Consider the following 53,697-nt stretch of genomic DNA (forward strand, 5'->3'; position numbering starts at 1 on the left):
AAAAGGATGTGCTCGCGGGTCTGCGGCATCGGGCCGTCGGCGGCCGACACAACCAGGATCGCGCCGTCCATCTGCGCGGCACCGGTGATCATGTTCTTCACATAGTCGGCGTGGCCGGGGCAGTCGACATGGGCGTAGTGGCGGTTCTCCGTCTCGTACTCGACGTGAGCCGTCGAAATCGTGATGCCGCGCGCCTTCTCTTCCGGCGCCGCGTCAATCTGGTCATAGCGCTTGTATTCGCCAAAATACTTGGTGATCGCTGCCGTCAAAGACGTCTTGCCATGATCAACGTGGCCAATCGTGCCGATGTTCACATGCGGCTTGGTGCGCTCGAATTTACCTTTTGCCATAGTCTCTTTCCTTGGACGGCCTGGACCTTCAGTTCAGTCGAATGCGGGGCGATTAGCGACAAAGGCCAAAAAACACAAGCGTCTTTTGCCCGGGCGCCTTCTCACTCGGCCCGAACCCGTGATCCGATTGCGGGGATATGGCGCTGATATAGGAACGTGTCGCGTGAAATGGAATGGCCTAAACCCCTGCGCAATCGCGCCGGCCTCCCGCGCCCCGCTCGTCGGTCGCTGTCGGATTTGTCGGCGCTTCATGGCCCATTGCGGCGGTGTTCCCGCTCTGATTTCCTGCACCGATGCATTTCATCCCGACAGCCGTTCGCGGCCCTCTGTTCATGATCGTCTCGACCGGGTCGTATCTCGTCAACGATACGATGATGAAGCTCGCCACGGCGGGCCTGCCGTCCTATGAAGTGCTGTTCCTGCGCGGCGCGGCGGCAGCGCTCTGGGGCTTTCCGCTGCTGTTTGCGCTTGGTTATGGCAAACAGATCCCGCTGATCTTCGACAAGCGCGTGCTGCACCGCAACCTGCTCGAACTGGCCGCCATCCTTTGTTACGTCGTGGCGCTCGCCAACATGCAGATCGCCGATTCCACCGCCCTCGGACAGGTCACGCCGCTCTTGATGCTGGTCGGCTCCTCCATCCTGTTCGGCGAGCGGATCGGCGGCCAGCGCATGGCGCTGATCGGTCTCGGCTTCATCGGCGCGCTGATGGTGGCGCAACCGACCATGCAGGGCATCTCGGTCTACGCCTTGCTGGCGCTTGGCAATGCGGCATTGTCGGCCGCGCGCGATCTCACCGGCAGGCGGGTTCCGGCCGAGGTGCCGGGAATGATCGTGGCGATCTCCGCCGTCGTCGTGGTGCTGATCGGCGCCGGTGCGGCACACCTGGTTTCAGAGCGCTGGATCATGCCCGGAGCACATCATTTGCTGCTCATGGCCGGAGCCGGGTTTTTCCTGATCTTCGGCCATTTCTTCATCTTCATGGCCTATCGCGTCGGGCCGACCAGCGCAGTGGCGCCGTTCTACTACTGCTTCACCGTCTGGGCGATGATTTCGGGCCTGCTGGTGTTCGGACAATTCCCAAACGCGCTGGCGATTTGCGGCATCCTTCTGGTTGTCGGTAGCGGATTGGCCATCGTCTCGCTCGACCAGCGCAAGCGCCGGCTGACTGTCGTGGCCTAAGTCGGCTCCAGTTGCGGCCGATTATCGCCGGGGGTCTCGCCGCAAAGCTCAACACGCTGCCCGCGAGATCCTCAAGAGGGTCAGATAGGACGCGCCAGACGGCGCTCCGCGGTGGCAAACACCGCCGATGATGGACAGACGAGGGCGCATGACCCGAAAGGCGGGATCCGGTTTCGGGAAAGGTCATGGACAAGCGAACGGATAAAATCCCATCCCGAACCTTCGGAATGGGACTGGTGCTAAATAGTCCGCTTGCCGGCGAACTGGTGGTAAGCCCATAACACGACCACGGCGCCCACCACCGCGACGATCAGGCTGTATATGTTGAGACCGGTCACGCCCGACGCGCCGAAAGCGCTGAAGATCAGGCCGCCGACAATGGCGCCGACAATGCCGAGCACGATATCCATGATCATGCCCTGGCCGCTCTTGTTGACGATCTTGCTGCCAAGAAAGCCGGCGATGACTCCCAGAATAATCCAGCTGATGATTGACATTTTTCCTCTCCAATCCCCTGCCGCGTCCATCATTTTCATATGATTGTCAAAAGCTCAAGCCAGCTTGAAATTCCGCCCGATTGCGTCATTGTGACGATGGGACGGGCTTGGTTGACAAGGAGATCCACGATGGGACTGTTTGACAATGCCGTTCCGGGCGGCAACATCACCAAACCCCTGATGATCGCGCTCGGCGCGCTGCTGGTCGGAAAGATGCTCAGCGGCAGGAGTGCCGAACAGCCGGAGCAACCCCAAGCTCCCGTACCGGCCGAGCCCAGTGAAACCACTGCCGGCGATGGCGGCCTGCTTGGCGGACTGGGCGGCCTGCTCGACAAATTGAAGAACTCCGGCCACGGCAACGTCGCCGATTCCTGGGTCGGCACCGGTCAGAACCAACCGATCAACGCCAACGACCTGGGCAACGCGATCGGACCGCAGGTCATCCACGAGATCGCGCAACGGACGGGACTCGACGAGCAGGAACTGCTCAAGCAATTGTCCGCAGCCTTGCCTGGCATCGTCGACAAGCTGACGCCGAACGGCCAGGTGCCGCAGCAACACCAGGTCGCGTCGGCCTTCAACAGCTGAAGCCAGTGGACAGCCATCCTCTGGAGCGCTGCGCGACCTGGCCGCGCAGCGTTTCAGCTTGCCGATGGCATGGGTTGGAAATCTGGAGCGGGTAGCGGGAATCGAACCCGCATATTCAGCTTGGAAGGCTGCTGCTCTACCACTGAGCTATACCCGCGCCGTGCACTGAAGTATCGGATTCCGCGGAAAAGCGCCATGCGCTTTTCGCCTCCGATGCTTTCACGTTTCAGGGCTTCCGGGCCGGCAGTGGTGGAGAGGGTTGGATTCGAACCAACGTAGGCTAAGCCAACGGATTTACAGTCCGTCCCCTTTAACCACTCGGGCACCTCTCCAGTCTGCCGCCGGAGCCATGCAACGAGGCATTCTTGCCGATCCGGACCCGAGTATCACTTCTCCGAAATCAGCGAAGCGCCTTATGGCGGCAAGGTCAGTGGGTGTCAACCGCGTGGGAAGGGTTTTTCGATGTTGTTCGCCGGCTGCGGCGACGGGCCATATCCCTGGCCGCCGGAGACCGCTATAGAAGCCGGCCATGAGCAACAAGACCGGCACCCCGAAAGACACCCACTACGCCAAGCTGCGTCGTGTACACCGCGACGAAAAGAGCGGCGGCGCGCCGGCGTTCCGGCCGCGCCAGCCCATGCCGCCGGGCGAGAACGCAGCCCACGGGCTGGTGCGGCTCTATGGCCTGCATACGGTGCGCGCGGCACTCGACAATCCGCGCCGCAAGATCCGGAAAATGCTGGTGACGCGCAATGCCGCCGAGCGGCTGGGACTGGCCGACCTCGCGGCTCTTCCCTTCAAGGCGGAACTGGTCGAACCCAGGGACATCGACAAGATCACGGGTTCGGATGCCGTGCACCAAGGCGCGTTGATCGAGGCCGAGCCGCTGAAGCCCAAGCGACTCGACGCTCTCGGCGATACAAAGCTGGTGCTGGTGCTCGACCAGATCACCGATCCGCACAATGTCGGCGCCATCCTGCGCTCGGCGGTCGCCTTCGATGCCGGCGCGCTGATCACCACGGCGCGCCACAGCCCGCAGGAATCGGGCGTGCTGGCGAAATCAGCCTCGGGCGCGCTCGAACATATCGACCAGATCGAGGTCAAGAACCTGGCCGACGCGCTCGCGCAACTGCACGAGGCCGGCTTCCAGACAATCGGTCTCGATTCGGACGGCCCGGCCGAACTCGAAACGAGCTTTGCCGGCGACAAGCTTGCCCTGGTGCTGGGCGCGGAAGGCAAGGGCTTGCGCCAGAAGACGCGCGAGACGGTGACGACACTGGCCCGCCTCGACATGCCCGGCGCGATCCGCTCGCTCAACGTGTCGAACGCGGCGGCGGTAAGCCTTTATGCGGCACGGAAATTCCTGAGGCAGTAGGGCAGTACGGCAATAAGGCAGTAGGGTTTCCAATCCGCCCGGAACGGGCGGCTCCCACTGCCCTACTGCCCCTACTGCCCTACCTCATGCCCGGCCATCCGCTCCAGCGCCCTGACCAGGGCCGAGTGATCCTCCCTGGCGCCGCCATTGGCGGCGCAGGAGTTGAACAGTTGCTGGGTGGTCGACGTGTTGGGCAGGGAGACGCCGAGCGCCCTTGCCCCTTCCAGCGCAAGGTTGAGATCCTTCTGGTGCAGTTCGATGCGGAAACCCGGCGCGAAGGTGCGCCTGACCATGCGCTCACCATGGACTTCGAGGATGCGCGAGGCGGCCAACCCGCCCATCAGCGCCTGCCTGACCTTGGCGGGGTCGGCGCCGGCTTTCGAAGCAAAAACAAGCGCTTCGGCGACGGCTTCAATGGTCAGCGCGACGACGATCTGGTTGGCGACCTTGGTGGTCTGGCCGACGCCGTTCGGTCCGACCAGGGTGATGTTCTTGCCCATCTTCTCGAAAACGGGCCTGGCGCGCTCGAAGGCCTTCTCCTCGCCGCCGACCATGATGGTCAGCGATGCGGCCTTGGCTCCCACCTCGCCGCCCGAGACCGGCGCATCGAGATAGTCGCAGCCCAGTTCGTTGATTTTTTTGGCGAAGACCTTGGTCTCGATCGGTGAGATCGAGCTCATGTCGATGGCCAATTTGCCTTTGGAAAGACCTGATGCGACGCCGTTGTCGCCGAACAGCACCTCGGCCACCTGCGGTGTGTCGGGCACCATGGTGATGATGATATCGGCGGCCTTCGCCACGGCGGCATGGCCGGTGACAGTTTTCAGTCCCTTGGCCACCAGTTCGGCCTGTGGCCTGGAGCGGTGGTCGCTGGCGATCACCGTGTAGCCGGCGTCCAGCAAATGTCCCGCCATCGGCGCGCCCATGATGCCAAGGCCGATGAAGCCGATGGTTTCCATTGTGGTTCTCCGTCTTGTTGAGGTTGCGTTCCTTCACGCCCCCCTCTGGCCTGCCGGCCATCTCCCCCACAGGTGGGGAGATTGGCAGTTTCGGCGCTGGCCCCAACTTTCCCGGTTCAAAATTTAGCGAAGCCGCCGGTGACATCCAACCTCCGCCCTTGGTGGGGGAGATGGCCGACAGGCCAGAGGAGGGCGTGAAGGAACGCGAGTTCGATTTCGACAGCTAAGCCGCGGCACTTCCCTGCCCGGCCAGCTCCCTTAACCAACCCAACCCTTGCTCAGTTCCGGCCTTCGGCTTGTATTCCGCGCCGACCCAGCCGGAATAACCAATGCGGTCGATATGCTCGTACAGGAAGGGATAGTTGATCTCGCCCGTCCCCGGCTCGTGACGGCCGGGATTGTCCGCAAGCTGGATATGCGCGATGCGGCCGAGGTTTGCCTCGATGGTACGGGCGAGATCCCCCTCCATGATCTGCATGTGGTAGATGTCGTATTGCAGGAACAGGTTCTTCGAGCCGACGCGGTCGATCAGCGCCAGCGCCTGGTCGGAATAATTGAGGAAGAAGCCTGGAATGTCGCGCGTGTTGATCGGCTCGATCAGCAATTTGATACCGGCCTGCTCCAGTTTCTCCGCCGCGAAGGCGAGGTTCTCGGCAAAGACATCCTCGAGCACCTTGCGGTCGACACCGGCGGGCGCGATGCCGGCCAGGCAATTGACCTGTGAGCAGCCGAGCGCCTGCGCGTAGGTGATCGCCTTGGCGATGCCCTGGCGGAATTCCGGCACTCGGTCCGGCAAAACGGCGATACCGCGCTCGCCCTTGCCCCAATCGCCCGCCGGCAGGTTGAACAGCACCTGTGTCAGGCCGTTCTTCTTCAGCCGCGCGGCCACCACCTCGGGGGCATGGTCGTAGGGGCCTATATATTCGACGCCTTTGAAGCCCGCGCGGGCAGTTGCGTCAAAACGTTCGAGGAAGTCATGCTCGCCAAAGAGCATCGAAAGATTGGCTGAAAAACGCGGCATTTTTTTGTCCTTCTTCCGTCCTAGTCGAGCATGACGATCGCTGTCGGGGCATCCTCTTGATGTTCGGCAAGGTCTTCGAATTCGGTGATCTTGTCGATCTCGGTGCCCATCGAGATATTGGTGACGCGTTCGAGGATGAATTCGAGCACTACGGGAACCTGATGCTCCTTCATCAGCCGCTGCGCCTCCATGAAGGCACCGGCGAATTCTTCCGGTTTGCGCACCCTGACCGCCTTGCAGCCCATCGCCTCGGCAACAGCGACGTGGTCGACGCCGTAGCCGGCCTCGGGATCGTCCGATCGGTTGATGTTCTCGAAAGCAAGGCTGACCTCGTAATCCATCGAGAAGCCGCGCTGCGCCTGGCGGATCAGGCCGAGATAGGCATTGTTCACGACGACGTGGATGTAGGGCAGTTTGTGCTGCGCGCCGACCGCCAGTTCCTCGATCATGAACTGGAAGTCATAGTCGCCCGACAGCGCCACGATGGTGCGGTCGGGATCGGCGGCGCGCACGCCAAGGGCTGCCGGCAGTGTCCAGCCGAGCGGGCCGGCCTGGCCGCAATTGATCCAGTTGCGGGGCTTGTAGACATGCAGGAACTGCGCGCCGGCGATCTGCGACAGGCCGATCGTGGTGACGTAGGTGACGTCGCGCCCGAACGCCTTGTTCATCTCCTCATAGACGCGCTGCGGCTTGAGCGGCACCTGGTCGAAATGCGTCTTGCGCTTCATGGTCTTCTTGCGGTCCTGGCATTCCTTCGCCCAGCCCGACCAGTCGCGCAGTATTCCGGCCGTTTTCCACTCGGTGGCGACGTCGAGCAGCATCTTCAGCGCAGCCCCCGCATCCGAGACGACGCCGAGATCCGGGGCGAACACACGGCCGATCTGCGTCGGCTCGATGTCGACATGGATGAACTTTTTTCCCTTGGTGTAGACATCGACCGAACCGGTGTGGCGGTTGGCCCAGCGGTTGCCGATGCCGAAGACGAAGTCGGCTTCCAGCATCGTCGCGTTGCCATAGCGGTGCGAGGTCTGCAGGCCGCACATGCCGGCCATCAGCCGATGGTCGTCGGGGATCGCGCCCCAGCCCATCAGCGTCGGGATGACGGGCACGCCGGTAATCTCGGCGAATTCTATCAGCAGGTCCGACGCATCGGCATTGATGATGCCGCCGCCGGCGACGATCAGCGGCTTTTCAGCGGCGTTGAGCATCGCCAGAGCCTTTTCGGCCTGGGCGCGCGTCATCGCCGGCTTGAACGGCGCCAGCGGCTCGTAGGCGTCGATGTCGAACTCGATCTCGGCCAATTGGACGTCGACCGGCAGGTCGATCAGCACCGGTCCCGGGCGCGAAGACCTCATCAGGTGGAATGCCTTCTGCAGCGCCATCGGCACGAGATAAGGCTCCATGACGGTGACCGCCCATTTGGCGACGGGCGACGCGATAGCGGCGATGTCGACGGCCTGGAAATCCTCCTTGTTCAGCCGCGCCCGCGGCGCCTGGCCGGTGATGCAGAGGATCGGGATGGAATCGGCTGCGGCCGAGTAGAGCCCGGTGATCATGTCGGTGCCGGCTGGGCCAGACGTGCCGATGCAGAGCCCGATATTGCCTGCCTTGGCCCTGGTAAAACCTTCGGCCATGTGCGACGCGCCCTCGACATGACGGGCCAGCACATGGCGGATCGTGCCCCTCGCCTTCAGGGCCGAGTAGAGCGGATTGATCGCCGCGCCCGGCACACCGAAGGCGCAGGCGATGCCTTCCTTTTCGAGAACGAGAACCGCAGCATCGACAGCGCGCATCCTGGCCATTGTTCCGACCCTCCACAGGGTTGTGATTGTTGGATGACCGAGAATGTCAGCAAGCCGGCTATTTTTCAATTTTTTCAGAATATTTTTTCATTTCTAGGAAGCTGCCGTTGCCAATTGATTTCCTTTGTCTTTTTGTTTTCCAAAAAGTGGCAATGCAGAACGCGTGAAAAACTTTTTCATTGTCCGTTCGGGAAAATCGTGCATGATGGCGTAAATGGAAACCGCTGAAAAACGCCAGCGCGGCCGGCCGCGCGCCTTCAACGGCCCCTCGGAAGCGGCTTCGGTGCAGTCGTTGGACCGGGCCTTGCGCATCCTGGCCATCGTTGCCGAAGGCAGCGGCCTGTCGCTGAGCGAGATATCCGCGCAAAGCGGTCTGGCCGCCTCTACCGCCTACCGCATGCTGACGACGCTCGAAAACCACGGCATGGTCGAGTTCGACAGTTCGGACCAGCTTTGGTCGATCGGCGTCGAGACCTATCGGATGGGCGCGGCGTTCCTGCGCCGCCGCAAGCTGGTCGACCGCGCGCGCATCGTCATGCAGGAGCTGATGGAGAAAACCGGCGAGACCGCCAATCTCGGCGTCGCCGAGGACGATTGCGTGGTGTTCGTCAGCCAGGTCGAGACGCACCAGGCAATTCGCGCCTTCTTCCGACCGGGGACGCGCAGCCCTTTTCATGCCTCCGGCATCGGCAAGGCGGTGCTGGCCCATCTCGAGCCGGAGCGCGTCGGAGCCATCCTGCGCAAGGCCGGCCTGCAGCGCTTTACCGACAGGACGCTGTCCGACATCCCTGCCCTCGCGCATGATCTCGCGACGATCAAGCTGCGCGGCTGGTCGGTCGATGACGAGGAACGGCATCCAGGCATGCGCTGCGTGGCATCAGCCATCTTCAACGAATTCGGCGAGCCGATCGGCGGAGTCTCGGTGTCGGGCCCGACGGTTCGGGTGACGCCTGAACGGCTGGCCGAGATCGGCCCGCTGGTGCACAGCGCCGCGGCCGAGGTGACCAAGATGATCGGCGGCGTGCAAACCGGATGATTAACCTGCTCCGGGCAACGCGCTTCTGCTCGCAAGATCGAAGAAATCGAGCAGGATCGCCATGCCGACACCGCAGGCGGTGAAGACGAGGCCGGTGATGAAGATGCGGTTGGCGCGTTCATAGGCGCTCAGCCGCAGGCACTTTGTGTCGAGCAGAAGCGACAGTGCCCGCATCTGCAAGGCGATGCCGGCCAGGATCGGCAGCACGGCGACGAGATGATAGGTCTGCCATGGGATCGGATTTGCGGCCCAATGCGTGATGAATCCCAGCGAAAACGCCAGCAGGATGCCGACGGCCGTGACCGTGCCGTTGCGGAAAATAATCTCGACCTGTTCCTCTTTCGGGTCCTGCTCGTCCAAGGATCACCCTCCCCCATATCGCCCGCAGATCATCGCCAAAGCAGATTAGGCCTTCGGGAAATGCCTGTACATTGCCGATCGCATCGACAAAACCGAGGACTTTCAGGCATCTCGTTGAAAGTCGGCTATCCAACAGGCGTGCCGCTGTCTAAGCAATAGAAAAGAGGCTCGCCTGAGCCCCTCTTCTGGTGCTGAACGGTGCTCCCTCCTCTCAGAGACGGCAGTAATGGCGATAGCCGTCGTAACCGATGTAGGTGTCGGAGTCCGGATCGTAGCTCGAATAGCGATCGAAGCAGCGGCGGACGTGCCACGAGCCGCCGTCCTCATCCACATAGACAGCGCGGGGCTGGGCAAGCAGGCTGCCCAGGACAAAACCCCCGACGCCGGCGGCGATGCCGATGCCGAGGCCATGGTGGTGGTGATGCGAATGAGCCGCCGAGGGCTGAACGGTGCCGACTAGAGCGGTGGCGGCGACGGTGGTGGCGATGAGGCTGGAAACGAGTGCGCGCTTGAACATGATGATCTCCTTGCTTCGTTTGAGAGGCGACCCATCCGCCTCTTGATCTTCTGTCGTTCGGCACAAGAAAAAGGTTCGAATCTTTTTTGGGCGTGAACCGAGGAGGTCGCGCTGACGGCGACCTGCAAGAGCTTGGCGAGAGATTGATGACCGCGCCGCTTCGCCCAACAAAAAGGCGGCCGAAGCCGCCCTCTCGGGAGAATTGGGTCCCTCCATCAAAGGAACACCCTGCCGTGCTTGTGGTGATGATGGTTGTGGTGCTTCCACCAGAACTTCTTGAAGTGCTTCTTGTGATGATTGTGGTGGTGGTGATGATGGCTGTGCATGGCGTGGGCTGATGACGTGCCGACGGTGCCGACGAGCGCGCCGGTGGCGACGAAGATGGCAATGAGGCCTGAGGTGAGAGTGCGCTTGAACATGATGATCTCCTGGATCTTTTGATCGAGGTGACCCATTCGCCTCTGACCATCAGTCGGCGCGGCGCGGGAAAAGGTTCGAAAGGTGGAGGAGATTTTTTTCGGCAAGGCCGGAGACGGGATGAATCGTGAGTAGTGAGTAGTGAGTAGTAGGCTATGAGCAGCAGGCTGACTACTGACTACTGACTACTGACTACTGACTACTGACTACTATTCACCACCCCATGCCCGTGACATGGCGCAGCCAGAAGGCGAGCGCGATGAAGCCGATAATGGTGGTGACGCCGGTCCAGTCGATGTTGGCGTTCTTGACGTCCCTGATGAGCTTCACCAGCAGCATCCAGGCTATGACGACGATCGACAGGATGATGACGAATCTGATCATGCGACAGCCTCGCCCAAGCGATTGCACCTGCCGTAGGATATAGGAAGCGAATTGGCCATTTTCAGGATGCCGTGTCTGTTGCCCGGCAGCGTTCATGAGCGCCTCAAAACCGACATTTGTCTTTACTGGCGCCGCAAATATGGCTAACCGGTGCCGCATGCCCTTGTAGCTCAGCTGGTAGAGCAGCGGTTTTGTAAACCGAAGGTCGCGGGTTCGATTCCTGCCGGGGGCACCACCCTTCACTCTTCAAGCTTCGGGTGGCAGGCCACCCAGCCCGTTATAAGAACACCAGATCTCGCAAAACGAAGGAGTGTCCTCCGAAGCCTGTCGCAGGAGGACTGCTCATGCGAAGAGGCGAAACCCAGCGGACTTTCGCTAGGAGGCTGTCGCAACCTGGCCGGCTGCCACTTCGCCGCAGAACGTGTTCTTCACCCTGACGGACTTGTAGACGTAGGCGACCCAAGCCCCGGTGAGGATGAACGACAGGACGGGTGTCGCCAGCGCATCTCCAGCAAGGATCTGGCTCACCGGGACGCCTAGAGTTGATGAGATCAAGATCGTGTCCAGGACGAACACAACCGGTATCGCAATCCACTGAACCAGAAACAATTGTGGAAAGCGTCGGCTTCGCCGCAGCATCGAAATGAGCACAACCAGTTGAAGCGCCAGAAATGCCAGATTGAGGGCAACCTCGCTATAAACCGCAACCAGTCCATTTGGCAGGGGCATGAGTTGCCGGTAACCCTCGGCCGAATTGGCCAAGTCGGCGAGCGTGCGCAGCGGCGACGACACCTGACCGATCGCCAGCACCATAAGCCAGCCACCGAATCCTATAAGAGCCGCCGGGCCCTGTGACGGCTTCACGGCTGAGCGAACCGCAAAGAAAACAGGCACGCCGATGATCAGCAGTACGATCGCCCAATGCCAGATTGAAAACGTCCCCATTTACCATCTCTCCCCTTCGTTTGCCCCTATAAGTTGTATCAGATTTTAAACTCAACTCAAGAGGTGAACTCGCGTACAATGAGGTGGATGCCGAAGCGGCGACTTTCTCCTGCCTGTTCCTGGCTCTCGAGCCGGTAACCCGGAACCAAACCCGGCCGGAGACGGTTAACGATCGAAGGGACCGCAAACTCTGTAGCGGAACAATGATCGAACTCTTGGAATTGGAACTGGCCAGAGCCAGGCAGCGAATTGGCCGAGCGGAACTCGCCCTCAAACGAGCGGAAGAAATGCTGGACGGAGACTGTGGCGTCGGCATCAATCTCGCGCTTTGCAGCAGGATAAGGTCCGCGCAGCGGCGTGTGAGCGAAGCGCGAGAGCGCCTGACGAAGATCGATCCGACCGATCACTGATTTTTACCTGCGCCACTGCGGACGCGCGTCTGCTTTCCCTTCGGTCGATGCTTCGAAGGGATCGCTGGTTAGGCCGGCGGCTACGCTGTCATCCCCGCAACATCAAGCCGCTAGGCCATACCGTGCACGGGAGCCCTGCGGTGTAGACGGGCGCCGCCGTTGGCACTCATCGTCAGTCACACTGGCAGCGGAAGCTGGTTTCATGCCGCGGTCGCTTCCATCCTCACACCCCGATCGCCGCCACCAGGATCCGGTTCTGCCGTCGGATCGCCGCGCGCAGTTCCGCTATCCTTGCCTCGTCGCGCTTCACGAACTCGATGAACATCATGTTCATGTTGTTGAAGACCAGCTCACCCACCGCCTGCCCGTCGATGTCGCGCCGCACCAGGCCGATCTCCTGCAGCCTTGCGATCAGGGCGCGGATCTGTTGCGTCAGAGCGCGGTCGAGCGCCGTGTAGGCCTGGCCGAACGGGCTGTCGGGCAGTTGCGTCGAGATCGCCATCGCCTGGCGCCACATCTCCTTGCTGAGATAGTGCAAGGAGTGCTCGATATAGATGCCGATCAGCGTGTCCAGCGCATCGCCGACATTGGCCGGTGGGCTGTCGACCACGCCTCGCCCGGCATTCAGCACCTCGTTGACCTCCATGGAGACGATGGCGCCGAGGATGTCGCCCTTATTCTGGTAGTAATTGTAAATCGTCCCGATCGACACTTCGGCCTGGGCCGCGATCACCTCGATCTTGGCGCCTTCATAGCCGGCCTCGCGGAAAAGCTCGGCCGCCGCCTGGATGATGCGGCGGTGCCGGTCGGCCTTTTGCCTTGCCCTCAATCCATTCATACCGGCTGTCTGCCACAAAAACAGAATTGACTCAATTTTAGAATTGGTTCAACTTTTTGCAAGAAGCCACAAAGGCAAGGGAGAACACTCGATGTCCGCACGATCCGCAGCCAACAATCCGCTTTCAATCCTGAAGAGACATCTGGGCGCCGCTTGCGGCGCCACGGCACTGATGCTCTCAGCAGCCGGCGCCAGCCAGGCCGCCGATCTCAACGCCCTGATCTGGTGCGATCATGCCGACCCGGCGCTGCTGCAGCCCTTCGAAGAGGCCAACAACGTCAAGGTCAACGTCAAGGAATTCGAGGGCACCGGCGCGGGGCTCGCCATCGTCGAACAGTCGCAACCCGGCGACTGGGACGTGATGGTGATCGACAGCATCGACGTGCCGCGCGGCGTGGAAAAAGGCCTGTTCGAGCCGCTGCCGGAGGACAAGCTGCCGTTGGGCGACCTCTTTCCGCAGGTGAAGATGGACAACTCCACCGTGGTCGGCGGCAAGCGCTACGGCATCACCGAAAAGTTCGGCTACAACACGATCGGCTTCAACAAGACCAAGGTCGACCCGGCCGACATGCAATCCTTGGCGTCGCTGACAAGCGACAAGTACAAGGGCAAGGTCGCCATCTACGATTATTACCTGCCGGTCATCGGCATGGCGGCACTCGCCATCGGCAAGAAAACGGCTGAACTCACCGAGGCCGATCTTCCCGCCCTCAAGGCCGAACTGCTCAAGATGAAGGCCAACGCCAAGCTGGTCGGCGAGGTGACCGCCAGCCAGACAGCGCTCGCCACCGGTGAAGTCGATATTCTGGTCGGCGGCGGCGAATGGGTGACGGCGGGCCTGGCCAAGGAGAACCCGGCGCTGGACTTCTCGATCCCCAAGGAGGGAGCGGTGCTGTGGTCGCAGTCGCTGGCCATGTTCAAGGACTCCAAGAACAAGGACGTGGCGCTGAAATTCATCCAATACATCATGAGCCCGGAAGGCCAGGCGCGGCTTGCCACCTCGTCCTGCTATTGGGGCATGCCGGCGAACAGCAAGGCGGCACTCACCGACGACCAGAAGAAGATCCTGCGCTTCGACGAGCAGCCCGAATTCCTTGCCCGCGCCCAGGCCTATCCGGCGCCGAATGCCGATCTCGACAAGAAGATGCAGGACATGTGGACCGAGATGCTGCAGGCGCAGTAGACGGCCGTCGTGAGCAGCACCGCGAACAAGGCCCTGCCTTGGGCGCTGGTTACGCCGGCGCTCGGCTGGACCTTGCTGTTCTTCGTGTTGCCTTTCATCGCCATGGGGCTTTCCAGCCTGACGTCGCATGAGGGCGGCGGCTTCACATCAGCCAATTACAGCCAGTTCTTCACCAATCCTGCCTATTGGCAAGCGATGGTGAATTCGCTGGAGGTGACGGCGATCGTCACCGTGGTCTCGGTGCTGCTCGCCTATCCTTTCGCCTGGATCCTGGCCGAACAGGTGCCGGAACGCTGGCAGCGGCTGGCGCTGATGCTGGCCGTGCTGCCGTTCTGGACGTCCTATGTCGTGCGCTCCTATTCCTGGCTTCTGGTGCTGGCGCAGAACGGCGTCATCAACCGGACGCTGACCGGCATCGGCTTGACCAGCGAACCGCTGCAGCTCGCCAATACGCGCTTCGCCACCGTGACCGGCTTCGTGCATTTCTTCGTCATGCTTTTGACGCTGACGATCTTCGCCAATTTGAAGCAGCTCAGTCCGAGCTACCGCAAGGCCGCCGCTGATCTCGGCGCCGGGCCGGTGCGCACCTTCCTGCATGTCATCCTGCCGCTGACCTTGCCCGGCATCATGGTCGGCGCCTTCCTGACCTTCGTGCTGTGCATCGGCGACTACATCACGCCGCAGATCCTCGGCGGCAACAACGAGCTGGTCATGCCGCAGCTGGTGATGATGCAGATCGGCCGGCGCGGCGATTTTCCGCTGGCCTCCGCCCTGTCGATTATCCTGATGGCGGTCGTGACCATCGCCTATCTCGCCTGCGCCCGCTGGCTGAAGATCGAGCGGGCCTGAGATGCGCCTGATCGTCCGAACCGCTTCCTGTCTCTACGCGATCGCCATCTATGCCTTCATTTTCCTGCCGGTGATCGTGCTCGTGCTGTTCTCGCTGCAGGCAACCTCCTTCCCCATCCCGCCCTTCACCGGCCCGTCGCTGCGCTGGTACCAGGCCGTCCTGTCCGATACGCGGCTGACCTCGGCGCTGGTGAACTCGCTGCTGGTGGCCGTCCTTTCGTCGCTCGCGGCCGTCACGCTCGGCTTCCTCAGCGCCTGGGCGTTCGCGCGCTTCGTGCTGCCGGGTTCGGCCCTGCTGCGAGGGTTGATCACGCTACCGCTTACCGTCAGCTATCTCATCATCGGCATGGGGCTGCTGGTGCTGTTCAACTGGGCCGGCGTGCCGAAATCGCTGATGGCCGCCGGCATCGGCCATGTCGTGATCAACCTGCCGCTCTGCTTCGCCATCGTCTACAGCCAGATGGGCGACCACCAGATCAACATCGAGCGCGCCGCGCGCGATCTCGGCGCGCCGGAATGGAAAGTGCTGCTCTTGATTACTGTGCCTGTCATGGCGCCGGCCATCTTCGCCGGCTTCTTCCTGTCGATGACCTTTTCCTGGGACGAATTCGTGATCTCCTTCCTGCTGACACGCTTCGAAACCACGCTGCCGGTCGAAATCTGGAATCTGCTGCGCTCTGGCCTCAACCCCAAGACCAACGCAGTCGGCTCGCTGGTGTTCGCCGTTTCCATCGTGCTGGTGGTGCTGTTCGAATTGACATTGCTGCGGAGGAAGCCGGCATGAGCGCGCCCCTGGTCGACATCCGCGGGGTCTCGCACCGTTTCGGCCAGCTGGCGGTGCTGAAAGACGTATCGCTGCGGATCGAGCCCGGTAGCTACACCATCCTGCTCGGACCGTCGGGCTCCGGCAAGACGACGCTTTTGTCGATTTTGGGCGGCTTCGTCACACCGAGCGAAGGCAAGGTGTTCATCCGAGGCGAGGACTGCACCGCCGTTCCGCCGGCAAAGCGCCCGACAACGACGGTGTTCCAGGATTATGCGCTGTTTCCGCATATGAGCGTCGGCGGCAATGTCGGTTTTGGCCTGCGCATGCAAGGCGTCGATGGCGCGGCACGCGCCGCGCGGGCGCGTGAGACGCTGGCGCTGGTCGGGCTGGATGCCGCCTTCGACAAGAAGCCGCACCAGCTCTCCGGCGGCCAGCGGCAGCGCGTAGCGCTGGCGCGCGCACTGGTGATCGAGCCGGCGGTGCTGCTGCTCGACGAGCCGCTCGGCGCGCTCGACCTCAAACTGCGCCGGCAGATGCAGGACGAATTGAAAGCGATCCAGAAGCGCGTCGGCACCGCCTTCATCCATGTCACCCACGACCAGGAAGAAGCGATGGCGCTGGCCGACCACTGCGTGGTGATGAGTGACGGCCGCATCGAGGACGAAGGGCCGCCCGAACGCGTCTATGCGCGCCCAAAGACACGCTTTTCGGCGACTTTCATGGGCGAGAGCACCATTCTTCGCGGAACGGTGGCGGAGATGATGGACAGGACAAGCACTGTCGCAACACAGGTCGGGCCGGTCTCGGCGTCCGGAGCGTTGCCGGTGGGATCGGCGGTTGCCTTGGCCATCCGGCCGGAGCACCTTGCCCTGGGCGCGACCTCAGGCGCCACAAAGCTGGGCAAGGCGCAGGTCAGCGATGTCGTTTTCCAGGGCAGCTTCAAGCGCGTGCTCGCGGTCTCCACTGAAGACGCCACGCTGCAATTCATCGCCAAACTGCCCGCGACGTCCGTCGTGCAGCCGGGCGACACGGTCTCGGTTTCCTGCGATACAGACAAGATCATCCTGCTGACGGATTGAACATGGGCATGCTTGCGGTCGTCGACGCACCTGACTGGTACGAAACCATCCGCATGGGCGACGGTGTCACGCTGATCCACGAGCCATGGATCAAACCGTTCTTCCGCTGTAATATGTGGCATGTGCGCGGTCGCGACCGCGACCTGCTGTTCGATACCGGGCTTGGCCATTTCAGCCTCAGGCGCCATGTGCCGCTGGTCAGCGAGCGCAAGCTCACCTGCGTCGCCAGCCACACGCATTTCGATCATATAGGCTGCCACCATGAATTTCCCGACCGCTGCGTGCACCGCGCCGAGGCGGAGATTCTGACCGATCCGCGCAACGAATGGACGGTGGCGGACCGCTACGCCAATGAAGAGATGTTCGATCGCCAGCCACAAGGTTGGGATACGGCGCGCTATCGCATCATGCCCGCCCCGGCGGACCGCCTGCTCGAACATGGCGATATCGTCGACCTCGGCGATCGCGCCTTCGAGGTGATCCACACGCCCGGCCATTCGCCAGGCGGTATCGCTCTGTACGAGAAGAAGACCCGCATCCTGCTTTCCGGCGACATCATCTATGACGGCCCGCTGATCGACGACGTCTACCATTCCGATATCGATGATTATTTGCAGACGCTGCTTGCCATGCGCGACCTCGACGTCTCGGTCGTGCATGGCGGCCATTTCCCGAGTTTCGGCAAGGTGCGCTATCGCCAGCTGATCGACGAGTATCTGGCACAGAAACGCCAGGCCGGCTGCCATCTGCAACCACGCTCCTGACAATCAGCTTGTTTTGATCTACAGCGCCCTTTGCGGACAAGGCATTCCGGCGGCATCGCCGCAGCGCGAGGCCGTGGGCAATGGCCTGAGGCTTGTTTCTTCCGAGTGGCGCACCAGTTCGGCGAAGACAAGCGCGAAGCTTCCCAGCACGACGGAGATGATGATCAGGCGTGTTACCAGCAATATGTTGGTCCCGGCTGGCGCGTGTCCCCGAAATCGGGATCGACTCTCGAAGGATTCACGCACGATCAAAGTGCCACAGCGTCTTTCGTATCCTGAAAGGCATAAGATCGCTGCGGGCGCCCCCACGCCACCCATGCCGGCTAACATGATCCATGCGGCTTTACGAGAGTTTAAGCCCGGCCTTAACCATCACATTGGCTCGTTCCCTGATATGATTCGCGACTGCCGGTTCGAACCGCACGTCTGCGGGCTCTCTTTGCACACAGGCCCGCCCATGCTACCCCGGCCCAGCCGCCAACCGGTCACCGTCGGGGAGCCATGAGCAAAGCCGCCAACAGCATCGCCTTCGTCTCGTCCGGCACGCCTGACGCCAAAGCGGCGCTGGAAAGCCTGTCGGCGCGCTATGGCCAGCATTCGGTCGCGGAAGCCGATGTCGTCGTGGCCCTGGGCGGCGACGGTTTCCTGCTGCAAACTTTGCGCGATACAATGGGAACCGGCAAAAAGGTCTACGGCATGAACCGTGGCACCATCGGCTTCCTGATGAACGAATATCGTTCCGGAGGTCTCGCCGAGCGCATCGCGGCCGCGGTCGCCGAAACGATCCGTCCGCTGGAGATGCAGGCCGTTACCTCGGATGGCGAAACCGTCTCGGCGCTGGCCATCAACGAAGTGGCGTTATGGCGCCAGTCCTATCAGACGGCCAAGATCCGCATCACCATAGATGACCAGGTACGGCTCGAGGAACTGAATTGCGACGGCGTGATGATCGCCACGCCGGCTGGCTCCACCGCCTACAATCTTTCGGCGCATGGGCCCATCCTGCCGCTCGACGCGCCGCTGCTGGCGCTTACCCCCGTCAGCCCGTTTCGCCCGCGCCGCTGGCGCGGCGCTTTGCTTTCCAACAAGGCAACCGTGCGCTTCGATATACTAGAGGCGGAAAAGCGGCCGGTGAACGCCGCCGCCGACCATACGGAGGTCAAGGCCGTAGCTTCCGTGACGGTGAGGGAATCTGCGACGGTGACCGCAACTTTGCTGTTCGATCCCAATCACTCCTGGAACGAACGCATACTGGCGGAACAGTTCCGTTATTGAGCCGATATTGAGCCGGCGCGCGGATAAGCGGCCGGATCAGACATAGTAATTAAGGTTACGACTTCACAATCGAGCCATTGCCGGCCGTTTGTGTTGACAAATCGCGGGCTTGCGCCTAGTTGCAGTGATGATCTTGCGGGCGCGCGGCGCCTGCCGCGACGGATGCCGTTGCGCTTCCCCGAACAGCCAAAGACAGCCAGAACTTGTCCTCAGACACCCAGACCGCTCAAGAAGCGTTGACTTTCGCGGACCTCGGCCTATCGCCGAAGGTCCTTTCCGCAGTCACCGACGCCGGCTACCTCAAGCCGACGCCGATCCAGGCCGGCGCCATTCCGCACGCGCTTCTGGGCAAGGATGTGCTTGGCATAGCACAGACCGGTACCGGCAAGACGGCCTCCTTCGTGCTGCCGATGCTGACACGACTGGAAAAGGGCCGCGCCCGCGCCCGCATGCCCCGCACGCTGATCCTGGAGCCGACCCGCGAGCTTGCGGCGCAGGTCGAGGAAAACTTCATCAAATACGGCAAGAACCACAAGCTCAACATCGCACTGCTGATCGGCGGCGTGTCGTTCGACGAACAGGACAAGAAACTGGAGCGTGGCGCCGACGTGCTCATCGCGACGCCCGGCCGCATGCTCGACCACCGCGAGCGCGGCAAGCTCTTGCTCAACGGCGTCGAGATCCTCGTCATCGACGAAGCCGATCGCATGCTCGACATGGGCTTCATTCCCGATATCGAGCGTATCTGCGAGATGATCCCCTTCACCCGGCAGACGCTGTTCTTCTCGGCGACGATGCCGCCCGAGATCACCAAGCTGACCGAAAAGTTCCTGCACGCGCCGGTGCGCGTCGAGGTTTCAAAGGCCGCCTCCGCCGCGACCAACATCATCCAGCGGCTGGTGAAGTCCGGTTCCAAACCCTGGGACAAGCGCGAGACGCTGCGCAACCTGATCAAGGCCGAGGATGCGGAGCTGAAGAACGCCATCATCTTCTGCAACCGCAAGATCGAGGTGTCGGAGCTGTTCCGCTCGCTGCTGAAATATGACTTCGACGCCGGCGCGCTGCATGGCGACATGGACCAGCGCGCGCGCATGCAGATGCTGGCCAATTTCCGCGACGGCAAGCTGCGGTATCTGGTCGCCTCCGACGTGGCCGCGCGCGGCCTCGACATTCCCGATGTCAGCCACGTCTTCAACTATGACGTCCCGATCCATGCCGAGGATTACGTCCACCGAATCGGCCGTACCGGCCGCGCCGGGCGCTCCGGAAAATCCTTCACCATCGCGACCAAGTCCGACACCAAGTACATCGACGCCATCGAACGGCTGATCGGCACCAAGATCGAGTGGCATGACGGTGACCTGTCGACGGTGGTGGCCAGCGAAGGCGAGGACGAAGCACCGCGCCGTGGCCGCGGTGCGCCGCGGCGCGCCGGCCGCAAGGACGACGACCGCAAGGACAGGGGCGAGCGCAAGAGAGGCGGACGCCAGGCCAAGCACGGCGAAGACGCGGCACCGGAAACCGTGCGCGAGGAACAGCCGGTCGCGACCGAGGAAACGGTCGCCGGCACTGGTGAGCGGCGCACGCGCAAGGACGCTATCCGCTCGGAAAATTCCGAGCGCAAGAGCTCCGCGGCGCGCAGCGAGCGACGTGCACCGGAGCGCGGCGACACCAGGCCGCAGCGCGATGACCGTCGCCCTGCCCGCAACCGAGAAGACGAAAACGACGCCACCGTTGGCTTCGGCGACGACATGCCGGCCTTCATGCGCATCGTCGCCAAGGGCTGACCGACGAGTGGTTCCAAGACAAGACGGCCATCCGGCTTGCCCTCCCGGCAAGCTCCTGGCTGGGCTGGCCGTTACATCGGCCCAGGCATCATCTTGGTCGGTTTCTCCAACATCGGAAACTCGGCCTTGTTGCATTTCACGTTCGGGTTCGTCGGACTGAACATGCCGTTCGGATTATCACCCAGCCAGGCGTGAAGATCGTAGTGGACGAACTCCCTCGGGATGAGCGGATAGTGTCCCTCCATCGGACCCATGAAGGTTTGGCCAAACAGCTTCGGTGGCTCTTTGACGTCCGGCGTCAGCGGCACAAGCCATTCCGCCCCGACCAGGCGCAGACCGTTTTTCGTCGGCTCGTAGATCAGCACATTGGGGCGCATCGGGTCGAGTTTTTGGCCGACACTTGGGACGTTGACGAAATGGATGCCCATGGCGCCTTTCGGGTAGTACATCGCTCCGGATATCTTTTCTCCGCTATAGTAGACGCAGCCGACCGTCGACAGATAAAGGTCGCGGACGGCCGCGGTGTAGTCCTCATATTTGGCGAGCGACTTTTTCAAGGCCTCGATGTCAGCTTTGTTGGCATCCTCGGCTCGAGCCGCCGCGACGCCCAACCATGCGCTTACAAGACCTGTTAAAGCGAAGACGCCGCAGCGCCCAAGGCTGGCTGTTCTTGTCATGCATTCCTCCCAGATTTTTTTGATCTGGCCGTGCAAGACCGAGGCTGAAAAAGAAAATGCTTATTGCGCGGCCAAGTGTACCGCCTCATCCCCTCCGGAACATCGACGATGCTATTCCTTTCCATGGCTGCGGGAAAGCGGTTATTTAGGACTGGCTAATTCTCTGGCACGCCAATCTCAATCTGAGCGCGGCGGTCGCGGCCGGTGAAGCTGTTGCCGTCATCGCCGAGCGACACCACCGTTGGCTTCGGCGACGACACGCCGGCCTTCATGCGCATCGTTGCCAAGGTCTGATATCGTCGTGTGTTGCAAGGACGCGCGGCCTCGCCGAAGGTGGCGTGATGAAGCGTCTGGTGGAAGATTGGGTCTATGGTGGCGTGCTCGCCGGCCTCACCCTGTGCGTGGTGGCGATCGGGCTGGCTGCTCGATTGGAGACAGCCGAGCTCGCCGTCTTCCTGCTGATCCCGATTTACATGCTCCACCAATACGAGGAGCACGCCGAGGACCGGTTCCGGCTTTTCGTCAACAAGATGCTCGGCGGCGGGGCGCCGCTGCTTACCCGCTTCGATGTCTTTGTGATCAACGTACCGGGTGTATGGGGCATCTACTCCCTGGTTTTCACCCTCGCTGTCACGGTCAATGCCGGGATAGGGCTGATCGCCGCCTACACCACCCTGATCAACGCTTTGGTTCACGTCGCGCAGGCCATCAGGATGCGCAGCTACAACCCCGGGCTCATCACCGCAATTGTCTTGTTCGTACCCGCATCCATCTGGTCGATCCTGACGCTTTCCGGTTCGGGAACGGGCTTCCATATCCTTGGACTTGCGGTCGGGCTGCTCATTCATGGACTGATCGTTGCCCATGTCGTCCGGCGGCAGCGCCTGACCCAACGAGCGACGGTCGATAAGCCGACCTCACCGTAAGATCATGGAAGAACCCGGGGGCCGCAGGCTTGGCCGTCGGTCGCATTTTGCAAACAAAACGGCCCCTTGCGAGGCCGTTTTTGCATTCTGATCGATGCTGCTCAGGTGAGCGGCGAAAGCTGGATCTCGACGCGACGGTTTTGAGCGCGACCCTCGGCGGTGGCATTGGACGCTACCGGACGGGTCTTGCCGAATCCCGTGACGGCGAAGCGGCGCGAATCGACGCCCTGGCCAGCCAGGTAGTTGGCGACCGCCAGCGCGCGGCGCTGCGACAGATCGAAATTATGCTGGTCGCCGCCGGTCGAATCGGTATGGCCGAACACGTCGACCGTGGTCTGCTTGAACTTCTTCAGCACCAGCGCGACCGAATTCAGCACCTGGTAGAAGCCGGGCTTCACCGCATCCTGATCGACGTTGAAGGTGATATCGGACGGCATATTGAGGATGATCTGGTCGCCGGAGCGGGTGACGCTGACGCCTGTGCCCTCCAACTGCCGGCGCAGTTCGGCTTCGTTCTGGTCCATGGTGGCGCCGATGGCGCCGCCGGCCAGCGCCCCGATGCCGGCGCCGATCAGCGCGTTGCGACGATCATTGCCGCCCGCAAGCAGGCCAAGGCTGGCGCCGGCCAAGGCGCCGAGGCCGGCACCGGCCGCCGTGTTGGAAATTTTCTGGTCGCCGGTATACGGATCGGTGGTGGTGCAGGCGCTCACCAGCACAGCCGTCGCCACGACGACGAGCACGGTCTTCTTCATAGGATTGTCCCTCTCCAAGTCACGCCTTGCGATGGCGCCAAATCAGCCCTTCGCGCGACTTGTACCATGAAATGCGGCGAAAAGCGGAACGAGAAAACACCGGCAACGGCTTTTCCCCGGGGCACGATTTTCCCGATTGGGCGTCCAGGAATCTACCAGAGATTCTTGCCGTCGATGGCCACCACTTCGACCTTGTCCAGGTCGAAATCGTCGAACAACCGCGAGTTGACGCTGATCTTGGGATTGTCGAAATCCGGCTCTCCGCTCGACCAGTCCGGTGTTTCGGTGAAGGTCCCGCAGCCGCAGGTGTCGCAAAAACCGTGCTTAACGGTCTTCGATCCCCACTGATAGAAGGAAACATTCTTCTGCGGCGTGAGGAGTTTGAACTGCGCAGGAGTGTAGTAGGCCCAAAGCGAGCCGCGTTTCGAGCAGAACGAACAAGTGCACTGCGTCAGCGTCTGCGGCGCTTGCGAAACCTCGAATATCGTCGCCTTGCAGTGGCAGCTTCCCTTGATGGTCATGGACGTCACCTCTCCCTTGTCCGCCGCCCGCAGGCAACGCAACACAAAGGAGCGGTCCTGGCAACCGTCCGTCAGCAGGCCCCCGCCCATCGCGGTCCGGGCCGGTCGCCGCTGCGCCTTTCGGGCCTAGTAGGAGCGCGGCGGCACGAACAGGCAGATCGTCTTACCCGCGTCGAGACCCGCTTGATGCGCGCACCAGTGGAATTCGCCGTCCGGGCTGTCCTTCACACGCTTATCGGTCATGGGGACAACTTCCCCCGTGCCGGCGATCACATAACCCTCGGGTTTTTCCAAAACCTCGCCCGTATGGGCCGTGCGGCAATCGTAGTTAGCGCAGCATGCGAATGGATAGCTCCAACCCAGCGGCTTCGCCGCTGTAGGCTTGGCGTCGTGGGCGAAGGCAGGCGCCATCGGCAACGCAATCGCTGCGATTGCAAGCAGGCAGAGCATGAGTCGGCCCACCGCGGCCCGAGCCGATTTTGATGGGGCAGCAGACATGGAAGCGCTCCTTTCGACGAGCATCAAGCGTTTCGCTTGCCCGTTCCTGAAACGTGTCTTCCCAGCGGCCGGATCGTCAGCAGGCATTTCTGCCGCGCCCGGCCATAGATGCTTTTGTCTCCCCTCGACCATGGATGGTGGGCCGATTTGTGAGTCGGCGCAAGAAACCACTGCATGCCGATGTCGCAGGCTGAATGCCGCGCATCGGCAACAGAAAACAGGCGCCGTCTCTTGATTGGATAGGCAGGCACAACCATGCCCAGCAGACGGGATCGCAGATAACGAGATTCAGCGAGAGAAGTTCCGGCCTATTCGCCAGCAGGTCCTGTGATCACGTGTTCGTCATACTGCGGCAGGCCGTCGCTGATCGTGTACCATGGCGCCTTGGAACCGACGAAGATATGCTCGGTCGGGCGGATGCTCGGGTTGTCGACGAGCGTTCCCATCGCGACATGGACGAAGGCGCCCTGGCGCACGACCGAATAGAGCAGCGAACCGCACCGCTTGCAGTGCGCGTCATGGCCGTTGTCGTCGCCGAAGACCAGCAACATGTCGTGGCCCTTGGTCAGGACAAACTTGGCGCGTTCGATGCCCGCGAAGGGCTTGAAAGCCGAACCTGTCGTGCGCCGGCAGTTCGAGCAATGGCAATTCGCCGCGTACAGGAACTCGTCAGCGACCGCATAGTGCACCGCGCCGCAGAAGCACTTTCCAACAAGCTTGCGAGCCATCATCCAATCCAAATGTGTGGCACTGTAGGCGCCGGCCCTAATCCAGGTCCGCCACCGCTTCCCCAGCACCACCCTCGATGCGTTGCGACAGCGAGGCTTCCATGAAGTCATCGAGGTCGCCATCGAGCACGCTCGACGGGCTGGTGCTTTCGACACCTGTGCGCAGATCCTTCACCAGCTGATAGGGCTGCAGCACGTAGGAGCGGATCTGGTGACCCCATCCAATGTCGCTCTTCGATGCTTCGGTGGCGTTGGCGACGGCTTCGCGCTTCTTCAGCTCTTCCTCGTAAAGCCGCGAGCGCAGCATCTCCCAGGCCTTTGCCCGATTTTTGTGCTGCGAACGTTCGGCCTGGCAGGCGACCGCTATGCCGGTGGCGAGATGGGTAATGCGCACCGCCGAATCGGTGGTGTTGACGTGCTGGCCGCCTGAACCGGACGAACGATAGGTGTCGATGCGCACGTCGGATTCGGAAACGTCGATCTCGATCGTATCGTCGATGACGGGATAGACCCAGACGCTGGCGAAGGATGTGTGCCGGCGCGCGTTGCTGTCATAGGGTGAAATGCGCACCAGGCGATGGACGCCGGATTCCGTCTTCAGCCAACCATAGGCATTGTGGCCCTTGATCAGCAGCGTCGCAGACTTGATGCCGGCCTCTTCGCCGTCATGCACTTCCAGCACCTCGACCTTGAAGCGGCGGCGCTCGGCCCAGCGCGTGTACATGCGCAGCAACATCGAGGCCCAGTCCTGGCTTTCGGTGCCGCCGGCGCCTGCGTGGATTTCGAGATAGGTGTCGTTGGCGTCGGCTTCGCCCGACAGCAGCGTCTCGACCTGGCGGGCCTTCGCCTCGCCTTGCATCGAGCGGATCGCTGCCTCAGCCTCGGCAACGACGCTCTCGTCGCCCTCTTCCTCGCCGAGTTCGATCAGGCCGATATTGTCTTCCAGCGCCTGGGTCAGGCCCCTGACCGCCGCGATGCCTTCCTCGAGGCCCTGGCGCTCGCGCATCAGCTTCTGCGCTTCCAGCGGTTCGTTCCAGAGGCTGGCGTCCTCGGCGCGGACGTTGAGATATTCAAGCCGCTTTATGGCCTGATCCCAGTCAAAGATGCCTCCTCAGCAGGGTAATTGCCTGCCTGATCTCGTCGACAATATTCTGCGTTTCCGCGCGCATGGCCTGATGTTTTATCCTGTTGCTGAAAGTGACGCCTGGTCGGCGCGATACATAGGGACGGCGCCGCCGCCTGTAAAGCAAATTGGACCGGCCCAGGGCCGGCCCAATCCTGCATGCATACCCGTCAGTAGAGGCCGCCGCCGCCCGACTGGATGGCCTGGTTGGCCTGAGGCGACAGCGCGCCGCCGGAGGCATTGGACCCGTCAGCGCCCATGCCGATCACCCAATAGCTGTCGGCTGGCCCGGTGCCCGGCTTGAAGGCCTCGATGATGGTGCCGGGATCGCCCGAATTGGCCCGCATGCCGGTCTTGCGGTTGATGGCGACCAGATTCATGCCTTCGGGAACCTTGAAGTCGACATTGGGCGTGCCATCCAGCGCCACGCGCATGAAATCCTTGAAGATAGGAGCGGCGAGGCCGCCGCCGGTGGCGCCATGGCCAAGGCCGCGCGGCGTGTCGTAGCCCATATAGAGGCCGACGACGAGGTTCGGCGTGTAACCGATGAACCAGGCGTCCTTTTCGTCGTTGGTGGTGCCGGTCTTGCCGGCGATGTGGCGTCCGAGCTCGGCGATGGTGGCGCCGGTGCCGCGCTGGACGACGCCTTCCATCATCGAGGTGATCTGGTAGGCGGTCATCGGATCGAGAACCTGTTCGGAATTATCGACAAGCTCAGGTTCGGGCTGGTTCTGCCATTCGGCCGCGTTGCAGCCTTCGCAGCCGCGTTCGTCCTGCTTGAAGACGGTCTTGCCGTAGCGGTCCTGGATACGGTCGATCAATGTCGGCTTGATCGACTTGCCGCCATTGGCCATGATCGAATAGGCCGAAACCATGCGCATCACCGTCGTCTCGCCGGAGCCCAGCGCCATCGGCAAATACGGCGCCAGATGGTCATAGACGCCGAAACGCTCGGCATATTCGACGACCAGCTTCATGCCCATGTCGTTGGCGAGGCGCACAGTCATCAGGTTGCGCGACTTTTCGATGCCGGAGCGCAGGGTTGCCGGACCAGCGACCGTGCCGTCGTAGTTCTTCGGCGTCCAGGTCGTGTTGCCGCTCTGGATGGTAATCGGCCCGTCCATGATCACCGACGCCGGCGTATAGCCATTGTCGAGCGCCGCGGAATAGACGATCGGCTTGAACGAAGAGCCGGGCTGGCGCATGGCCTGGGTGGCGCGGTTGAACTCCGACTGCGCGTAGGAGAAGCCGCCGACCATGGCCAGCACGCGGCCGGTGTGTGGATCCATGGCGATTAGGCCGCCTTCCACTTCGGGGACCTGGCGCAGGCTGTAGGCGTCGTCGGAGCCTTCGTTCTTCTGGACGAAGACGACGTCGCCCGGCTTCAGCACATCGGCCGGCGACTTGGCCCTGACCGTCTTGCCGCCGACCACATGGCGCATGGCAAAGCCCATGTCTTCCTTGCTGACGGTGCCTTCGACGCGCTCCTTGACGATGTCGCCCGACGCCTGGCGTGCCGGCTGCAAGCCAATCGACAGGCCGGATGCCGAACTGTCGAGCACGACTGCGAGCTTCCATTCGGGAACGTCTTCCAGTCCCTTCACATTGCCCAGCGGCACACCCCAGTCGCCGGACACGTCGATCGTCTTCAGCGGCCCGCGGTAGCCGCGCAGCGTGTCGTATTTGATCAAGCCGTTCTGCATCGCCTTGCGGGCGATGAGCTGGATCTTCGGGTCGAGCGTGGTGCGGACGGACAGGCCGCCTTCATAGAGCGCGTTCTCGCCGTAGCGGGCGATGATCTGGCGGCGCACCTCCTCGGTGAAGTATTCGCCGGCGAACAGATAGGTGCCGTTGCGGCGCGGTGTGACGCCGAGGGGCTCCGCCTTGGCCTTGTCGCCTTCCTCGCGCGTGACGTAGCCGTTCTCGACCATCTGGTCGATGACCCAGTTGCGGCGCTCAAGCGCGCGGTCGGCATGCTTGAAGGGGTGATAATTGTTCGGCCCCTTGGGCAGCGAGGCCAGATAGGCGGCCTCGGCCACGGTCAGCTCGTTCACCGACTTGTCGAAATAAGTGAGCGCGGCACCCGCCACGCCATAGGCGCCGAAACCGAAGAAGATTTCGTTGAGGTAGAGTTCGAGAATGCGGTCCTTGGAATAGGCCTGCTCGATGCGGAAGGCGAGGATCATTTCCTTGATCTTGCGCTCGTAGGTCTGGTCCGAGGTCAGCAGAAAATTCTTCGCCACCTGCTGGGTGATCGTCGAGGCGCCAACCTGACGCCTGCCCGAGCCGAAATTCTGCAGGTTGACGATGATAGCGCGGCCCAGGCCGGTCACGTCAATGCCGGGGTGGTTGTAGAAATTCTTGTCCTCGGCCGACAGGAAGGCCGCCTTGACGCGGTCGGGGATGGCCTGGATCGGCAAATACAGGCGCCGTTCGCGCGCGTACTCGGCCATCAGCGCGCCGTCCGAGGCATGGATTCGGGTGGTCACCGGCGGCTCGTACTTGGCCAGCACCTCATAGTCGGGCAGATCCTTGGACAAATGCCCGATATAGATGGCAACCCCCGCCGCGACCAGCAGGGCCAGCGTCGTGCCGATACCGAAGAAATAGCCAATGAGACGAATCATGCCCGCTCCAGTCCTTGGTTCGGGAATTTCCTAAACGAAGCCGCCTTCCGCGCAAGCATTCGAGCCGGTCCCAACCCGTAATGGAAAACCCATGTCGCTACCATGTGGGCAAAATACGGCAAGGCCGGATTTCGCGGCCGTGAGTCGGAAATAAAAGCGTCGGGTGTTGTCGCCGCGCAACGCTGCCTGTGGTTGCAGGCGTCGTCAGGCATTTCAGCCCCCGGTTCCCGTTCCGGCACGCGCGGAAGCGAACAGCGCGACGGCGTTGGTGATGCTTTGCGCCGCCTTGCCGCGCCAGTCGGCGTCGAGCAGTTGCGCCTCGTCCTTGGCATTCGAGAGATAGCCTAGTTCGACCAGCACGGAGGGGACGTCAGGCGCTTTCAGCACCTTGAACCCAGCGGAACGCTGCGGATTGTTGATGAGGCCGACGCTGGTCGACAACTGGCCGACCAGCGTGTGGGCGAAACTCATCGAAAAGGTGTGGGTCTCGCGGCGGATCAGGTCGATCAGGATATCGGTGACTTCCTTGTTGTCGTCCTTGATCACCATGCCGGCGAACTGGTCCGAGAGATTTTCACGGTCGGCAAGCGCCTGCGCTTCCGGATCCGAAGCCTTGTCGGAAACGGTATAGACGGTCGCGCCACGGATGCCCTTGAGGCTGATAGTGTCGGCATGAATGGAGATGAGCAGGTCGGCCTCATGCTGGCGAGCGATGCGCACGCGGTCGTCCAGCCGCAAATATTCGTCGGTGTCGCGCGTCATGAAGACATCGTATCTGCCGACGGCGGCGAGCTTGTCGCGCAGTTCCGTGGCGAAAGCCAGCGTGACGTTCTTTTCGACGGTGCCGTTCAGGCCCTCGGCACCGCCATCGACGCCGCCATGGCCCGGATCGATGACGACGGTGAAGCGATGGCCCGGATTGGAGACCGGCCCGGTGCCGACCCGCCCGCCCTTGTCGGTCGAAACCGTGGAACCGGTGGTCAGCGCCTGATTGGCAAGGGCAGTGTCGAACTCGCGTTCGGAGGCCGCCGACATGTCGATGGCGATGCGGTAGCCCGCGCCGTCCTCGTTCTTGAGAACATCGAGCTTGTCGACCGCGAACGGCCCCTTGCCGGTGAGAACCAGCCGCGACACGCCTGCCTCCAACTCACCCAGGCGCACGCCCTTGACCAGCCCGCGAGGCTTCAAATCCTTGGCATCGATGGCTAACTTCGTATTCGCCAGATCGATGACCAGACGATTGGGCCCGCGCAAAAGGAACCATTTGACGTCGGGCTCACGGTCGAAATCCATGACGATGCGCATCTTGGTGGCATCGCCCGCCATCTTGTAACCGGTTGCCGTGAGCGGGGCATCGGCGGCGTTGGCGACCAACGAGATGGTCATCGACAGCAGGAGGCAGAAGATCGCGAGCAAACGGCCGCCGGCACGACTGCCCTTGTCTGTGAAGCCTGCCAGTCCCATCTCTTTGCAGTCGCTCCCGGTTTGGCGCCAAGGCGCCCGGTCATGTAGTCGAAGTGCCGGTTAGGCCGCGAACTCGATTAACGATTGGTATCCAGAGAAGGTTAACCAAGCCTTTTCACGCGAGGCCCGAACCCGTGCTTACGTAGCGGAACCGCTTTTGCCGGCGTCGGAAATCGGGGTTGCCTTCCAACCCGCCAAATCATAAAAGCGATAGTGGATCACTGCAATCCTGGAACCGCCCTCCTCCGCAGCTTCCCGCTACAGGTGAGACGAAAGGCGGCTCCTTTCGCTCCATGCGAGAAGGGTTCAGGTGATCGCGACGAATTTCGCAGGTGTGCGCCCGTGGCGGGGGAATCGCCTGCGTGAGGAAAACGGCCGGGTTTGTCCCGCGCCGGCTCTGTATGAGCAAACAAGCTGGTCCGGTTTCCGGGCTTTGGTTCAAAAGGTTCTGCTGGTGACGATGGCTTCAAGCGCAATCATGGAAAGGTCCGCATCAAACCGCGCCAATATGGCTGCGGGCGGCACCGCCATGGCGCGCAGGCACCGTCCGGCGGACATTCAGACATCCGGCACCCACATTCATCCAGACACACAGCAGCGGCCCTTGCGCCGCAAGCTGCGGCTGACGGCTGCCGGGGGGAAACGAAATAATGCCCAACAAAATGCTGATAGACGCCTCCCACCCGGAGGAAACACGCGTTGTCGTCGTACGCGGTAATCGTATCGAAGAATTCGACTTTGAATCACAGGACAAGAAGCAGCTCAAAGGAAACATCTATCTCGCCCGCGTAACGCGCGTCGAACCCTCCCTTCAGGCAGCCTTTGTCGAATATGGCGGCAACCGTCACGGTTTCCTCGCCTTCAGTGAAATACACCCCGACTACTACCAGATCCCCGTCGCCGACCGTCAGGCGCTGCTGCGCGCCGAAGCGCAGGAAGCCGAGGACGAGGACGATGAGGACGGCGAAGGCGACGACCGCCAGAGCCGCGATCGCGGCCGGCGCGGGCGCCGGCGCGGCGGCAAGGGCCGCGACCGCGCAGAACACAAGCGCGATGCGAGCGGGGCCGATGCCGACGAGGCAACCGAAACGGCCGGCGAGGCAGGCGACGCCGACAATGGCAATGACGCCGTCTCGGAGAACATTTCCCACGGTTCGGAAACCATCGAACATGCGGCCGATATCCCGGAACAGGCCGCGGATGCATCCAATCGTGGCGAAGCCTCCCCCGAGCAGGGCGACGAATCTTCTGGGCAGGACGAAGGCGAGACCCGCGAGGGCGGCCCGACGTCGATCGCCGCCTCCGTCGACGCCGATGTGATTTCCGAACCCGTCCCGCTGACGGAACAGGGCAGCGAATCCAGCGACGATGATCGCGGCATGCTGGAAGAGGTTCAGTCTTCGCATCCGGACGATCACGAGGTCGAATCGGTCGGTGCCGAGGATGCCCTGGAGGAAGCGCGCAACCGCCGCAAGCCGATGCGCCGCCAGTACAAGATCCAGGAAGTGATCAAGCGCCGCCAGATCCTGCTGGTGCAGGTCGTCAAGGAAGAGCGCGGCAACAAGGGCGCAGCGCTCACCACCTATCTGTCGCTTGCCGGCCGCTATTCCGTGCTGATGCCGAACACGGCGCGCGGCGGCGGAATTTCGCGCAAGATCACCAGTGCTGTGGACCGCAAGCGCCTCAAGGAAGTGGTCGCCGATCTCGAAGTGCCGCAAGGCATGGGCGTCATCCTGCGCACCGCCGGCGAGAGCCGCACCAAGGCCGAGATCAAGCGCGATTATGAATATCTGATGCGGCTTTGGGAGAACGTGCGCAATCTCACGCTCCAGTCCACGGCCCCTGCCCTCGTCTACGAGGAAGGCAGCCTGATCAAGCGTTCGGTGCGCGACCTCTATAACAAGGACATCGACGAGATCCTCGTCTCCGGCGAAGAGGGCTACCGCGAGGCCAAGGACTTCATGCGCATGCTGATGCCGAGCCACGCCAAGGTGGTTCAGCCGTTCCGCGATACGACGCCGATCTTCGTGCGCAACGGCATCGAGGCGCAGCTTGACCGCATGCTGCAGCCGCAAGTGACGCTGAAGAGCGGCGGCTACATCATCATCAACCAGACCGAGGCGCTGGTCGCCATCGACGTCAATTCGGGCCGCTCGACCAAGGAGCACTCGATCGAGGACACCGCGCTCCACACCAATCTGGAAGCAGCGGAGGAAGTCGCCCGCCAGCTCAGGCTGCGCGACCTTGCCGGCCTGATCGTCATCGACTTCATCGACATGGAGGAGAACCGCAACAACCGCGCCGTCGAGAAGCGGTTGAAGGATCACCTCAAGAACGACCGCGCGCGCATCCAGGTCGGCCGCATCTCGCATTTCGGCCTGATGGAGATGTCGCGCCAGCGCATCCGCGCCAGCGTGCTGGAATCGACCATGAAGCCTTGCCCGCATTGCGGCGGCACCGGCCATGTGCGCTCCGATTCGTCTGTCGCGCTGATGGTGGTCAGGGCGATCGAGGAGTTCCTGCTCAAGGATTCGCGCAGCCACATCACGGTTCGTACGCCCGCGGCGACCGCGCTCTATGTGCTCAACCACAAGCGCGGCACGCTGGTGGAACTGGAAAGCCGCTTCGGCCTGACCATCACGCTCGAGGCCGACGACACGGTCGGTTCGCAGCATTATGCGATCTTCCGCGGCGCGCTGGCCGAAAAGCCGGAAGGCTTCGTCGAAGCACGCACCCTGCCGGCCTATGTCGAACCGGAAGAGCCCGAGGATGAGACCATCGTCGAGGAGGAAGACGAAGCACCGGCCCAGGCCGAACAGCCGCGTCAGCCGCAGCAAGGTCAGCACCAGCAGAGGCCCGGCGAAGAGGGCGAAGGCCGCGACCGCAAGCGCCGCAAGCGTCGCAGACGCCGCGGCGGCAAGGATCGCGATCGCGAGCATGGCCACATCGACGGCGCTTCCGTGTCCGCGCAGACCGACGAGTTGTCCACATCGGAAAACCTGTTGAGCCGTGACGAGGCGGAAGCCGGCGACGAGGCTCCGGTCCCCGCGGCCGGAACTGCCGAAACGGCGGAAGCATCCGACGAGGGCCAGGGCAAGAAGCGTCGCCGCGGCAAGCGCGGCGGCAAACGCAACCGGCGCGAGGACGGCGAAGGCGAGGCCGAGGCAAGCGCCGATGAAGCGACCGAACCTTCCGGGGTCGATGCTTCCGAAAGCGAGCCTGCGATCGAGCCGGTAACCGTCGTGGCTGCGGAAGAGCCGGTGGCTCCAGTGAGCGACGAGGCGACGACCGCCGAGAAGCCCAAGAAGCCGCGGCGCGCAGCCAAGCCGAAGAAGGCAGCCGCCGAGGCTGTCGCCGAGGAGCCGATCGCTGAACTGGCCGTTCCGGCACCCGCCGAGACGCCAGCCACGGCATCGGACGAGGCGGCGGCAGCGACCGCCGAGGAAACACCGAAGGCCCGTCCGTCACGACGCAAGCCGGCGGCCATCGATGCGCCGATCGTGCCGGTGGTTTCCTCGACCGTCGCCGAAGAGCCGGAAACCAAGACCGAAGAGAAGCCGAAGCGCGCCGGCTGGTGGCAGCGGAAAGGTTTCTTCTGAGATTTCAGCCCTTTGAACTGACTTCCTGAATAAAAAAATCCCGCGCCGGTCGAAAGACGGCGCGGGATTTTCATATCCGGTTTGCCGGAACGTTACGGCGCGAAGATCGACCAGTTCATCATTCTGGCAAGCTTTTCCAGGGCGATCGAGCCCAGCTTGGAATTGCCGTTGGCGTTGAGGCCGGGCGACCAGACGGCGAGCGAGGCGACGCCGGGCACGATGCCCAATATGCCGCCGCCGACGCCGCTCTTGCCCGGAATGCCGACGCGGAAGGCAAAATCACCGGAGCCGTCATAGTGGCCACAGGTCAGCATCATGGCGCCGATGCGGCGTGCCCGCTCGGCCAACACCACGGAATGTCCGGTCGCCGGATTCTTGCCGCCATTGGCGAGGAACCGACCGGCCATCGCCAGCTGCCGGCAGCTCATGGCGACGGCGCAATGATGGAAATAGACGCCGAGCGCCAGCTCCGGCGCATGATGAAGATTCCCGAAGGATTTCATGTAGTTGGCGAGCGCGAAATTGCGATAGCCGGTGGCGCGCTCCGACGCCGCCACCTCGCGGTCGATGATGATGGTATCGTCGTCGGCGAGGAACTGGATGAAGCGCAGGATCTCGCCGATCGCCTCGCGCGGCTGGTGGCCGGCAAGCAGGATGTCGGAAATGACAATGGCGCCGGCATTGATGAAGGGATTGCGCGGAATGCCGTTCTCATGCTCGAGCTGCACGATCGAGTTGAACGGATTGCCCGAAGGCTCGCGCCCTACCCGCTTCCACAGCGCGTCGCCGACATTGCCCAGCGCGAGCGTCAAGGTGAACACTTTCGAGATGCTCTGGATCGAAAAGGGCTGGTCGGCGTCGCCCGCCATCAGCACACGGCCGTCATTGGTGACGGCTGCGATGCCGAATTTCTTCGGATCAACCTTGCCGAGCTGCGGGATATAGGTGGCGACCTCGCCGCGATCGTTGCGTTCAGCCATTTCGGCCGCGACTTCGGCCAGGGCCTGCTCGAGTTCCGGCATGGATCTACCTCAGCCAGCGTTCGATGCGCGCCAATGCCTCGACCATGTCGTCATGGCTGCCGGCATAGGAGAACCGCATGGTGCGGTGCCCGGCCTGGGTGTCGAAATCACGGCCGGGCGTGGCCGCGACATGCGCCTCGGCCAGCATCTTGCGGGCGAAAGCCATGCTGTCATTGCTGTGCCGGGTGACGTCGCAAAAGGCATAGAAGGCGCCATCCATCGGTGCGGCCAGCGGAAAGCCGAGCTCCGGCAGACGCGTCATCAGGAGCTCGCGGTTCCAGGCATAGCGACCCTTGACCGCTTCCAGCTCCTCGGTAGCGGCAAAGGCCTCGATTGCGGCGACCTGCGACAGTTCCGGCGGCGAGATGTAGAGGCTCTGCGCAATGCGCTCGATGGGCCGCACCACCGCTTCCGGCAGCACCATCCAGCCGATGCGCCAGCCGGTCATGCAATAGTATTTCGAGAAGGAGTTGATCGCCGTGACACCGGTGCCAAAGGCGAGTGCGGTGGTGTCGGACGCCGCATAGGCCAGCCGATGGTAGATCTCGTCGGAGATGACGGCAATGCCGAGCGCCTCCGCCGTCCGGACCAGGTCCGCGAGATCATCGGCCGGAATGACCGCGCCGGTCGGGTTGGCCGGACTTGCGAACAGCACGCCCTTCAGCGGTTTTTCGCGATGCGCGGTCTCCAGGTGAGCGGCATGAAGATAGGCCGCATCGCCGAGCTCTATCTCGATCACTTCGATGCCCAGCGCCGCCATGATGTTGCGATAGGCGGGGTAGCCCGGCGCTGCGATGGCGACGCGGTCACCGGGATCGAACATTGCCAGGAAGGCGAGATTGAAGGCGGCCGAGGATCCCGTCGTGACCGCGATCCGGTCGGGCGCGACATCAAGCCCGTAGTGATCCCCATAATGTTCCGCGATCGCCTTGCGCAATCCAGCCAGGCCCAGCGCATCGGTATAGCCAATACGCCCGTCCTGCAAAGCCCTGGCCGCCGCGGCACGAACGCGGGCCGGAGCCGGATCGGACGGCTGGCCGACGGCCATGGAAATGACCGGCGCGCCCGTCGCTCTCAGCCGGTTCGCCTCGGCCAGCACATCCATGGCGTGGAAGGGTTCGACATTGCCACGGCGTGAGAGCGAAACGACCATTTTGACCTCGATCCGACGATTGAGCGCACCACGTCCTGGCGCATGCGCCGCACAAATGCCCGATTGGTGTGAGGATCACAAGTTGAGGAAGTTTTTCCGGTGCCGACTTTTCATCTTTCGCCCGCTCGTCTACCAGTGGACACGTCATGTTGAGCCGACCCAAATCGATGGTTGCCCGGGTAGCGCGCGTCGTTGCGACGCTTTCGCTTGGCGTCGCCGTCGCGGTGTCTGGTTCCATCAGCGCCTTGGCCCAGAACGTGCCGGTGGTGCGCGATGCCGAGATCGAGGCGCTGGTGCGCGACTACGCCCGCCCGATCTTCAAGGCCGCCGGTCTGGCGAATGACGGCATCGACATCGTCCTGGTCAACGACCAGAGCTTCAATGCCTTCGTCACCGGACGCAGGCTGTTCATCAACACGGGCGCCTTGATGGAAGCCGAAACGCCCAACGAGATCATCGGCGTCATCGCCCACGAGGCCGGCCATATCGCCGGCGGCCACCAGCAGAAACTGCGTGACCAGCTCGAGCGCGCCAAGACGATGGCCATCATCGCAACCTTGCTGGGCGCCGGCGCCATGGTCGCCGGGGCGACCACCAACAGCCGCGGACTTGCCGGCGCCGGCGTGGGCGTGGCGGCTGGCGGCGGCGAGATGGCGCAGCGCAGCATTCTCGCCTATCAGCGCACCGAGGAAATGACGGCCGACCGCTCGGCGATCACCTATCTCAACGCCACCGGCCAGTCCGGCATGGGCATGCTGAAGACGTTTCAGCGTTTCCAGACGGCCTTGTCGCTGTCGGGCGCGCAGGTCGATCCCTACCGGATCAGCCATCCAATGCCGCGCGATCGAATCTCCAACCTCGAAGTGCTGGTCAAGCAGAGCCCCTATCTCGACAAGGTCGATGCGCCGGCACTGCAATTGCGCCACGACATGATGCGGGTGAAGATCGCTGTCTACATGGAAGGCCAGGCCGCCGCGTCGCGGCTGATGCGAAAGATGCAGGGCAGCCTTGCCGCGCAGTATGGCGAGGCCCAATCGGCCTATCTTTTCGGCAACATCGCCACCGCACTCGCCAAGACCAACGCCTTGATCAAAGCCCAGCCCGGCAACGCCTATTTCCAGGAATTGCGCGGCGATATATTGATGAAGGCGAACAAGCCCAAGGAAGCTGCCGATGCCTACGCCAAGGCAGTCAGCCTCGACAAGGCGCGATCTGGATTGCTGCCGGTTTCGCTCGGCCAGGCGTTGATGGCGACGGGCACCCCAGACGCTCTGAAAAAGGCCGTGGTGCAGATCAACAACGGCTTGCGACGCGACAAGGAAAATTCCGTGGGATACCGCTATCTGGCGCAGGCCTATGGCGAATTGGGAGACATACCGGGCGCCGAGCTCGCCACGGCCGAGGGTCATTTCTATTCCGGTAACTACAAGGATGCGAAGATCTTCGCCATGCGAGCGCAGCAGCAACTCAAACGCGGCGAGCCGCGATGGATACGCGCCCAGGACATCATAAACTACAAGCCGTCGGGCAAGGTATAGTGAACCTTCCGGCCGTGCGCTGCGACGCAGCCAGATCGGAAAACAGGCAAAGGAACGGAACGATGAAAAAGGCACTGCTGCTGGGCACCACGGGAGTTGCGATAGCCCTTGCCATGCTGGCGTTCGGTTTCGTGGCCGGCAGCCCGCAAATCGCGGAAGCCGGTGCGGCGCAACCGCTTCAGACGGCAGCGGCCGATACCAAGATCGACCGCACCGAGGTCGAAGGCATCATCCGCGATTATCTCCTGAAGAATCCGGAAGTGCTGCTGGAAGTCCAGGATGCGCTCGAGGCCAAGCAGAAAGAAGAGCAGCGCATTGCCCATCTCGGCGTCATCAAGGGCGCCAAGGAGCAGATCTTCAACTCCTCCTTCGACGGCGTGGTCGGAAACCCGAAAGGCAAGGTCACGATCGTCGAGTTCTACGACTACAATTGCGGCTTCTGCAAACGCGCCATCGAAGACATGCAGGCGCTGACCAAGGCCGATCCGGACCTGCGTTTCGTGCTCAAGGAGTTCCCGATCCTCGGCCCGGATTCGCAGAAGGCCAGCGTCGTCTCGATGGCCTTCCACCTGATGATGCCGCAGAAGTACGGTGAGTTCCACAATGCGCTGCTCGGCGGCCAGGGACGCGCCACCGAGGCGGCGGCGATCAAGGTCGCGCTTTCGCTCGGCGCCGACGAAGCGACGCTGCGTGAAAAGATGAAGGACCCGTCCATCACCGAAGCCTTCTCCAAGACCTACGATCTCGCCAACAAGCTGGCGATCACCGGAACGCCGTCCTATGTCGTCGGCAACGAGGTCGTGTTCGGGGCGCTCGGACAGGAAGTCCTGGCGGAGAAGATCGAGGCGGCGAAAGCCGCGCTTTGATCGGCCGCGGGTTTTCTTCACGGGCGCATTTCTGCCTGTTGTGGACAGTGAAAGAACGCACTTGCGCTCTTTCCGCGGGCGTCTATGCCCATTATAGAGGGCCCAGCGCCGGTTTGACGCCGGTGCCGGAAAAGGTCGGCATTTTTTGAAAACGGTTTTCGTCCTGAACGGTCCCAATCTCAACGCGCTCGGCAAGCGCGAGCCTGGCATCTATGGCGGCAAGACGCTTGCCGCCATCGCGGAGGACTGCAGAGAGGCGGGCGCGGCGCTCGGGCTCGAAATCGATTTCCGCCAGTCGAACCACGAGGGCGACCTCGTCGACTGGATCCAGGAAGCCGGCGACAAGGCCGCCGGCATCGTCATCAATCCCGGCGCCTATAGCCACACCTCGATCGCGATTCACGACGCCATTCGTTCCGTGGCGCCGCTGCCGGTCGCCGAGGTCCATCTTTCCAATATCCATGCGCGGGAATCATTCCGCCACGTCTCCATGGTCGCGCCGGTCGCTGTCGGCATGATCTGTGGCTTTGGGCCGCTCGGCTACACGCTGGCGCTTCAGGCGCTGGCCGCACGCCTATGACCGGCCAACAAACAGAAGGCTCGAAAATGTCGATAAAGAAGACCGGTGTTGACCAGCAGCTGATCCGCGACCTGGCGGGCATACTGAACGACACCAATCTCACCGAGATCGAAGTCGAGCTGGGTGACCTGAAGGTGCGCGTATCGCGGCAGGCGCCGGCGGTTCACGCGATAGCCGCGCCGCAGCCGGCCTTTGCGCCGGCGCCAGCGGCCCAACCTGCCACCGCAGCCGTTCCGGCCGCGGCCGACGTGTCGAAAAACGCCGTGGCCTCCCCCATGGTCGGCACCGCCTACCTGGCGCCCTCGCCGGATGCCAAGCCGTTCATCGAGATCGGCCAGAACGTCAAGGAAGGGCAGACGCTGCTGATCATCGAAGCGATGAAGACGATGAACCAGATCCCGTCGCCGCGCGCCGGCACGGTGACGGCGATCCTGTTCGAGGACGCACAGCCGGTCGAATACGGCATGCCGCTCGTCGTGATCGAGTAGAGCGGCCCTAATGTTCCAGAAGATTCTCATCGCCAATCGCGGCGAAATCGCGCTTCGGGTGCTGCGTGCCTGCAAGGAGCTTGGCATCCAGACGGTGGTGGTGCATTCGACCGCCGACGCCGACGCCATGCATGTTCGGCTCGCCGACGAGAGCGTATGCATCGGGCCACCGCCATCGCGCGACAGCTATCTCAATATCCACCAGATCGTCGCCGCCTGCGAGATCACCGGCGCCGACGCCGTGCATCCCGGCTACGGTTTCCTGTCGGAGAACGCCAAGTTTTCCGACATATTGGCCGCGCATAACATTACCTTTATCGGTCCGACCGGCGACCATATCCGCATCATGGGCGACAAGATCGAAGCCAAGCGCACCGCCAAGCGCCTCGGCATCCCGGTGGTTCCCGGCTCCGACGGTGCGGTGACCGAGGAAAAGGAGGCCAAGCGCATCGCCGCAGAGATCGGCTATCCCGTGATCATCAAGGCGTCGGCCGGCGGCGGCGGACGCGGCATGAAAGTGGCGCATACCGAGGCCGACCTCGAAGTCGCCTTGCAGACGGCCCGCTCGGAAGCGGGCGCGGCCTTCGGCGATGACGCCGTCTATATTGAAAAGTACCTGCAAAAACCGCGTCATATCGAGGTTCAGGTGTTCGGCGACGGCTTTGGCCGGGGCGTGCATTTCGGCGAGCGCGACTGCTCCTTGCAGCGCCGCCACCAGAAAGTCTGGGAAGAGGCCAACTCACCCGCCCTCAACGCCGAGGAACGCTCGCGCATCGGCGATATCTGCGCCAACGCCATCGCCGACCTCGGCTATTCCGGCGCCGGCACGATCGAGTTCCTCTACGAGAATGGCGAGTTCTATTTCATCGAGATGAACACGCGCCTGCAGGTCGAGCATCCGGTGACGGAGGCTATCACTGGCATCGATCTGGTGCATGAGCAGATCCGTGTCGCCTCGGGCGGCGGTCTTTCGGTCAAGCAGGAAGACATCCGCTTCCAGGGCCATGCCATCGAGTGCCGCATCAATGCAGAGGATCCGCGCACCTTCACGCCCTCGCCCGGCACGATCACCCATTTCCACACGCCAGGCGGCCTTGGCATCCGTGTCGATTCCGGCGTCTATTCAGGGTACAAGATCCCGCCTTACTACGACAGCCTGATCGGCAAGCTGATCGTGCACGGGCGCAACCGCGTCGAATGCATGATGCGGCTGCGCCGGGCACTGGACGAATTCGTCGTCGACGGAATCAAGACGACGTTGCCGCTGTTTCGCGACCTCGTCGGCAACGCCGACATCGCCAATGGCGACTATGACATCCACTGGCTGGAAAAATATCTGGCCAAAGGCGAATAGCCCCGGACTTGCCGCTATAATGAAGCGATGACTCGCCCCTACGCGCCAGGCTATCGTATCCCGACCGACCTTCTGCTCAAGGCCTACGCCTCGGGCGTCTTCCCGATGGCCGAAAGCGCCGCCGATCCGGAAGTGTTCTGGGTGCGGCCGGAGACGCGCGGCATCATTCCGCTCGACCGCTTCCACACGCCGAAAAGTCTGAAGAAGGCGCTTCGGCGAAACCTCTTCGACATCCGTTTCGACTTCGATTTCGAGGCGACGATCGATGGCTGCGCCGAAAGGCGCGAGGAGCGCCGTTCCACCTGGATCAACGCGCCGATCCGGGAGGCCTATGTGCAGTTGCATCGCATCGGCCATTGCCATTCTGTCGAGGCCTGGCGCGAGGAGCGGCTGGTCGGCGGCCTCTACGGTGTCTCCCTGGGGAGGGTGTTCTTCGGCGAAAGCATGTTTTCCCGGGAAACGGATGCTTCGAAGATCTGCCTTGTGCATCTCGTCGAACGCCTGCAGGCGCGCGGTTTCGCACTGCTCGACACGCAGTTCACCACCGAACACCTCAAGCGCTTCGGCGCAATCGACGTGCCGCGCGGCAAATACGAGAAGATGCTGGCCGACGCGCTGAAGGGTGAAGCGGTGTTTTTCCCCTGATGATCCAGCCCGTCAGCGGACCTTCGTTTCCAGCGGAGCCTGCGAATGGAACATCATCTTCCAGCCGTTGACGCGATGGACATAGCCGGTGCTGACCAGCGCCGCGTAGGCTTCGCCATTGCCCCTCACGGCATGCGCCTCATAGGCCAGGATGACGATGTCGCTGCCTGGTTCGACCACGCCCTTGAGATCGATCTCGAGATCACGCCATCGCTTGGGATCGGCGGCGGTTTCGGCGAGATCGGCATTGCTCATGGTCTGGGCCATCCGCGGAAATGCCACGAGGCACTCGGTGTCGGCATTGGCCGCGAAAAATGCCGAATCGCCTGTCCAGAAGCCCTTTTCGAGCTCAAGCAGTTCCTTGATGCTGGCGGTGATCCGCTTTCTGGCAGACATTGGAAAATCCTCCCGGCGCGCATCGTATGGCCGTCAGGGCCCCAACGCGTTGCCGTCAGGGCGGTTCCGAAGGATCAGTTGGTGCTGGTCGTAGGCGGTTCCGTTGCTTCCGGCTCGGTCGCAGCCGGAGCGGCCGTGGCATTCGGCTGGGCCGTATCGGGCTTGGCCGCCTCGGTCTTGGCCGAATCGGGCGCTGGCACATCCGACTTCTGCTTGCAGGCTTTCAGCCAGACGTCATAGACGGCATGCTCCACGGCATTGAGACCAGGGCTTTCGGCAAACATCCAACCGGTGAAGATGCGGCGGATCTTGCGGTCGAGCGTGATCTCGTCGACTTCGACAAAGGAATCGGTCTTCGGTTCCTCGTTCTGCGGCCGGGAGTAGCAGACGCGCGGCGTCACCTGCAAAGCACCGAACTGTACCGTCTCGTCGATATAGACGTCGAAGGTGATGATGCGGCCGGTGATCTTGTCGATGCCGGCGAATTCGGCGACCGGGTTGGTGATTCGGTCCGATCCCGGCGCCGGCGCGGGTGCGGCCGGCGTTGGCGAAGCGGCAAGTGCCGCGGTGCTAACGGTGAGCCCGGCGGCTACCATCAGTGCGCCCATCGATGTCAGGCTGAAAATGCTCATGCAGGGATACCGGTGGTTAGCGCCCGGGTGATTCTCTATCACAAAGGCTAGTCGCCGTTTTCTGATCAGCAAGCAGCTAAACACCAATTGTGGCGATAAAGGACCGACGCCCGCTTATGATCCGGGCGTCCAGGCGTCGTAGTCGCCGGTGACCTGCGGGCGGTGCTGGTTGGTCAGCACCGAGCCCTTCGGACGATAGGCTGAGGGCGAGCCGGTCAGGTTCGGTTGATGTGGCTTCTGCCAGTCGCGCGGCTTGTAATCGTCGCTCGGCGGCGCGACGTCGACGCGGTGATGAATCCAGCCGTGCCAGCCGGGCGGGATAGAAGAAGCCTCGGAATAATCGCGATAGATGACCCAGCGGCGCGTGCGTCCTTCGGAATCGACACCGCCTTCGTAGTAGACGTTGCCCACCTCGTCCTGCCCGACCTTCCTGCCGTGCCGCCAAGTGTGCAGGCGCGTACCAAGCGTCTGGCCGTTCCACCAGGTGAAAAACTGCGTAAGGAAAGTCTTCATCTTCAAACCCTCGCGCCGATGGCGTCCGTTTCCTGCTTATGGCGTCAGCCCTTCGTGAAGGCAAGGGGCTTGCCGCCAAGAGGGCGCAAATGGCGCGCCGGTAAGGCAACACAAGCCTGTGATGCATTGCCGGCGCCGTATGGTGCTTGCCAAGCACCCTCAGCCTTTCTAAAGCTCTGCGCGCGCCCCGTGCGGGTATCCGGCCGACCGTTGGCCGAGGGAGGTGACGATTGGCCAGGAAATCGCCGACCGCCGACATTCGCATCGGTGCCGACGCCATTCGCCGCCGAAAGCGTGACGTGCCGATCGTCTGTCTCACCGCCTATACCTACCCCATCGCCCGCCTGCTCGACGAGCATGTCGATCTGCTCCTCGTCGGCGACAGCGTCGCAATGGTCCTGCATGGCCACAAAACGACGCTGGGCGCCTCGCTGGAGATGATGATCGCGCATGGGCAAGCGGTGATGCGCGGCTCGGCCAGGGCTTGCGTCGTCGTCGACATGCCAGCCGGCAGCTATGAGGATTCGGCTGCCCAAGCGGTTGCCTCGGCGCGGCGTATCGTTGGCGAAACCGGCTGCCAGGCTGTGAAACTCGAGGGCGGCGTCGGTATGGCCCGGCAGATCGCCGCGGTCGTCGATGCCGGCATCGCGGTCATGGGCCATATCGGCCTGCTGCCGCAATCCGTCGAGAAGGATGGCGGCTACAGGATCAAGGGCCGGACCGACGAGAATGCGGCAGCGCTGTTTGCCGATGCGCGCGCCGTCGAAGAAGCCGGCGCCTTTTCGATGGTCATCGAGGGCACGGTCGAAGCGGTCGCGGCCGAAATCACCCGCCGCATCGCCATTCCGACTATCGGCATCGGCGCGAGTGGCGTTTGCGACGGCCAGATCCTGGTCATAGACGACATGGTCGGGCTCACCGTCGACCGCGTGCCGAAATTCGTCAAGGAGTACGCCGATTTGCGCAGCGTGGTCTCGCAGGCGGCCGCACGTTACGCCAGCGAGGTACGAGACCGGACATTCCCCGGTTCCGAAAATGTGTTTTCGGCCACCTTGGGCAAGGACAACCGATGAGCCGGCCCCTCGTCGTCGACACGGTCGCCGGCCTTCGCGCGCGGATCCGCGACTGGCGGCGCGACGGCCTTCGCGTCGCCATGGTGCCGACAATGGGCGCCTTGCACGAAGGGCACCTGTCGCTGGTCAGGATCGCGCTTGAAAGAGCCGAGCGCTGCATCGTCTCGATCTTTGTCAACCCGACGCAGTTCGCGCCGAGCGAGGATCTCGACAAATATCCACGTCAGCTCGCCCGCGATCTCGACCAGCTGGCTTTGGCCGGAGCCGATCTTGCCTACACGCCTGGGGTTGGTGAGATGTATCCTGCCGGCTTTGCCACCAAAATCTCGGTCGGCGGTCCCTCCGCCGGGCTCGAATCGGATTTTCGACCGACTTTTTTCGAAGGCGTCGCCACCGTCGTGGCGAAGCTGCTCCTGCAGGCGTCGCCCGACGTCGCGGTCTTTGGCGAAAAGGATTATCAGCAATTGTGCGTCGTCAGGCAGCTCTGCCGCGACCTCGACCTGCCCGTCGAAATCATCGGCGCGCCGACGATCCGCGACGCGCATGGCCTCGCCATGTCATCGCGTAACGCCTATCTCGGTGAGGCCGAACTCCAGATCGCCCGCCGGCTCAACGTGATCCTCCGCAAGGCAGCTGCGGCGCTGGCGGCCGGCGCCGACCAGAACGGCGCGACAGGCGAAGCCAGCCGCGCCCTACTCGCGGCCGGCTTCCACAAGATCGATTATGTCGAAGCTCGCGAGAGCCGGACGCTGACGCCGTGGCGCCGCGGGCACGAGGGCCGCCTGCTCGCCGCCGCCTGGCTGGGCAAGACCAGGCTGATCGACAATGTGGACGTCTCCACCAGTTAGGCTGCGGCTCGATCGCTGAATTCGACCGCCGGATTGCGCACCCGAAAGGTCCGCCGCTATGCGGCAAGCGGCCTTTCATAGACGAGCGCCGGGATAGCGGATTGGGCCGAACCGCAATTGTCGGTGCGGCCGGTCTGGACGAAGCCGTTCGCCTGGTAGAAGGCAATTGCGCGCGTGTTCTTCTCTTCCACTTCCAGCCGGATGGCGCGGGCCTCAGGGAAGCTTTCGATGATCTCGTCGAGAAGCATGCCGCCGATGCCCCGGCCCTGCAGGCCGGGCTGCACGTAAAGCTGCTTCAGCATGACCACGCCGCCGCCATCGAGCGCTTCGGCAAATGCCATGCCGCCAATGCGCTGGCCATCGTCGGCGACGAGGAACTCGCTGTTCGGCTTTGCCAGCCGCGCCGCGAGCGAGGCGATCGAATGCCACGCATCGGTGATCTCTGTCACCCGTTCGGCGCCGTAGATGGCGTCGTAAGTCGCATGCCAGGTCTCGACCAGCAGCGCCCGGATGGCGGCGAGGTCGCGATCCCCGGCGGTGCGCACGAACATGGCGTTACTCGATGCCCAGCTTGGCCTTGACCAGGTCATTGACGGCCTGCGGGTTGGCCTTGCCGCCGGTCGCCTTCATCACCTGGCCGACGAACCAGCCGGCCATGGTCGGCTTGGCGCGCGCCTGCTCGACCTTGTCCGGGTTGGCGGCGATCACCTCGTCCACCGCTTTTTCGATAGCGCCGGTGTCGGTAACCTGTTTCATGCCGCGGCTCTCGACCAGTTGGCGCGGGTCGCCGCCCTCGTTCCAGACGATCTCGAACAGGTCCTTGGCAATCTTGCCGGAGATGGTGCCATCCTTGATCAGGTCGATGATAGCGCCGAGCTGGTCTGGCGAAACCGGAGCGTTTTCAATGTCCTTGCCAGCTTTGTTCAATTGTCCGAGCAGGTCGTTGATGACCCAATTGGCCGCGAGCTTGCCGTCGCGGCCGGCGGCCACCTTCTCGAAATAGTCGGCGATCGGCTTTTCCGACACCAGGATCGAAGCATCGTAAGTCGAGAGGCCGAGCGAGGAGATCAATCGCGCCTTCTTGTCGTCGGGCAGTTCCGGCAACTCCTTGGCCAGCGCTTCGACATAGGCCTGGTCGAACTCCAGCGGCAACAGATCGGGATCGGGAAAATAGCGGTAGTCGTGCGCCTCTTCCTTGGTGCGCATCGAACGGGTTTCGCCCTTGACGGCGTCGAACAGCCGCGTTTCCTGGTCGATCGTGCCGCCATCCTCGATGATGGCGATCTGCCGGCGCGCCTCGAAATCGATCGCCTGGCCGATGAAGCGGATCGAATTGACGTTCTTGATCTCGCAGCGCGTGCCGAATTCGCCGCCCGGCCGGCGCACCGAAACATTGACGTCGGCGCGCATGGAGCCTTCGTCCATGTTGCCGTCGCAGGTGCCGAGATAGCGAACGATGGTGCGCAGCTTGGTAACATAGGCCTTGGCTTCGTCGGCCGAACGCATGTCCGGTTTCGACACGATTTCCATCAGCGCCACGCCGGAGCGGTTGAGATCGACATAGGACATGGTCGGATGCTGGTCGTGCATCGATTTGCCGGCATCCTGCTCCAGATGCAGGCGCTCGATGCCGACCTCGATGTCCTCGAACTCGCCCTGGCGGTCGGGCCCTACGGAGACGATCACCGTGCCCTCGCCGACGATCGGCTGCTTGAACTGCGAGATCTGGTAGCCCTGCGGCAGGTCCGGGTAGAAGTAGTTCTTCCGGTCGAAGACGGACTTGTGGTTGATCTGCGCCTTTAGCCCGAGGCCGGTCCGGATCGCCTGCTTGACGCATTCCTCGTTGATGACGGGCAGCATGCCGGGCATTGCGGCATCGACCAGGCTGACATTGGCGTTGGGGGCGGCACCGAACGACGTCGAAGCGCCGGAAAACAGTTTTGCTTCCGATGTCACCTGCGCATGGACCTCGAGCCCGATGATGATTTCCCAGTCGCCGGTGGCGCCGGGGATCAGGCGTTTCGCGTCGGGCGTGCGGGTATCGATGATGCTCATGGTGGCCTGCGTAGTAGAACGATGGAAACGTGCGTTTTGCACATCCTGATTTGCAACTTCGCTAGTGCAAACCGCCTCCCGAGACAAGCGTAAAGCCGCCCGCTGGCCTTTTCCGCCGCTTTCGCCTATAGGCCATCCATCCCAATGGAGAGTGGATGTCCACTTACGCTCAGTCCCGGTAAGGCCCTGACCTCATAGCGAGGCAGGGCAGAAAACCTGAAACCCCGCGCCGCGAAGCTTCGCGGCGGCGGCTTTTGTTGTTTTCCCGGAAACTCTCCCATGGATATTTCGCGTATTGAACAACGCGTTCTGCACCTGCTCGCGCAGGGCGGACGCATTGAGATCGAAAAAAGTGAGAAGAAACGGATCGCCTCCGTCAAATGCCTGACCCGCGACGGCTGGCACTACCCCGGCGTCGATCTCGACCTGTTTCGGAAGCTGAAGCGCAAGAAGGCGGTTTCGTCGTCGGGCGGCGGCCCCTACCGCATCACGCGGCGCGGGCTCCAACTCGTCCGCTCCGAACTCGACAACAGGTAACTATCGCCCGCCGGCCGTTTGCGCGGCCGGCGGTTGCTTGCCGCTCAGGCGGTAGCAATATAGGCGCGGATTTCCTCAGCCTCGCGCTCGACATCCTCGATACGACGCTTGACCACGTCGCCGATCGAAACGATGCCGTCGAGCATGCCGTCCTTTTCCACCGGAAGGTGGCGGAAGCGGCCCCGGGTCATGATCTCCATCACCTCGTTGACGGTGTGATTCTCGTTGCAGATCTTCACTTTCGGCGTCATCGCGGAACGAACGGCTATGTCGAGCGCGGCAGCGCCTTCCCTGGCGACGACGCGCACGATGTCGCGCTCGGACAGGATGCCGACGATCTTGCGGTCTCCATTGGTGATGACCAACGCCCCGATCCTGTGTTCGGCAAGGATGCGGATGGCTTCGCTCAGTTTTTCGTTCGGCCCGAGCGTCAACACGTCGTGGCCTTTTTGCTCGAGAATGGCCTTAACCGTCATGGCGTCCTCCTCTACTTTGCCAACCGGTTCCTGCCCTGACCGGCTTTCACGTAAGAGTGAACATCGTGCGCCGCGATCGGTTGCATTTCAAGTGCGGTGGTCGGTCGTCTCCCAATCGAGCGGCTGCCAACGCCTGTCGAACCAGCGCAAGCCGAAGAAGCCGGCGACAAAGCCGCCAATATGAGCCTCCCAGGCGATCTGGCTGTCGACGCCGGGGGCGAAGCCGACAAGGCCGGTGACAAGATTGATCATCATCCAAACGGCAAGGAAGATCATCACGCCACGCGAGCGCAGCACCATTGCGATCGGCAGCACGGGGCCGGCGAAAGCGGCTTTGCCCGCCGAACGATCCGTACGGAAGCCAAAGCGTGCCGCCGCTCCCATCATGCCCGATATCGCACCGGAAGCCCCGACCAGCGGCGCTTCGCCATATGGATGCATGGCCCAGAAAAGCGCCACTGAAGCCAGTCCCGTCGCGGCGAAGAACAACGCGAACCAGAACGCTCCGAGCCGATTGGCCAACGGCGAGCCAAAGGCAGCGAGCCAGACCATATTGATGGCGATATGCGCAAATCCACCATGCATGAAGGCATAGGTGAAGGGCCGCGTGAACAGGAACCAGTCGAAGCCGTATTGGCCGGTGTAGAGGACAGGGATGAAGGCCCCATCGTAAAGCAGTGTCATTTGCTGAGCATCACTCAGCACGTATTGCTGCAACAGGTAGATGGCCACGCAAATGGCGATCACCGCCAGCACGATCGGCGGCAGGTTGAAGATCGGCTCGCGACGCGGCTCGGGCTCGCGATCCGCCTGTTCTATTTCCGGTGGGCTTACAGGTTCACTCATGCGCACTAGCACTCGGTCCAGGATTCGTTGTTGCGAGCATCTAGACCACTGCCCGCCGGACCACAAAGGGCGAATCGCCGAGCGCGAATCAAAAGTGCCGAATCAAAAGAAAGCCGTCCAAGGTTTCCCTTGAACGGCTGTCGAGTCCCCTGTTCCCCCGAACTCTTGACTGAAGTGCTGCCGATCGTCGCGAAACGACCGCTTCTGGAGTGGTTTTTGTGTGCCACGCGGCTCGACCGGGCGCAACGTAAACCACTTGTTAACCTTAACGGCCCCGACCCGTGAACAAGTGTTAACGACGCTGGCACGCTTCCTGCTCCGCAACGCATGTAGGTCATCGGAGGGCGCCCTTCTGTTCACCGATGGGACATCAGACGACAGAATGCGCGGAGCTGCTTAGCATGAACCAGAACGGATCGATCACGCTGTTCCAGTATTGGAACCGCTTGCGTGATGGACGCCCAGCCCCGAAGCGCTCGGAAGTGGAGCCGGCCGATATCAAGTCGCTGCTGGCCGACACCTTCATCCTGGAAAGGGACACGCGTGGGCAAGCGGTGTTCCGGCTGGCCGGCACAAGGCTCTGCGCCTCCTATGGCCGCGAACTCAAGGGGTTCTCCTTTCCCTCGCTGTGGCGCGAGAAGGACCAGCGGCTGGTCTCGAAGCTGATCCATGGCGTGTTCGACCAGAAATCCGTCGTGCTGATCATGTTCGAGGGCTTCAGCCGCAACGGCCGTTCCAACAAGTTCGAACTGCTTGCCTTGCCGCTGGATGGCGGCGTCGAAAACCCGCGTTGCCTTGGCGTGATCAGCGCTGTGGAGAAGCCGTTCTGGCTGGGCGCCGACCCGCTCACGGACGCGTTGATCGATTCGATCCGTGTCATCGATCCCGAAAAAGAGTTGCTGGCGAGCCGGCCGGCGATCGACGTTCCCTCGCTTGTTCCCGCCGAACTGGAGGCGCCCGAAACCATCTCCGCGCTCGGCCGAGCGCGCCGCATCCGCCACCTCGTCGTCTTCGATGGCGGGCGCGAGGAATAGTTGACGATCCTACAGCCCCGCCTGCCCGTTTTTCCCCTTTGTTAACCCGCTTTGCTGTAGTTCTGGGATGAAGTCCCTGGCATCGGCGCGCGGGGATGCCAAACGGGGTGTAGGCAGTCATGAGGTCAGCGGCGGTCGACTACGCGCCGTCCCAAGCTGAGAGACGTAACTTTCAGCGCGTCCGGGTCAAGATATACGGGCGCTTCATGCTGGAAGACCGCACCGAACATCCTTGCCAGGTCGTCGATATGTCGCCGGGTAACGTCGCGTTTCGCACGGACCGCATCGGCATGCCCGGTGAAAAGGTCATCGCCTATGTCGACCATATCGGCCGCATAGAAGGCGTCGTCACCCGCACCTTGCAGGACGGTTTCGCAATGACGGTGATTGCGTCGGACCGCAAGAAGGACAAGCTCGCCGCGCAATTGACGTGGCTCGCCAACAAGCACGAGCTAGATCTGCCGGAAGACCGCCGCCACGAGCGCGTCGCCCCCCGCAACCCGACCAGCATCCTGCAGCTCACCGACGGGCGTCAGTACCAGTGCCGCATCATCGACCTGTCGCTCTCCGGCGCCGCGATCGAGATCGATGTCAAGCCAGCGATCGGCGTCCAGGTCATGCTCGGCACCATGCGCGGACAGATCGTGCGGCATTTCGAGGATGGCGTCGCCATCGAATTCGCCGTTATCCAGCGGCCTGAGACGCTCGATTCGGAATTCAACACGCCGCGCGCCTGACAAGGCCCAACAGCGTCCAGATCAAAACCGGCCGCGCGGCCGGTTTTTTGTATTTTACGACAACGATTGACCACTCAAAAGTTTCAAATTTGATACCTATTCTAGGGACGTTTTACTCAATATCTACTGCGCGCTTTTGCGTCGAATAAATCCACCTGTGGCAATGTCTCCCTCGAACGGGGAGACAAAAACAATGAAGAAAACGAGAGGCAAGCTGTTGCTGATGGCAATGGCGATGCAGCTTTCCGCTTGGGGATCAGCATATGCCGCGGGACCGGCCTATATGCACACCGGCGGCCGCACCACACAGCCTGTCGGACACTATGAATTCTGCCAGCGCATACCGGGCGAATGCAGCGAGCGGACACCCAAGGGGGCGCCGGTCGAACTGACCCGCAAGCTGTGGGCGACGATCCTCAGCATCAACAACTCGGTCAATACCCGCGTCAAGCCGCGCACCGACATGGAAAACAACGGCGTCGAGGAATATTGGGCCTATCCCGACAATGGCTATGGCGATTGCGAGGACTACGCGCTGGAAAAGCGCCGCGAGCTGATGGACGCCGGCGTTCCGGCCGGCAACCTGTTGATGACGGTCGCGCGCCAGCCAAACGGTGACGGCCACGCGGTGCTGACCGTGCGCACCAGCCTCGGCGAATTCATCCTCGACAATCTGGAAACCAAGGTCCTGTCCTGGACGGACACCGACTACACCTACCTCAAGCGACAGTCGGATACCAATTCCGGCGTCTGGGTGACGATCAACGACGGCCGCGCCGACGCGGTCGCCAGCGTCCGCTGACGGCGTCGATCCGGCACGCGTGAACCAGAGACCAGGCGCTACGCATCAACGCGATGCGTCTAAGGAGAAACCCGGTCGAGTCCCCACCCTCCCCGTCCCAACGACCGGGTCTAAGGAGCCGGCCCCGTCCCCGGGCCGGCTCCGCCATTTCTGGCGGAGGCCTAGACCTTCTCCAAACCCGCCTTGAAGCGCCTGCCGTTGGCGACATAGTGCGCGGCCGAGGCCCGCAACCTTGCAATCGCAGCCTCGTCCAGGACCCTGATCGCCTTGGCCGGCGAGCCGACGATCAGCGAATTGTCCGGGAATTCCTTGCCTTCGGTGACCAGCGCGCCGGCGCCGACCAGCGAATTCTTGCCGATCCTGGCGCCGTTGAGCACGATTGCGCCCATGCCGATCAGGCTGTTGTCGCCAATGGTGCAGCCATGCAGCATGGCGCGGTGGCCGATCGTGCAGCCTTCGCCAATGGTCAGCGGGAAGCCGGGATCGGTGTGCATGACCGTGTGCTCCTGCACGTTGGTGTCGGCGCCGATCACGACAGGTTCATTGTCGCCGCGGATGACGACGCCGAACCAGAAGCCGGCATTGCGGCCGATGCTGATGTCGCCGATCAGCGTCGCATCGGGCGCGATCCAGTTTGAGCCCGCATCCGCGAAGTTCGGTTCGGTGCCATCGATCGCATAAAGCGGCATTTCTGGTCTCCGATTCGTCTCAAGCCTGGAGGTCGAACGACCCTAGGTTGACACCTCCCAACACGCAACGGCCACAAGAACGATGCCGAGCGCCAGCGTCCAGGCGACCGCCGTGCAGCCACAGGAAATCAGCGCCACCGACGAAATGCGACCCTCGCGGCGGGCGTCCAAGGCATCGTTGACCAGCATGAACGGCCCGGCGCACGCCGTGGCGGCGAGCGAACGCAGTACGTGCGCGGAGGACACATAAGGCTCGGTGAACGCGACCTTGCGCCCGGCAACCAACTCCATCGCCGATCCGACCAGCCCGCAAGCCGTCAACCCGACAAGAAAAGCGAACGCAGTTAGCTCAACCGGGCCCATCTTTACCTTCCGTTTACCATGAAATCGCACAGTCGCTGGAAGGACTGCAAGAGCCGTGCCGTGCGATGCGTGCCGTCACGGGACAGGAATCCGGGGACAGAGATGAAGCAGGCAGCGATCGCCGACGACCCCCAATTCACCGTGGTCGATTCCACGCTGATGAAGCGGGTGTTCTACGCCTTCGCAGCACTCGCCCTGCTGTCGGTCGCAATCAGCCTGGGCGGCAAATGGTTCGGCCATTCGATCGCCATGGCCGGCTACACGGATGATGCGACGATGCGCAAGGTGGTGATCGGCAACAATGTCATCGCCGTGCCTGCCAACTTTATCCGTTTCGAACAGGCGCGGCGCGACGGCATCGCCTCGCGGCTCGACCTCTACCTGCGCTATCCCCAGATGGATGGCTACAGCGAAGCTGCCCGCGGCGATTTCAATCACACGGGGCCAGCCAAAAGCATCGTCTTCCTGTCCTTCGAACAGCAGATGATGTCTCGCGACATGAGCGGACGTTTCGGGCCGATCTACAGCGCGTTGATCGTGCAGCCCGGCACGGCAGGTCCGGGCGGCACGACGATTTACGGTTTCAACGCGAAATCAGGTTACCTCAACGAGGTGCTCGTTGTCGGCAACCGGCCCGGCAAGGACCCGTTCGTGGCCCGCTGCCTGAGTGGGCCGGCAGCCGAACAATCGCTGGCGCCTTGCGAGCGCGACATCCATGTCGGCGAGGATCTCAGCCTCACCTATCGCTTCCCGAAGGAATTTCTGGGGGATTGGCAGGCGCTTGACGCGGCAATCACCGCCGAGGCCGGGCGTGTCCTGAAGGCGGGACAGTGACGGAAAGGCCGGCCGCGTTTGCGTCCGGCATCGCCATGGGCGTGGGATCAGCCCAGATCGATGTCGAGGATCGCCATCGAGAAATTGTAGTCGCCGTCATCCTCGTCTTTGAAGACGATGCCGAGGAATTCGTCGCCGACGTAGACTTCGGCCGAATCCTCCTTGCGCGGCCGTGCCTTGACCTCGAGCTTGGGGTTCTGGAAGACGCGCTTGAAATAGGCGTCCAGCTTTCTGATTTCGTCAGGCTTCAACAGTCTTCTCCGATCATCGGGCTTGCTCGTTTGAACGGCGCTTCTGACACGTTGACGATGGCCATGTAAAGGCAAGCTCGCCGTATTGCACGGCAATCGGACTCGTCGACGCGAGCAGTGCGAAACTCCCCGACGCCCCTCAGTAAAATTAGATGTCGAAGCTGACGACCTGGTCCATCGTCTGCGACGGTAGAAGCTGGTCCATCTGGCGCGACGGCTGGTCGCAGCCGGTCTCGCCGACGACGCGAGCCGGCACGCCTGCGACCGTCTTGTTATGCGGCACCGGCGACAGCACCACCGAACCGGCGGCGATCTTGGAGCAATGGCCGATTTCGATGTTGCCGAGAATCTTGGCGCCGGCACCGATCAAGACGCCACGACGAATCTTGGGGTGACGGTCTCCGCCGGCCTTGCCGGTGCCGCCGAGCGTGACACCGTGCAGGATCGACACGTCGTCCTCGATGACCGCTGTCTCGCCGACGACCAGGCCGGTGGCGTGGTCGATGAAGATGCCCTTGCCGATGCGGGCCGCCGGATTGATATCGGTCTGGAAAACCGAGGACGAACGGCTTTGCAGATAGAGCGCGAAATCCTTGCGCCCCTGGTTCCACAGCCAATGCGCCAGCCTGTGGGTCTGGATGGCGTGAAATCCCTTGAAGTAGAGCAC

At 62.5% G+C, this 53,697-nt stretch carries 61 protein-coding genes and 3 tRNA genes (1 of these 64 only partly in view); 27 read left to right on the top strand and 37 right to left on the bottom strand.

Annotation, left to right across the window (positions count from 1 at the left end; translation table 11 throughout):
- Nucleotides 1-350, bottom strand: a 350-nt coding sequence (locus FJ942_RS12930) for a GTP-binding protein (RefSeq protein WP_181169896.1), incomplete at its 3' end; no start/stop codon positions are given.
- 293 nt (nt 351-643) lie between these two features.
- On the opposite strand from FJ942_RS12930, the gene FJ942_RS12935 reads away from it, so the two are divergent.
- On the top strand, nt 644-1,531 hold the full coding sequence (locus tag FJ942_RS12935) for a DMT family transporter (RefSeq protein ID WP_140517617.1): 888 nt from the start codon (nt 644-646) through the stop codon (nt 1,529-1,531).
- A gap of 239 nt (nt 1,532-1,770) precedes the next feature.
- On the opposite strand, the gene FJ942_RS12940 is transcribed toward FJ942_RS12935, so the two are convergent.
- Nucleotides 1,771-2,028 (bottom strand): GlsB/YeaQ/YmgE family stress response membrane protein, encoded by a 258-nt coding sequence (locus FJ942_RS12940; protein ID WP_140493554.1) that lies wholly within the window; start codon nt 2,026-2,028, stop codon nt 1,771-1,773.
- Nucleotides 2,029-2,157: 129 nt separating this feature from the next.
- On the opposite strand from FJ942_RS12940, the gene FJ942_RS12945 reads away from it, so the two are divergent.
- Complete coding sequence (locus FJ942_RS12945) at nt 2,158-2,616, top strand: YidB family protein (RefSeq protein WP_140517618.1); 459 nt, start codon at nt 2,158-2,160, stop codon at nt 2,614-2,616.
- An 83-nt stretch (nt 2,617-2,699) separates the two neighbouring features.
- Here the strand turns inward: FJ942_RS12945 and FJ942_RS12950 are convergent.
- Together FJ942_RS12950 and FJ942_RS12955 are read right to left on the bottom strand one after the other, a co-directional pair.
- Nucleotides 2,700-2,773: transfer RNA gene (locus tag FJ942_RS12950), tRNA-Gly, on the bottom strand.
- Nucleotides 2,774-2,863: 90 nt separating this feature from the next.
- Nucleotides 2,864-2,948, bottom strand: a tRNA-Tyr gene (locus tag FJ942_RS12955).
- 197 nt (nt 2,949-3,145) lie between these two features.
- Between FJ942_RS12955 and FJ942_RS12960 the strand changes: the two genes are divergently transcribed.
- Nucleotides 3,146-3,991 carry an RNA methyltransferase gene (locus tag FJ942_RS12960; RefSeq protein ID WP_140897900.1) on the top strand — a complete coding sequence of 282 codons (846 nt, stop codon included), beginning with the start codon at nt 3,146-3,148 and terminating at the stop codon, nt 3,989-3,991.
- A 71-nt stretch (nt 3,992-4,062) separates the two neighbouring features.
- On the opposite strand, the gene FJ942_RS12965 is transcribed toward FJ942_RS12960, so the two are convergent.
- From FJ942_RS12965 to gcl, 3 genes are all read right to left on the bottom strand, one after another.
- The gene (locus tag FJ942_RS12965) at nt 4,063-4,950 is read right to left on the bottom strand and encodes a 2-hydroxy-3-oxopropionate reductase (protein WP_140897902.1); all 888 of its coding nucleotides are present in this window, start codon (nt 4,948-4,950) and stop codon (nt 4,063-4,065) included.
- 223 nt (nt 4,951-5,173) lie between these two features.
- Nucleotides 5,174-5,971 (bottom strand): hydroxypyruvate isomerase, encoded by a 798-nt coding sequence (gene hyi, locus FJ942_RS12975; RefSeq protein ID WP_140897904.1) that lies wholly within the window; start codon nt 5,969-5,971, stop codon nt 5,174-5,176.
- A 20-nt stretch (nt 5,972-5,991) separates the two neighbouring features.
- A complete protein-coding gene (gene gcl, locus FJ942_RS12980) occupies nt 5,992-7,773 on the bottom strand; it encodes a glyoxylate carboligase (protein WP_140564609.1) in 1,782 nt (593 codons plus the stop codon).
- 214 nt (nt 7,774-7,987) lie between these two features.
- Between gcl and bhcR the strand changes: the two genes are divergently transcribed.
- Complete coding sequence (gene bhcR, locus FJ942_RS12985) at nt 7,988-8,809, top strand: HTH-type transcriptional regulator BhcR (protein ID WP_140517623.1); 822 nt, start codon at nt 7,988-7,990, stop codon at nt 8,807-8,809.
- On the opposite strand, the gene FJ942_RS12990 is transcribed toward bhcR, so the two are convergent.
- From FJ942_RS12990 to FJ942_RS13005, 4 genes are all read right to left on the bottom strand, one after another.
- Entirely contained in the window at nt 8,810-9,169 is a 360-nt protein-coding gene (locus tag FJ942_RS12990; protein WP_140493579.1) for a hypothetical protein, read from the bottom strand.
- 211 nt (nt 9,170-9,380) lie between these two features.
- Nucleotides 9,381-9,686 (bottom strand): BA14K family protein, encoded by a 306-nt coding sequence (locus tag FJ942_RS12995; RefSeq protein WP_140493582.1) that lies wholly within the window; start codon nt 9,684-9,686, stop codon nt 9,381-9,383.
- 215 nt (nt 9,687-9,901) lie between these two features.
- Entirely contained in the window at nt 9,902-10,105 is a 204-nt protein-coding gene (locus FJ942_RS13000) for a hypothetical protein (protein ID WP_140897906.1), read from the bottom strand.
- A gap of 211 nt (nt 10,106-10,316) precedes the next feature.
- The gene (locus FJ942_RS13005; RefSeq protein WP_140897908.1) at nt 10,317-10,487 is read right to left on the bottom strand and encodes a hypothetical protein; all 171 of its coding nucleotides are present in this window, start codon (nt 10,485-10,487) and stop codon (nt 10,317-10,319) included.
- 159 nt (nt 10,488-10,646) lie between these two features.
- Between FJ942_RS13005 and FJ942_RS13010 the strand changes: the two genes are divergently transcribed.
- Nucleotides 10,647-10,722, top strand: a tRNA-Thr gene (locus tag FJ942_RS13010).
- Between the two features lie 140 nt (nt 10,723-10,862).
- Here the strand turns inward: FJ942_RS13010 and FJ942_RS13015 are convergent.
- The 3 genes from FJ942_RS13015 to FJ942_RS13025 all read right to left on the bottom strand — a co-directional run bounded on the left by FJ942_RS13015 (nt 10,863) and on the right by FJ942_RS13025 (nt 12,680).
- Nucleotides 10,863-11,432 carry a DUF2569 family protein gene (locus FJ942_RS13015; RefSeq protein WP_140897910.1) on the bottom strand — a complete coding sequence of 190 codons (570 nt, stop codon included), beginning with the start codon at nt 11,430-11,432 and terminating at the stop codon, nt 10,863-10,865.
- Between the two features lie 56 nt (nt 11,433-11,488).
- Nucleotides 11,489-11,839 (bottom strand): hypothetical protein, encoded by a 351-nt coding sequence (locus FJ942_RS28500; protein WP_181169899.1) that lies wholly within the window; start codon nt 11,837-11,839, stop codon nt 11,489-11,491.
- Between the two features lie 226 nt (nt 11,840-12,065).
- A complete protein-coding gene (locus FJ942_RS13025; protein ID WP_140897915.1) occupies nt 12,066-12,680 on the bottom strand; it encodes a TetR/AcrR family transcriptional regulator in 615 nt (204 codons plus the stop codon).
- A gap of 91 nt (nt 12,681-12,771) precedes the next feature.
- Here FJ942_RS13025 and FJ942_RS13030 point away from each other — a divergent pair, with 91 nt between their 5' ends.
- From FJ942_RS13030 to FJ942_RS13050, 5 genes are read left to right on the top strand one after another with little or no spacing between them, the layout of a single operon-like run.
- On the top strand, nt 12,772-13,863 hold the full coding sequence (locus FJ942_RS13030; RefSeq protein ID WP_140897917.1) for a spermidine/putrescine ABC transporter substrate-binding protein: 1,092 nt from the start codon (nt 12,772-12,774) through the stop codon (nt 13,861-13,863).
- Between the two features lie 9 nt (nt 13,864-13,872).
- Complete coding sequence (locus tag FJ942_RS13035; protein ID WP_140517631.1) at nt 13,873-14,712, top strand: ABC transporter permease; 840 nt, start codon at nt 13,873-13,875, stop codon at nt 14,710-14,712.
- A 1-nt stretch (nt 14,713) separates the two neighbouring features.
- Nucleotides 14,714-15,496, top strand: a complete 783-nt coding sequence (locus FJ942_RS13040; protein ID WP_140517632.1) for an ABC transporter permease — start codon at nt 14,714-14,716, stop codon at nt 15,494-15,496.
- On the top strand, nt 15,493-16,557 hold the full coding sequence (locus tag FJ942_RS13045) for an ABC transporter ATP-binding protein (RefSeq protein WP_140558697.1): 1,065 nt from the start codon (nt 15,493-15,495) through the stop codon (nt 16,555-16,557). Before FJ942_RS13040 ends, FJ942_RS13045 begins: the two co-directional genes overlap by 4 nt.
- 2 nt (nt 16,558-16,559) lie before the next feature.
- Nucleotides 16,560-17,321 (top strand): MBL fold metallo-hydrolase, encoded by a 762-nt coding sequence (locus FJ942_RS13050; RefSeq protein ID WP_140493617.1) that lies wholly within the window; start codon nt 16,560-16,562, stop codon nt 17,319-17,321.
- Nucleotides 17,322-17,339: 18 nt separating this feature from the next.
- On the opposite strand, the gene FJ942_RS28505 is transcribed toward FJ942_RS13050, so the two are convergent.
- A complete protein-coding gene (locus FJ942_RS28505; RefSeq protein WP_181168343.1) occupies nt 17,340-17,504 on the bottom strand; it encodes a hypothetical protein in 165 nt (54 codons plus the stop codon).
- Nucleotides 17,505-17,822: 318 nt separating this feature from the next.
- Here FJ942_RS28505 and FJ942_RS13055 point away from each other — a divergent pair, with 318 nt between their 5' ends.
- Together FJ942_RS13055 and FJ942_RS13060 are read left to right on the top strand one after the other, a co-directional pair.
- A complete protein-coding gene (locus tag FJ942_RS13055) occupies nt 17,823-18,596 on the top strand; it encodes an NAD kinase (protein WP_140897919.1) in 774 nt (257 codons plus the stop codon).
- 203 nt (nt 18,597-18,799) lie between these two features.
- Nucleotides 18,800-20,383, top strand: coding sequence for a DEAD/DEAH box helicase (locus FJ942_RS13060; RefSeq protein WP_181167385.1), 1,584 nt, complete (start codon nt 18,800-18,802; stop codon nt 20,381-20,383).
- Nucleotides 20,384-20,454: 71 nt separating this feature from the next.
- Here the strand turns inward: FJ942_RS13060 and FJ942_RS13065 are convergent, their stop codons facing one another.
- Nucleotides 20,455-21,060, bottom strand: a complete 606-nt coding sequence (locus FJ942_RS13065) for a hypothetical protein (RefSeq protein ID WP_140494984.1) — start codon at nt 21,058-21,060, stop codon at nt 20,455-20,457.
- Nucleotides 21,061-21,215: 155 nt separating this feature from the next.
- A complete protein-coding gene (locus tag FJ942_RS29015) occupies nt 21,216-21,347 on the bottom strand; it encodes a hypothetical protein (protein WP_263483010.1) in 132 nt (43 codons plus the stop codon).
- Between the two features lie 54 nt (nt 21,348-21,401).
- Between FJ942_RS29015 and FJ942_RS13070 the strand changes: the two genes are divergently transcribed.
- A complete protein-coding gene (locus FJ942_RS13070) occupies nt 21,402-21,986 on the top strand; it encodes an HXXEE domain-containing protein (protein WP_210239750.1) in 585 nt (194 codons plus the stop codon).
- A gap of 101 nt (nt 21,987-22,087) precedes the next feature.
- On the opposite strand, the gene FJ942_RS13075 is transcribed toward FJ942_RS13070, so the two are convergent.
- From FJ942_RS13075 to FJ942_RS13105, 7 genes are all read right to left on the bottom strand, one after another.
- Nucleotides 22,088-22,738, bottom strand: coding sequence for an OmpA family protein (locus FJ942_RS13075; RefSeq protein WP_140493627.1), 651 nt, complete (start codon nt 22,736-22,738; stop codon nt 22,088-22,090).
- 152 nt (nt 22,739-22,890) lie between these two features.
- Nucleotides 22,891-23,259, bottom strand: coding sequence for a GFA family protein (locus FJ942_RS13080; RefSeq protein WP_140493629.1), 369 nt, complete (start codon nt 23,257-23,259; stop codon nt 22,891-22,893).
- 126 nt (nt 23,260-23,385) lie between these two features.
- Entirely contained in the window at nt 23,386-23,757 is a 372-nt protein-coding gene (locus FJ942_RS13085; protein WP_140493631.1) for a hypothetical protein, read from the bottom strand.
- 308 nt (nt 23,758-24,065) lie between these two features.
- A complete protein-coding gene (locus FJ942_RS13090; protein ID WP_140517633.1) occupies nt 24,066-24,485 on the bottom strand; it encodes a GFA family protein in 420 nt (139 codons plus the stop codon).
- A 37-nt stretch (nt 24,486-24,522) separates the two neighbouring features.
- Nucleotides 24,523-25,654, bottom strand: a protein-coding gene (gene prfB, locus FJ942_RS13095; protein ID WP_140493636.1) for a peptide chain release factor 2 whose coding sequence is annotated in 2 segments (ribosomal slippage) — nt 24,523-25,587 and nt 25,589-25,654 — 1,131 coding nt in all. Because the reading frame shifts where the segments join, the coding sequence is not laid out codon by codon here.
- 124 nt (nt 25,655-25,778) lie between these two features.
- Nucleotides 25,779-28,235, bottom strand: coding sequence for a penicillin-binding protein 1A (locus FJ942_RS13100; RefSeq protein WP_140493638.1), 2,457 nt, complete (start codon nt 28,233-28,235; stop codon nt 25,779-25,781).
- 213 nt (nt 28,236-28,448) lie between these two features.
- Nucleotides 28,449-29,699, bottom strand: coding sequence for an N-acetylmuramoyl-L-alanine amidase (locus tag FJ942_RS13105; RefSeq protein ID WP_140493640.1), 1,251 nt, complete (start codon nt 29,697-29,699; stop codon nt 28,449-28,451).
- A 650-nt stretch (nt 29,700-30,349) separates the two neighbouring features.
- Here FJ942_RS13105 and FJ942_RS13110 point away from each other — a divergent pair.
- Nucleotides 30,350-33,298 (top strand): ribonuclease E/G, encoded by a 2,949-nt coding sequence (locus FJ942_RS13110; RefSeq protein ID WP_140897921.1) that lies wholly within the window; start codon nt 30,350-30,352, stop codon nt 33,296-33,298.
- Between the two features lie 92 nt (nt 33,299-33,390).
- On the opposite strand, the gene FJ942_RS13115 is transcribed toward FJ942_RS13110, so the two are convergent.
- Together FJ942_RS13115 and FJ942_RS13120 are read right to left on the bottom strand one after the other, a co-directional pair.
- On the bottom strand, nt 33,391-34,320 hold the full coding sequence (locus tag FJ942_RS13115; protein ID WP_140897923.1) for a glutaminase: 930 nt from the start codon (nt 34,318-34,320) through the stop codon (nt 33,391-33,393).
- A 4-nt stretch (nt 34,321-34,324) separates the two neighbouring features.
- Entirely contained in the window at nt 34,325-35,473 is a 1,149-nt protein-coding gene (locus FJ942_RS13120; protein WP_140493653.1) for an aminotransferase class I/II-fold pyridoxal phosphate-dependent enzyme, read from the bottom strand.
- A gap of 146 nt (nt 35,474-35,619) precedes the next feature.
- On the opposite strand from FJ942_RS13120, the gene FJ942_RS13125 reads away from it, so the two are divergent.
- The 6 genes from FJ942_RS13125 (at nt 35,620) to aat (ending at nt 40,944) form a co-directional block, all read left to right on the top strand.
- On the top strand, nt 35,620-37,011 hold the full coding sequence (locus FJ942_RS13125; RefSeq protein WP_140493655.1) for a M48 family metalloprotease: 1,392 nt from the start codon (nt 35,620-35,622) through the stop codon (nt 37,009-37,011).
- Nucleotides 37,012-37,073: 62 nt separating this feature from the next.
- A complete protein-coding gene (locus tag FJ942_RS13130; RefSeq protein WP_140493657.1) occupies nt 37,074-37,877 on the top strand; it encodes a DsbA family protein in 804 nt (267 codons plus the stop codon).
- 145 nt (nt 37,878-38,022) lie between these two features.
- Nucleotides 38,023-38,457, top strand: coding sequence for a type II 3-dehydroquinate dehydratase (gene aroQ / locus FJ942_RS13135; RefSeq protein ID WP_140517638.1), 435 nt, complete (start codon nt 38,023-38,025; stop codon nt 38,455-38,457).
- A gap of 26 nt (nt 38,458-38,483) precedes the next feature.
- Complete coding sequence (gene accB, locus FJ942_RS13140; protein WP_140493661.1) at nt 38,484-38,945, top strand: acetyl-CoA carboxylase biotin carboxyl carrier protein; 462 nt, start codon at nt 38,484-38,486, stop codon at nt 38,943-38,945.
- Nucleotides 38,946-38,955: 10 nt separating this feature from the next.
- Nucleotides 38,956-40,299, top strand: coding sequence for an acetyl-CoA carboxylase biotin carboxylase subunit (gene accC, locus FJ942_RS13145; protein ID WP_140493663.1), 1,344 nt, complete (start codon nt 38,956-38,958; stop codon nt 40,297-40,299).
- 27 nt (nt 40,300-40,326) lie between these two features.
- Entirely contained in the window at nt 40,327-40,944 is a 618-nt protein-coding gene (aat, locus tag FJ942_RS13150; protein ID WP_140517639.1) for a leucyl/phenylalanyl-tRNA--protein transferase, read from the top strand.
- Nucleotides 40,945-40,956: 12 nt separating this feature from the next.
- Here aat and FJ942_RS13155 read toward each other — a convergent pair whose 3' ends face one another.
- From FJ942_RS13155 to FJ942_RS13165, 3 genes are all read right to left on the bottom strand, one after another.
- Nucleotides 40,957-41,340: a hypothetical protein gene (locus FJ942_RS13155; RefSeq protein ID WP_140762323.1), complete on the bottom strand. Its 384-nt coding sequence runs from the start codon at nt 41,338-41,340 to the stop codon at nt 40,957-40,959.
- A gap of 74 nt (nt 41,341-41,414) precedes the next feature.
- Nucleotides 41,415-41,972, bottom strand: coding sequence for a DUF2155 domain-containing protein (locus tag FJ942_RS13160; RefSeq protein ID WP_140762326.1), 558 nt, complete (start codon nt 41,970-41,972; stop codon nt 41,415-41,417).
- A 114-nt stretch (nt 41,973-42,086) separates the two neighbouring features.
- Complete coding sequence (locus tag FJ942_RS13165) at nt 42,087-42,485, bottom strand: NADH:ubiquinone oxidoreductase subunit NDUFA12 (protein WP_140493670.1); 399 nt, start codon at nt 42,483-42,485, stop codon at nt 42,087-42,089.
- Between the two features lie 230 nt (nt 42,486-42,715).
- On the opposite strand from FJ942_RS13165, the gene panB reads away from it, so the two are divergent.
- Both panB and panC read left to right on the top strand, forming a co-directional pair.
- Complete coding sequence (gene panB, locus FJ942_RS13170) at nt 42,716-43,558, top strand: 3-methyl-2-oxobutanoate hydroxymethyltransferase (protein WP_140517641.1); 843 nt, start codon at nt 42,716-42,718, stop codon at nt 43,556-43,558.
- Nucleotides 43,555-44,406 (top strand): pantoate--beta-alanine ligase, encoded by an 852-nt coding sequence (panC, locus tag FJ942_RS13175; protein ID WP_140517642.1) that lies wholly within the window; start codon nt 43,555-43,557, stop codon nt 44,404-44,406. Before panB ends, panC begins: the two co-directional genes overlap by 4 nt.
- 56 nt (nt 44,407-44,462) lie before the next feature.
- Here the strand turns inward: panC and FJ942_RS13180 are convergent, their stop codons facing one another.
- Both FJ942_RS13180 and gatB read right to left on the bottom strand, forming a co-directional pair.
- Entirely contained in the window at nt 44,463-44,957 is a 495-nt protein-coding gene (locus tag FJ942_RS13180) for a GNAT family N-acetyltransferase (RefSeq protein ID WP_140897925.1), read from the bottom strand.
- 4 nt (nt 44,958-44,961) lie between these two features.
- Nucleotides 44,962-46,461 (bottom strand): Asp-tRNA(Asn)/Glu-tRNA(Gln) amidotransferase subunit GatB, encoded by a 1,500-nt coding sequence (gene gatB / locus FJ942_RS13185; protein WP_140493678.1) that lies wholly within the window; start codon nt 46,459-46,461, stop codon nt 44,962-44,964.
- 279 nt (nt 46,462-46,740) lie between these two features.
- Here gatB and FJ942_RS13195 point away from each other — a divergent pair, with 279 nt between their 5' ends.
- Nucleotides 46,741-46,998 (top strand): YjhX family toxin, encoded by a 258-nt coding sequence (locus tag FJ942_RS13195; RefSeq protein WP_140897927.1) that lies wholly within the window; start codon nt 46,741-46,743, stop codon nt 46,996-46,998.
- 44 nt (nt 46,999-47,042) lie between these two features.
- On the opposite strand, the gene FJ942_RS13200 is transcribed toward FJ942_RS13195, so the two are convergent.
- Together FJ942_RS13200 and FJ942_RS13205 are read right to left on the bottom strand one after the other, a co-directional pair.
- Complete coding sequence (locus FJ942_RS13200) at nt 47,043-47,474, bottom strand: CBS domain-containing protein (RefSeq protein WP_140493682.1); 432 nt, start codon at nt 47,472-47,474, stop codon at nt 47,043-47,045.
- 87 nt (nt 47,475-47,561) lie between these two features.
- Nucleotides 47,562-48,320, bottom strand: coding sequence for a rhomboid family intramembrane serine protease (locus FJ942_RS13205; protein WP_140522115.1), 759 nt, complete (start codon nt 48,318-48,320; stop codon nt 47,562-47,564).
- A gap of 401 nt (nt 48,321-48,721) precedes the next feature.
- Between FJ942_RS13205 and FJ942_RS13210 the strand changes: the two genes are divergently transcribed.
- The 3 genes from FJ942_RS13210 (at nt 48,722) to FJ942_RS13220 (ending at nt 50,893) form a co-directional block, all read left to right on the top strand.
- A complete protein-coding gene (locus tag FJ942_RS13210; RefSeq protein WP_140493687.1) occupies nt 48,722-49,354 on the top strand; it encodes a PAS domain-containing protein in 633 nt (210 codons plus the stop codon).
- 119 nt (nt 49,355-49,473) lie between these two features.
- Nucleotides 49,474-50,091: a PilZ domain-containing protein gene (locus tag FJ942_RS13215; protein ID WP_140493689.1), complete on the top strand. Its 618-nt coding sequence runs from the start codon at nt 49,474-49,476 to the stop codon at nt 50,089-50,091.
- Nucleotides 50,092-50,284: 193 nt separating this feature from the next.
- On the top strand, nt 50,285-50,893 hold the full coding sequence (locus FJ942_RS13220; protein ID WP_140517647.1) for a transglutaminase-like cysteine peptidase: 609 nt from the start codon (nt 50,285-50,287) through the stop codon (nt 50,891-50,893).
- A 161-nt stretch (nt 50,894-51,054) separates the two neighbouring features.
- On the opposite strand, the gene FJ942_RS13225 is transcribed toward FJ942_RS13220, so the two are convergent.
- Nucleotides 51,055-51,582: a gamma carbonic anhydrase family protein gene (locus tag FJ942_RS13225; RefSeq protein ID WP_140493693.1), complete on the bottom strand. Its 528-nt coding sequence runs from the start codon at nt 51,580-51,582 to the stop codon at nt 51,055-51,057.
- A 42-nt stretch (nt 51,583-51,624) separates the two neighbouring features.
- The gene (locus FJ942_RS13230) at nt 51,625-51,945 is read right to left on the bottom strand and encodes a hypothetical protein (RefSeq protein ID WP_140522113.1); all 321 of its coding nucleotides are present in this window, start codon (nt 51,943-51,945) and stop codon (nt 51,625-51,627) included.
- 102 nt (nt 51,946-52,047) lie between these two features.
- Here FJ942_RS13230 and FJ942_RS13235 point away from each other — a divergent pair, with 102 nt between their 5' ends.
- Nucleotides 52,048-52,779, top strand: a complete 732-nt coding sequence (locus tag FJ942_RS13235) for a hypothetical protein (RefSeq protein WP_140558491.1) — start codon at nt 52,048-52,050, stop codon at nt 52,777-52,779.
- A gap of 47 nt (nt 52,780-52,826) precedes the next feature.
- Here FJ942_RS13235 and FJ942_RS13240 read toward each other — a convergent pair whose 3' ends face one another.
- Nucleotides 52,827-53,030, bottom strand: a complete 204-nt coding sequence (locus tag FJ942_RS13240; protein ID WP_019857879.1) for a DUF3126 family protein — start codon at nt 53,028-53,030, stop codon at nt 52,827-52,829.
- Between the two features lie 148 nt (nt 53,031-53,178).
- A protein-coding gene (gene cysE, locus FJ942_RS13245) for a serine O-acetyltransferase (protein WP_140564637.1) crosses the window boundary here: on the bottom strand, nt 53,179-53,697 show its 3' portion. Its footprint extends 330 nt past the window's final position; only the last 519 of its 849 coding nucleotides appear in the window; its start codon lies off the right edge, out of view; it ends in the stop codon at nt 53,179-53,181.

Source organism: Mesorhizobium sp. B2-4-2 (genome assembly GCF_006442845.1).
GTDB lineage: Bacteria > Pseudomonadota > Alphaproteobacteria > Rhizobiales > Rhizobiaceae > Mesorhizobium.

Excerpts from the sequence above, each read along its gene's own strand:
- aat (WP_140517639.1), top strand. The coding sequence starts at position 40,327 with ATGACTCGCCCCTACGCGCCAGGCTATCGTATCCCGACCGACCTTCTG.
- FJ942_RS13180 (WP_140897925.1), bottom strand. The coding sequence starts at position 44,957 with ATGTTCGTGCGCACCGCCGGGGATCGCGACCTCGCCGCCATCCGGGCG.
- bhcR (WP_140517623.1), top strand. The coding sequence starts at position 7,988 with ATGGAAACCGCTGAAAAACGCCAGCGCGGCCGGCCGCGCGCCTTCAAC.
- FJ942_RS13125 (WP_140493655.1), top strand. The coding sequence starts at position 35,620 with ATGTTGAGCCGACCCAAATCGATGGTTGCCCGGGTAGCGCGCGTCGTT.
- FJ942_RS13160 (WP_140762326.1), bottom strand. The coding sequence starts at position 41,972 with ATGAGCATTTTCAGCCTGACATCGATGGGCGCACTGATGGTAGCCGCC.
- FJ942_RS12960 (WP_140897900.1), top strand. The coding sequence starts at position 3,146 with ATGAGCAACAAGACCGGCACCCCGAAAGACACCCACTACGCCAAGCTG.
- FJ942_RS13105 (WP_140493640.1), bottom strand. The coding sequence starts at position 29,699 with ATGGGACTGGCAGGCTTCACAGACAAGGGCAGTCGTGCCGGCGGCCGT.
- FJ942_RS13055 (WP_140897919.1), top strand. The coding sequence starts at position 17,823 with ATGAGCAAAGCCGCCAACAGCATCGCCTTCGTCTCGTCCGGCACGCCT.
- FJ942_RS13205 (WP_140522115.1), bottom strand. The coding sequence starts at position 48,320 with ATGAGTGAACCTGTAAGCCCACCGGAAATAGAACAGGCGGATCGCGAG.
- FJ942_RS13155 (WP_140762323.1), bottom strand. The coding sequence starts at position 41,340 with ATGTCTGCCAGAAAGCGGATCACCGCCAGCATCAAGGAACTGCTTGAG.
- FJ942_RS13130 (WP_140493657.1), top strand. The coding sequence starts at position 37,074 with ATGAAAAAGGCACTGCTGCTGGGCACCACGGGAGTTGCGATAGCCCTT.
- FJ942_RS12935 (WP_140517617.1), top strand. The coding sequence starts at position 644 with ATGCATTTCATCCCGACAGCCGTTCGCGGCCCTCTGTTCATGATCGTC.
- FJ942_RS13115 (WP_140897923.1), bottom strand. The coding sequence starts at position 34,320 with ATGCCGGAACTCGAGCAGGCCCTGGCCGAAGTCGCGGCCGAAATGGCT.
- FJ942_RS12945 (WP_140517618.1), top strand. The coding sequence starts at position 2,158 with ATGGGACTGTTTGACAATGCCGTTCCGGGCGGCAACATCACCAAACCC.
- FJ942_RS13165 (WP_140493670.1), bottom strand. The coding sequence starts at position 42,485 with ATGAAGACTTTCCTTACGCAGTTTTTCACCTGGTGGAACGGCCAGACG.
- FJ942_RS13080 (WP_140493629.1), bottom strand. The coding sequence starts at position 23,259 with ATGACCATCAAGGGAAGCTGCCACTGCAAGGCGACGATATTCGAGGTT.
- FJ942_RS13075 (WP_140493627.1), bottom strand. The coding sequence starts at position 22,738 with ATGAAGAAGACCGTGCTCGTCGTCGTGGCGACGGCTGTGCTGGTGAGC.
- FJ942_RS13195 (WP_140897927.1), top strand. The coding sequence starts at position 46,741 with ATGGATATTTCGCGTATTGAACAACGCGTTCTGCACCTGCTCGCGCAG.
- hyi (WP_140897904.1), bottom strand. The coding sequence starts at position 5,971 with ATGCCGCGTTTTTCAGCCAATCTTTCGATGCTCTTTGGCGAGCATGAC.
- FJ942_RS13040 (WP_140517632.1), top strand. The coding sequence starts at position 14,714 with ATGCGCCTGATCGTCCGAACCGCTTCCTGTCTCTACGCGATCGCCATC.
- FJ942_RS13015 (WP_140897910.1), bottom strand. The coding sequence starts at position 11,432 with ATGGGGACGTTTTCAATCTGGCATTGGGCGATCGTACTGCTGATCATC.
- panC (WP_140517642.1), top strand. The coding sequence starts at position 43,555 with ATGAGCCGGCCCCTCGTCGTCGACACGGTCGCCGGCCTTCGCGCGCGG.
- FJ942_RS13235 (WP_140558491.1), top strand. The coding sequence starts at position 52,048 with ATGAAGCAGGCAGCGATCGCCGACGACCCCCAATTCACCGTGGTCGAT.
- FJ942_RS13030 (WP_140897917.1), top strand. The coding sequence starts at position 12,772 with ATGTCCGCACGATCCGCAGCCAACAATCCGCTTTCAATCCTGAAGAGA.
- FJ942_RS13225 (WP_140493693.1), bottom strand. The coding sequence starts at position 51,582 with ATGCCGCTTTATGCGATCGATGGCACCGAACCGAACTTCGCGGATGCG.
- FJ942_RS13110 (WP_140897921.1), top strand. The coding sequence starts at position 30,350 with ATGCCCAACAAAATGCTGATAGACGCCTCCCACCCGGAGGAAACACGC.
- FJ942_RS13005 (WP_140897908.1), bottom strand. The coding sequence starts at position 10,487 with ATGATCAGATTCGTCATCATCCTGTCGATCGTCGTCATAGCCTGGATG.
- FJ942_RS13045 (WP_140558697.1), top strand. The coding sequence starts at position 15,493 with ATGAGCGCGCCCCTGGTCGACATCCGCGGGGTCTCGCACCGTTTCGGC.
- accB (WP_140493661.1), top strand. The coding sequence starts at position 38,484 with ATGTCGATAAAGAAGACCGGTGTTGACCAGCAGCTGATCCGCGACCTG.
- FJ942_RS13085 (WP_140493631.1), bottom strand. The coding sequence starts at position 23,757 with ATGTCTGCTGCCCCATCAAAATCGGCTCGGGCCGCGGTGGGCCGACTC.
- FJ942_RS13000 (WP_140897906.1), bottom strand. The coding sequence starts at position 10,105 with ATGTTCAAGCGCACTCTCACCTCAGGCCTCATTGCCATCTTCGTCGCC.
- FJ942_RS13100 (WP_140493638.1), bottom strand. The coding sequence starts at position 28,235 with ATGATTCGTCTCATTGGCTATTTCTTCGGTATCGGCACGACGCTGGCC.
- FJ942_RS13220 (WP_140517647.1), top strand. The coding sequence starts at position 50,285 with ATGAAGAAAACGAGAGGCAAGCTGTTGCTGATGGCAATGGCGATGCAG.
- FJ942_RS13070 (WP_210239750.1), top strand. The coding sequence starts at position 21,402 with ATGAAGCGTCTGGTGGAAGATTGGGTCTATGGTGGCGTGCTCGCCGGC.
- gcl (WP_140564609.1), bottom strand. The coding sequence starts at position 7,773 with ATGGCCAGGATGCGCGCTGTCGATGCTGCGGTTCTCGTTCTCGAAAAG.
- FJ942_RS13215 (WP_140493689.1), top strand. The coding sequence starts at position 49,474 with ATGAGGTCAGCGGCGGTCGACTACGCGCCGTCCCAAGCTGAGAGACGT.
- FJ942_RS13230 (WP_140522113.1), bottom strand. The coding sequence starts at position 51,945 with ATGGGCCCGGTTGAGCTAACTGCGTTCGCTTTTCTTGTCGGGTTGACG.
- FJ942_RS13050 (WP_140493617.1), top strand. The coding sequence starts at position 16,560 with ATGGGCATGCTTGCGGTCGTCGACGCACCTGACTGGTACGAAACCATC.
- accC (WP_140493663.1), top strand. The coding sequence starts at position 38,956 with ATGTTCCAGAAGATTCTCATCGCCAATCGCGGCGAAATCGCGCTTCGG.
- FJ942_RS12965 (WP_140897902.1), bottom strand. The coding sequence starts at position 4,950 with ATGGAAACCATCGGCTTCATCGGCCTTGGCATCATGGGCGCGCCGATG.
- FJ942_RS13065 (WP_140494984.1), bottom strand. The coding sequence starts at position 21,060 with ATGACAAGAACAGCCAGCCTTGGGCGCTGCGGCGTCTTCGCTTTAACA.
- FJ942_RS12940 (WP_140493554.1), bottom strand. The coding sequence starts at position 2,028 with ATGTCAATCATCAGCTGGATTATTCTGGGAGTCATCGCCGGCTTTCTT.
- FJ942_RS12995 (WP_140493582.1), bottom strand. The coding sequence starts at position 9,686 with ATGTTCAAGCGCGCACTCGTTTCCAGCCTCATCGCCACCACCGTCGCC.
- FJ942_RS13200 (WP_140493682.1), bottom strand. The coding sequence starts at position 47,474 with ATGACGGTTAAGGCCATTCTCGAGCAAAAAGGCCACGACGTGTTGACG.
- FJ942_RS13120 (WP_140493653.1), bottom strand. The coding sequence starts at position 35,473 with ATGGTCGTTTCGCTCTCACGCCGTGGCAATGTCGAACCCTTCCACGCC.
- FJ942_RS13025 (WP_140897915.1), bottom strand. The coding sequence starts at position 12,680 with ATGAATGGATTGAGGGCAAGGCAAAAGGCCGACCGGCACCGCCGCATC.
- gatB (WP_140493678.1), bottom strand. The coding sequence starts at position 46,461 with ATGAGCATCATCGATACCCGCACGCCCGACGCGAAACGCCTGATCCCC.
- FJ942_RS13090 (WP_140517633.1), bottom strand. The coding sequence starts at position 24,485 with ATGGCTCGCAAGCTTGTTGGAAAGTGCTTCTGCGGCGCGGTGCACTAT.
- FJ942_RS13210 (WP_140493687.1), top strand. The coding sequence starts at position 48,722 with ATGAACCAGAACGGATCGATCACGCTGTTCCAGTATTGGAACCGCTTG.